The following is a 56,888-nucleotide window of genomic DNA, read 5'->3' as shown; positions in this document are numbered from 1 at the left end:
GGTGGAAATCATGGGCCGCGGCTACGCCTGGCTGGACACAGGCACGCATGACAGCCTGCTGGAAGCCGGTCAGTTCATTGCCACGCTGGAGAAACGCCAGGGCCTGAAGGTGGCCTGCCCGGAAGAGATCGCCTTTCGGTCGGGCTGGATCTCGGCCGAACAACTGGCCGCCCTGGCCCAACCCCTGGCCAAAAACGGTTATGGCCAGTACCTGCAGAAACTGCTCACCGAACAATCATTCTGATGAAGATCACCGCCACTTCCCTGCCCGACGTCCTGATCATCGAACCGCGTGTCTTCGGTGATGCGCGCGGTTTTTTCACCGAAAGCTGGAGCGAAAAAGTCTTCAATGAAGCCGTGGGCCAGCCCGTGCGCTTTGTGCAGGACAACCACTCGCGCTCGAGCCGCGGTGTGCTGCGAGGCCTGCACTACCAGCTGACACCGCATGCCCAGGGCAAACTGGTGCGCTGTGTATCCGGTGCAGTTTTCGATGTCGCGGTGGATCTACGTCGCTCCAGTCCCCATTTCGGCCGCTGGGCAGGTGTCGAACTGAGCGCGGACAACCATCGCCAGCTCTGGGTCCCGCCTGGCTTTGCCCATGGTTTCCTGGTGCTGAGCGAGACCGCCGACTTCCTTTACAAGACCACCGACACCTACGCGCCGCAGGCCGAGGGTTCGGTGCGCTGGGACGACCCGGAGATCGGCATCGAATGGCCGGACTTGGGGCTGGCTCCCTTGCTGGCGGAGAAAGACTTGAAGGCGCCGCTGTTGAAGGACGCCAAGCACTTCGACTGAGCCGAGGCTTCAAGAGCGGGTCTCACGCTTACCCGACATCGCTTCAGACCGCGCACTCAACCTTCAGTGCATGGGCCGGCCACCCCGGCCAATGCCGTGATGCTCCAGACCCATGGCCTGCATCAAAGCGGGCTCCCACTGATTGCGGCCGTCGAAGACCACCGGCTGCTTCAGCGCGCTCTTGATGCCGTCGAAATCAGGCGTACGGAATTCCTTCCACTCGGTCACCAAGAGCAAAGCATCTGCGTCGCCCAGGGCAGACTCGGCGCTGTCGCAGAAACGCAGGCCGTCCAGATGACCCAGCAAGCGCTGAGCTTCGGGCATGGCGACCGGGTCGTAGGCGGCCAGCGTGGCGCCGCGCTTCAACAACTCCTGCACGATCACCAGGGCCGGTGCCTCGCGCATATCGTCGGTATTGGGTTTGAAAGCCAGGCCCCAGAGCGCGAAATGACGGCCCGCCAGATCGGCGCCAAAGCGCTCCACCACCTTGTCCACCAGCAAGAGCTTCTGGCGTTCGTTGGCCGCCTCGACCGCCGTCAGCACGCGCAGCGGGATGCCCTCGCCTTCAGCGGCGCGGATCAGGGCTTTGACATCCTTGGGAAAGCAGGAACCGCCGTAGCCAGCGCCGGCATAGAGAAAGCTGTAGCCGATGCGCGGATCCGAGCCGATGCCGCGGCGCACCAACTCGATGTCAGCACCAACTCGCTCGGCCAGCAGCGCCAGCTCATTCATGAAGCTGATGCGGGTGGCCAGCATGGCATTGGCGGCGTACTTGGTGAACTCGGCGCTGCGCAGGTCCATGACGATCATGCGGTCATGGTTGCGGGTGAAGGGCGAGTACAGCGCACGCATGAAGAGCGTGGCCTGCTCGTCGTCGGAGCCGACGATGATGCGGTCGGGCTTCATGAAGTCCTCGACCGCCGCGCCCTCTTTCAGGAATTCCGGATTGGAGACGACCGAGAAATTGAGCGTTGAGCCGCGCTTGGCCAACTCTTCCGCCACGGCCGCTCGCACCCGGTCGGCCGTGCCCACCGGCACCGTGCTCTTGTCGACGATGACCTTGTAATCAGTCATGCGCTGGCCGATCGAGCGGGCCGCCGCCAGCACATACTGCAGGTCGGCCGAGCCGTCTTCATCAGGCGGCGTGCCCACACCAATGAACATGATGGTGCCGTGATTGACGGCCAGATCTGCATCGGTGGTGAACTGCAGGCGGCCGGCCGCCACATTGCGGCGCACGATCTCCAGCAGCCCGGGTTCATGGATGGGGATCTGCCCCTCATTGAGGATGCGGATCTTTTCTGCGTTCACATCCAGGCAGACCACATGGTTGCCCATCTCGGCCAGGCAGGCGCCCGTGACCAGACCCACATAACCGGTGCCGATGGCGGTGACTTTCATTCAGTGGCTTTCTTGTGCAGTAAGAGCAAGTCCAAGCGTCGCAGACAGAGCGTAGCGCCAAGGCCAGTTTTTAACCGCTGAATATGAAGGTCTGATGAGCCGTTTGGCGGAGGATCAGAAAAAAGCCCGCCGGCAGTGAAGCGGGCGGGCTGGCGTTCTCGGCGCGGCGCTGCTCAGCACTCAGGCCGGCAGGTCCCCGGATCAGACCTTGTAGTAGTCGCGGTACCAAGCAACGAACTTGGTCACACCGTCCGGGACCGGCATGGCCGGGCGGAACTGGGTCCAGGCGGCCAGCTCTTCGACGTCGGCATGGGTGGCCGGCACATCGCCGTCCTGCAGAGGCATGAAGTTCTTGATCGCCTCGCGCCCGACCGCCTTTTCGATCGCCTCGATGAAGGCCATCAGCTGAATCGGTGCATGGTTGCCAATATTGAAGATGCGGTACGGCGCGTTCGAATGCGCCGGGTCGCTCTTGTCCGAGTCATAGCCAGGCTCGGGTGTGGCCGCGCGGTCCAGCACGCGCACCACGCCTTCGGCAATGTCGTCCACATAGGTGAAGTCACGAATCATCTGACCGTGATTGAAGACATTGATGGGCTTGCCTTCGATGATGGCCTTGGTGAACAGGAACAAGGCCATGTCCGGCCGGCCCCAAGGGCCGTAGACGGTGAAGAAGCGCAGGCCCGTGGTCGGCAGGCGGAACAAATGGCTGTAGGTGTGAGCCATCAGCTCATTGGCCTTCTTGGTCGCGGCATACAGGCTGACCGGATGGTCAACGCTGTGGTGCTCCGAGAAGGGCATCAAGGTGTTGCCGCCATAAACGCTCGAGCTGGAGGCGTAAGCCAGATGCTGCACCCCGTTGTGGCGGCAGCCTTCCAGGATGTTGGTGAAACCGACGATATTGCTGTCGATATAGGCGTGCGGGTTCTCGATCGAATAGCGCACACCGGCCTGAGCGGCCAGGTGGACGACGCGGTCGAACTTGTGGTCCTTGAACAGTTTTTCGATGCCGGGCCGGTCGGCCACATCCATCTGCACGAACTCGAAGCCGGGCTTGGGCGTCAAGCGCGCCAGACGGTTGTGCTTGAGCTGGGGGTCGTAGTAGTCGTTGAGATTGTCCAGGCCGACCACTTGGTCGCCACGCGCCAGGAGGATCTGGCTGACATGCATGCCGATGAAGCCGGCCGCGCCGGTGACGAGTACTTTCACAGAATCTCCTGGTTCAGGGGCCAAGCCGAAGCGGCACGCTTCGGCCCTACCGTGCCCTCAACCGCAATGGGCGCCCGGTTTGCTGCGCGCATTCTCGCTGACAAGCGCCCTCGGTTCCGCAACAGCCCCAGCGCAGCAGCGGCAAAAATCACCATCACCACCCATGTCAGGGAGTCCAAGTCCAGAGCGGCCCCAGCAGTGCGCGGACCGGTCACGAGCTGCGCCTAGAATCGCCCGCACTTGCCAAACCCGGTCGCACCCTGAGGCAACGACCGTCTGGCCACACATCTCCAGCGAGACGCCATCCCATGACCACCAGCCCCGCACTGCCCTGCATCCACCTGATTGCCGGCGCCCGCCCCAATTTCATGAAGATCGCGCCCATCGTGCGCGCTCTGCAGGCCGACGGCCGCCTGGCCTGGAAGATCATTCACACCGGCCAGCACTACGACCGCGACATGAACGATGTCTTCTTCGAGGAACTCGGCATCCCCACGCCCGATGTGCGCCTGGGTTGCGGAGGCGGTACCCACGCCGACCAAACCGGCAAGATCATGCTGGCCTATGAGAGCCTGTGCGCAGCAGAGAAGCCGGCCGCCTGCCTGGTCGTCGGCGATGTCAACTCGACCCTGGCCTGCTCCATCGTCGCCAAGAAAGCCGGCATCCCGGTTGCGCACGTCGAAGCCGGCCTGCGCAGCGGCGATATGTCCATGCCCGAGGAGATCAACCGCCTGGTCACCGACGCCATCAGCGACTGGTACTTCGTCACCGAGCCCAGCGGCACCCAGCATCTGCAGCGTGAAGGCAAGGACATGAGCACCGTCTACGACGTCGGCCATGTGATGGTGGACAACGTCCTGTTCCAGGCCGAGAAGCTCAAGACCCAGGACACCTCGGTTCTGGAAAGCGATGCCTATAAGCGCCAGCATGCGCGCTACGGTGTGGTCACCCTGCACCGCCCCAGCAATGTCGACAGCGCCGAAGCCCTGGAGCGCATTGCCAGCGTCTTGCGCACCGTTTCGGCCGAGATCCCCCTGGTCTTCCCGGTGCATCCGCGCACCCGCTCCAATATCGAAAAGTTCGGCCTGCAACTGGGCGCCAACGTCACCCTGATGGGCCCGCAGGCGTACATGTCCTTCCTGCATCTGTGGAAGGATGCTGCGCTGGTGCTGACCGACAGCGGCGGCCTCCAAGAGGAAACCACCGCCCTGGGCGTGCCCTGTATCACCATGCGTGAGAACACCGAGCGCCCCATCACCGTGGACGAGGGCAGCAATGTCCTGGCCGGCACTGACCCCGCCGTCATCATCCCCCTGGCGCTGGACACTCTGAAGAACGGTGGCAAGCACGGCCGCCGCCCGGCCCTGTGGGATGGCAAGTCGGCCGAACGCATCGTCGACATCCTGGCGAGCCGGCTCGGCGCCTGAACCTCGCAAAAGGGCCGGCGTAACACTCTGAAAGCGCGTCAGAACTGTCATGTCGGACGCCTAGAATCGCCGGCCTGGCCCCGCCCTCCTCGCCCGATCTGACTGCCGAAAGCCGCCCACCCATGAACCGCCCCCGCATCCAGATGATGGGCTGCACCATCGACAATCTGTCCATGGAAGAGACCTTGCAGACCGTCGAGGGCTTCATCGCCAGTGGCCGGCCGCATCAGCATGTGGTCGTCAATGTCGACAAGCTGGTCAAGGCACAAAATGACCCCGAGTTGCGTCAAATCATCAACGACTGCGCGCTCATCAATGCCGACGGCATGCCTGTCGTCTGGGCATCCCGCCTGCTGGGCAAGCCCTTGAAGGAACGGGTGGCCGGTGTCGACCTGTTCGAAGCGTTGATGGCCCGGGCGGCCAGCAAGGGCTGGCGCGTCTACCTGCTCGGCGCCAAGGAAGAGATCGTCTCCCGCGTGCATCAGCTCTACCAGGCCCGCTTCCCTGAGCTGGTCTTTGCCGGCTACCGCAACGGCTATTGGAAGCCCGAGGAAGAAAGCGGCGTCGTCGATCAAATCGCGGCAGCCCGCGCCGACCTGCTCTTTGTGGCCATCAGTTCGCCCAAAAAAGAGCAGTTCCTGGGCGCCTACCAGGCTCGCATGAAGATCCCTTTCGCCATGGGCGTCGGCGGCACCTTCGATGTGGCCGCCGGCAAGGTCAAGCGGGCCCCGGTCTGGATGCAGAAGTCCGGTCTCGAGTGGTTCTACCGCTTTCTGCAGGAACCGCGCCGCATGTTCCGACGTTATTTCATCGAGGACATGGCATTTCTGGGTCTGATGGTGAAGGAATGGCGCGCCCGCTGAGGATCTGCGCCGAGGGCCGCTGGGCCTGTTGCTTGGTTCAGAAACCCGGCCAAGCCTGAACATGGAGCGCTTTTCCAGCGATTAATGCCGGCTCAGCGCACAGCCAAATCGACCGTCAGCCTGCACAATTGATGTTCCGGCGCGCGCCCCTGCTGCAGTGGCGCGCTTTGGCGGTTGCCGATCGCCCGCCGCACTTCAGTGCTAGGTAGTACCCATCATGGCCACTCCCACCACCCGCTTGTCTTCCCTGAGCCGCGCCAGCGCGACGCTATCGCTGATGCTGTGTCTGGCGGCCTGCCAGCAACCGCAGGTGCGAAATCCAGAGCAAGAGCTGTTGAAAGTCGACCCTCCGGCTGCCGGCTTGATCCCCGCCAGTGGAGATGCCTGCACACCCCTGCCGGCTGATTGGCTGGAACAAACACCATCCCATATGCGGCGCATTTCGCCTCTCGATTGCGCCAGCCTGAGCAGCACTCCGCTGTTCTCCTGGGGCGAGGCGGGCGACCGACAACTCACAACACCCTGGACCCTGGTGGTCCGGCTGCGCGGTGGCGGCACCGTGCTCCTCAACCGATCCGACATCACCGCCCCTCGATTTCCAATCGAGGCAGCATTGAGCCCAGGCAACTATGAATGGGCGGTCAGCTACACCAACACGCAGGGCGCGCGAGTGAGCACCCAATGGCGGCGGTTCTCAATCGTCGAGCCCACCAATGCCTTGAGCAAAGGACTGTCAGCCACTGCAACAAGCGCCACCACCGCAGCCCTGCCCGACGGTCAAGCCATTGCAATTGTGGCCGCCGGTAAGGCACGGCCTAGGGTGCTCCCCAGCGGCAGCAGCTATGCCAAGATCGCACAAGCAGCTCAAAACGGTGACAACTTACCGGTACTGAACACCCTGCGAGCAGGCGCAAGATTTGCGCTCACGCAAGCCCTGCCTGCTGCCCCCGTCTCATCCCAAAGCGCGTCCGGTTTGAACGCGGTGGTCAACGAGCGGACCATGCGCCAAGCGGCGCGGGCGGAGCGCGAGTATATGGAGCGGCTCACATTGATCGGTCGTTTGGACGGCAACACCGCCATGCTCGCTGCCAGCAAGCTGCGCCTGCTCAATCTCGCGGCATGGCCGCCCACGGGCCTCAGCAGTGAAAGTTCCAGCGATCAGACGAACCGCGAAGTCTATCTGGCACTGGCACAAGGTCTTGACATGCTGTGGCAAGAGCTCAGCGCCACCGAAAGATCGCTTGTGACGGCCGCGCTGCGCGCTCGCGTGATGCAGGCCACCTCTGCTCTCAGCTATCTCGACAAAGAACCCTACGAATCGCACGGCATTGAAAACGTTCGTTGGATCAACCAAGCCTTGCTGCTGGCAGTTGGGCTGCCCGGTTTCCCAGAGGCCCAGGGCTTGCTGGCCAAAAACTGGGATCTCAGTCGCTTCACTCTGGGTATCTGGGGCGAGGTGGACGGCAGCTTCGGCAATGGCATCGCCTACGGTTGGTACGCAGCCTTGGGGGCCATCCCCTACTCAGCCTCCGTGCGGGCCATCACCGGCGTCGATGTCTATCAGCTGGAGTACATGCGCAGATCTGGCGAGCAAATGATGGCGTTCACGGCGCCGAATCTGTTGCAGCCCAGTGCCTTTGGCGACGAGACCGAAACCCAGGATCTCTACGCCAACTACACCGCCAGCTACTACCGCCTGCATGCGCAAATGACACGCAATGCCCAGGACGCTTGGTATTGGAGAGTGAAGCCGGGCAATGTCAGCAGCCCCAACGACGCGGTGATCTGGCAGCTGCTGCTGCTCGGCGCCGATGACCGCCCCATGCCTGCCGCCCTGCCGCCGACACAGAACAGCTGGGTTTCCCGCGATGCCGGTCTGGCCGCCTTGCATGTCGATGCCAAGTTGTCCGCACGCACCAGCCTGTTCTTCCGGTCCAGCCGCTTTGGAGCGTTCAACCACTCTCATGCGGACCAAAATTCCGTCGTCTACGTCTCACAAGGCAAGCCGCTGTTGATCAGCGCGGGCTATTACCCGTACTACAACTCTCCGCACCACAAATCAGTCACACGGGCCACGCGCTACAAGAACGCGTTGACGTATGACGGCGGTTTTGGACAAAGCGAAAGTGTGGCTGGCGCCCTGAAGCCATCGAATCCGGCGCATAGCATGGATGCCAGGGGCGACATCATTTACCACGAGACACGCGGCGCGCTCTCAGCTGTGACCGGTGATGCCGCCCTGGCCTACCGCGCGATCAACCCGAGTACTGGCGTCTGGGTCCCTCAGCTCAGCAATGCCGTGCGTAGCGTGGTGATGGATCGCGCCAGTGGCGTCACCTTGATTTACGACTGGGCCACCAGCAGCAAGGCCAGGCAATGGGAGCTGAACTTCCACTCGCCCAATGCCTTTGTCGCCGATGCGAGCACCGTCAAGACCAGCAATGGTGCGGCTTCCGTGTGCCTGGATCGCCATGGCCCGGCCACCAGCTTCACGCAGACCATGGCCTGGGACGTGCCGCCCGAAACGCCCATGCCAGCTCAAGGCCATGCGCGCTTCACCGCCTTGGCCCCGAGCACCGAACTGGCGCACCTCACCGTCCTGCGCGACGGCTGCAAGGTCACGCCCGTGCAGGTGAGTCAGCAAGGCACCCGCATTGCCGTGGTTCTGGGCAATCAGGTCATCAGCTTCGACAAGCGCTCCACGCAACTGCCCCCATGACGGGGCTCGCGGGCCCGCTTTGCCATGAAGCCGGCCCGCGATGCAACAACACCGCAATCTTGACCTACGGGCACCGATACCGGTGCAGGCTCACCGAGGTCGAACCGTCAGAACTGTACGCAAGACCTGACCGGGCTTGAGCTGAGCTGCGACCGTGAGCACCGGCGCGGGGTGCTTTTCGTAGAAGGCATGGGACGCCCAGCCCTGCAACTCCTGATCGGTTTCGACACCGCAGCTCACCCGGCCCTGGAGTTCGGCGCCACTGAGCTCCAGCTGCAACTGATTTCTCAATGCCGCGAGTGTGCCGCGCTGCGCCGCGCCGTCCCACTGCATCTGACCGTCCGGCGTTCCGTGCCAGAACAGCTCCACGCCATGGGTCTGCTGGCACTCCAACCAGTCTTCGACCGTCAGGCAGCCGGCCTCGGCATTCCAGCTGAGGCGGCGGTGGTGGTGCACGGGGTCCTTCAAGCGCGTGTAACCGTCATGGCTGGCGTGGATCACGGCACCATCTTCACTGAATGCATGAATGCGCGTGTTGACGTCTTGAAGCCAAAGAAAGCTGGCGCCGTAAATGGACTGGTCTTCACCATCCACACGCAAGGTGTTGTGGGCCGACGTGCCTCGGAAAAACTTCCGCCACTGTGGCGCTGAGTTGTAGCAATAGGTGCCGGAGTCCAGCAGCAAAGCTTCACCAGCAACGCCGAGCAACACCGACAAGGCATCGGCATGGCCATGGCCTGCAATGCCCAGACAGCCCAATGGGCCGCAGTCGAAGCTGACTCGGACCTCGTCACCTCGGTGCAGGTTGGAGCCCATCAGCATCAAACCGCCTTCCGGAAAATGACGTGGCAGCTCGCTCAGTCGATCGGGAGCGGTCGGCGGCGGGGCTTGCCGAGTCAGCCAAGGCACCGCCTTGTCTGCGGCAGGGTTCACCGCGTAGGCCTTCGCTTGCAGGTCTCCACGCTGAAACAAAGTGGCTCCGACAGCCAACAAGCACTGGTCGGCCGTGCCCTTGCCGTAGCCGAGGCGAAAGACCTCGCCGTCATCTGAATCTCCAAAACCGGGCATGCAGCCTTGGCAATCCATCTGGGCGGCGATGAACACCATGGCGGACTCGACACGTTGCCAATACGCAGCAGAGAAGTCATGACCAGCGGCTCGCCCGGCAAGTCCTGCTGCCAGCAAAAACTGCAAGGCGAAGCCGTGGTACTCCGTGGCTTGTTCCCAGTTGACACCATCCGAACTGAACTGCTTCTGCGCCTCGCGCTCGAGGATTGCCTGCGCCGAGCTGCGCAGCGCTTGGCTTGCCGGCCAGCAGTCCCAGGTGCACGCGGCAACGAAGACGCCCGCCGCTTCGCCCAGCAAATGGTTGTTCCCTGAAGAGTGAAAGGAGTAGTTGTCACTGGCAAAGCGCATGTGCTGGTAGATGCTGCACAACCAGTTCTGCCGCAATGCCTGGCCCTGACTACCCTCGAACAAGGCGGAGTTGGCGCCGCCAATCAGATGCCAGACCAGGCTCCAATTGATCAAGCGAATGCCCTGCTCCACCGGCGATGACCAGTTCGGCCCCAAGGGATACGGGCAGGCTTCAAGCCAGCGCGCCAGATGTTGACCCAGGGCCTGCAGGTACTTGCTGTGGCCCGTGTGCGCGTAAGCCTGTGCCAGGCGCACCCACCAGAGGTGGCGGTTCAGCTCCCACAAGAACTTGATGTCGATATCGCCGGCCATGTGGCGGAAATCAATGCTCAGGCCGAAATCCAAAGGCACCGGGTGGCCGGTTCTGGGGTCGGCATTCCAGTCCGGGGCGGCAGCGCTGAAATCAAGGTCCAGGCCAAAAATGCGCGGGCCACGCGCCAGCAAGGTCTCGGCGTCTGCCTCTAGATCGCGGCCATCGGCCTCGCTCAAGGCGGGGGCCCAGACCCAGGCAGCACCGAAGCCTGGCTTGGCCAGCAGCGGCGGCGGCTGGCGCGCGTCCCAGAAACCTCGCGACTGCGCAGCCGTGCGCACAAAGCTGCCCACCCGATAGGGAATCTCCACCACGCTGATGCGGCTGAGGCGTCGCGTCAGCCAACGCAAACGCTCGGCACTGGGCAACTTCATGCTTTGGATTCCGCCAAGGCCGAATGATCGGATGAGGCGCTGAGTTCAGGCACATCGCGCAAACCAGCCTGCCTGTACAGGGCCAGCAATTTGGGCAGATTGGCTTGGTGAGAGAACTTGGCGAGAAACGCCTTCCGGCCTTCGGCTCCCATGCGTTCCGCACATAGCCGGTCACCCAGAATGGTCAGCAAAGCCTGGGCCAGGCCGGGGATGTCGCCAGGGCTGAGCAAAAGCCCGGTGAGCTCCGTTTGCACCGCTTCGGCAATACCGCCAATCGGGCACGACACGACCGCCCGCGACCTCGCCATGGCCTCCAAGATGGCCATGGGCAAGCCCTCGTGATACGAGGGCAGAGCGAACAGCCAGGCCTGTTGGAACAACTGCTCCTTGCGCTCGGTATTCACCCAACCCGCGAACTCAACCGAGGCCGCCAATCCGAGCCGAGCCACCTCGGCATGCAGCTTGTCCACCTCCCCGTCGCCGCCGATCACGAGCCGGGCCTCAGGCAGGCGCTCCAAGACTCGCGCGAAAGCCTGCAGCAGATCGAAGGTGCCCTTGCGGTCGCCGATTCGGCCGAGAAACAGTGCAGTCGGCACAGCGCCCAGAACCGGCGCATCGGCGCCTTGCTCCGTGGCTGAGGACAAAGAATTGAACAAGACGTCCACCCGCGCATTCGGCTCCACCCGCAAGACCCATTGGCGCCATTCGGTCGACAAGGCGAGAACACGGAAGGAGCGGCGAAGCATGAAACGAATGCAGCTTTGGCGCCAAGGGCTGCCGTCGGCATGGAACGATTCGAAGTCACTGCCATGCAGGTGAACGACCACAGGCACGCGCAGCACGAACGCAGGGACCAGCAAGATCAGCTTGCGCCAGAAACTGCCCCCATGAGAGCTGTGGGCATGAACCAAGGAAACTCGGCCCAGGCAAAGCGCCAGCCACAAGGTCCAGCACGCGCGCAAAAACGGCAGCACCCGGCCCCACTTCGAGCGGTCGTGATGGCTGACCAACAAGCGCATGGCCCCGTTGTCGAACAGCCCGGCTTGCTGATACTGCCGAATGACAGTCGCGATGCCACCCTTGCCCTCAGGCGCCGTGGCCAGCATCCAGATCTGTTGTTTGCTCATCTTTTATCGACCTACATCCAAGGGCCTGGCAGGCGCAAGTGCCGTGAGCGCCGCACATGCCAAACAGTGAAAACGCCCCGCTTCCATGGCAGCCATGGCAAGCCTCAAGCGGCAATGACATCGGCCATTTGCCGGCGCCACACGGCCAAACCCAGCAAAGCAAACAGCTCCCGGCTGCGGTCGCGGAAGCCGCGCTGGTGCTCGTCCCACACCCGCGCCACTTCGCCCAGTTCAAAACCCAATCCCGCCAAGGCCGGATCCTGGAACAGCAGTGCATGGCACCTGTCCTTCCATTCCTGGCGAAGCATGCTGGCCACCGGCACCTGAAAACCGCGCTTGGGGCGGTTCACGATCTCTTTGGGCAGATAGTTGTGCGCCATCTGCTTGTGAATGATTTTGGTTTTGCCCAATGACAGCTTGAAGGCTGCAGGCAGAGACTCCACGAAGTGAACCAGTTCGGTATCCAGCAGCGGCACCCGCGCCTCCAGGCTGTGCGCCATGCTGACCTTGTCGCCGTACAGGAGCAGGTCGTCGGCCAGGCCCATACGCACATCGATGGACATCATTTGCTCCACGGCGCTCAAGGGTCGCCCCGCAGCCGACCAGTCCAGCCAGGTCTGAATCGAACTCAGCGCGCGGCCCGAACCAGTCTGGCCGATCAAGCGCCCACGCGCTGCTGCGTTGAACACGCAGTACTCGTTTTCGAAGCGTTCGTCGACTCGCGCGATCGCCGCAGACTGCGCACTCCGGAGCACGGCAGGGGGCACACCGGGCAGGCGTTCGAGCAAGGGGCGGGCAACGCTGACCAGCGTCTTGAACATTGGAATGTCTCTCAGCAGCTCACCCTGGTAGCGACGATAGCCTCCCAGCAACTCATCGCTGCCCTGCCCCGTCAGCACCACCGTCACATCCTCCCGGGCCCGTTGGCACAGGTACCACATGGGCAAGGCTGAGGTGGTGACCAAGGGCTCTTCCGTGGCGCTGACCGCAAGCTCAAAAGCCTGCCACAGGTCCTCATGGTCCAACTTCACGACGTGATGGGGCAGCCCCAGAACCTGGGCGGTGTGGGCAGCATCGCCAATTTCGCAGTCCGCGCTGTCCTCTTTGTAGCCCACGGTAAAACACGGCGCCTGAACGCCCGCATCGGCCGCCATCGCAGCGACCAAGGCCGAGTCAATACCGCCCGACAACAAGACGCCGACCGGCACATCCGACAGCATCTGTCGCTTGACCGCTTGAGCCACGCCCACTTGATAGGCAGCTGCCGCCTCCTCCAGCCCGCCCGCAAATCGTTCTGAACTGGGCTCGATATAACGGGTGACCGACGTGGCGCCACCGTCCACCGGCACGCAATGGATATGCCCCGGCGGCAGCCGCTGCACCCCGGCCAACAAAGTATGAGGCGAGGGAACGAAGCGCAAGCTCAAGAATGTGGCCAGCGACTCTGCATCGACCCCAAAGCGCTGCTCTGTCACCGCACACAGGCTGCGAATCTCCGATGCAAAACCAAATCCTTTGGGCGTCTGGGCAAAGTAAAGCGGCTTCACGCCAAAGGGGTCTCGAACCAAGTGCAGCTCGCGCTTCATTTGGTCCAGCACGGCAAAGGCAAAGATGCCGTTCAAGCGCTTCACCGTGGCCTCAACACCCCATTGACTGATCGCCTCGACCAGCGTCTCGGTGTCTGAGTGACCGCGCCAGCTGCGGGACAACTCAGCGCGCAAGTCCTGGTGGTTGTAAATCTCGCCATTGAAGGTCAGCACCCACCGACGGTCCACGCTGACCATGGGCTGCGCACCGGCTTCGGTCAAATCCTGAATCGCCAGGCGCGTATGGCCCAACCACACCGATTGGGTACCCAGCTCACTGAGCACCGCCCCCGAAGCATCCGGCCCACGCCGGCGCAAGGCGTGCAATGCCGCTTCCGCTCGGACCTCCCCGCCGGTCTTGAACACCAGACCCGTCACACCGCACATGGTTTCACTCCCTCTTCATTCTTCACAGGCTGGGCCACGCCATCAGAAGGCCACCGCCGCGCTCAAGTGGCAGACTTTTTATCGGCAAGCAAACCGCGGTACACCGCAGCAACACTGGCAGCAATCGCTTCGTAGGAACGGTGGTCTTTCACCCAAGCTCGCCCGCGTGCGCCCGCAGCGGCCGCTGCATCAGGCTCGCGCAACAACTGCAGGCAGGCATCTGCAAACAAGCGCGCCTCCATCGGGACACAAACCCCGCCGCCACTGGCTTCAATCACATACTTTTGGTCGGGGATGTCATTGCCCACACAGGGGATGCCCAGCGCCAGATACTCGACAGCCTTGGTTGGAGACGACACATCAAAGAGCTCGTTGCGCGGGATTGGCGAAAGGCCAATTTCGGCGCACTTGATCAACGAGAGAATTTCAGCTTGCGTTTGCCAGCCGGTCAAACAAACATGAGCCTCGAGATTTTCCTGCTGGATTTGAGACCGTATCCAAGCCTGCTCATCCGCGCTGGCTCCATCCCCTGCCATCAGCAAGAGCACTGAAGGTTCCTGCTCCCGGACCAACTTCAGTACCGCCAGAAGAAAATCACTCTGCCTTGATTTCCCCAAGGTACCCAGATAGGCAATGACGCGCCGCTGCACCAAGGGCTTGGGTATTGCCAAGGGGGCTTGAACTTGAGAAAACACCTCCACGTCCACACCCATGGGAACAGAGGTCATGCATTCTCGCGCAACACCTTTCCCCGCCATGAACTCCAGCATCGCATCGCTTTGAACAAATAAATGATCGACTCTGCCAGCAAGAAAATCATAGTAAACATGCCGAGCAAAAGCAGCACGAATACCGTTTACCAGCCAAACCAACATACCGTGGCTTCGACCAATTTCCCGATGGCGCAATCGGAAACCCTCGACAAAGGGGAAGGACATCCAATACACCATTTTCCGTCCGCTCAAACGGGCCATAATCCAAGCGATAAAACCGGTTCTAACTTTGTCTCGAACCTGGATCAAGCGATGCTCGGACTGAATTTTCCAAAGCAAAGCCAAATCAGAGAATGGGCGAAGCAAATATCCCAAGATACCCTTACGTTCACATCCGTGCAGATATACATGGCCACCGGACCAAGCCTGCGCTTCTGCCGCGCTGCAGCCACTGGCCAACTGCCCAAGCAGATCAGACTCGATACCAAGCTTGGGCAACTCTTTGCCAAACAAGACAGTGACATCTGGCCGGAAGGCCGGCAAGTAGTCGTACATCAAGAACAGAATTCTCTGGGCTGCCAATTCAATTGTCCTGAACGCTGGTCAAGATTCGCGCTGGCACACCGACGGCAACGGCGCCCGCAGGAACATCCTTCAACACCACGGCATTGGCTCCAATTTTTGCGCCACGCCCAATCCTTACCGGTCCGAGCACACAAGCACCGGCGCCGATATCGACGTCATCCTCAATGATGGGCACCTCGAGATAGCCGGAACGCCCGCCCAAAGTCACATTCTGAGAAATCTTGACGTTGCTACCAATGAAAACTCGTGCATGCACCACGATGCCCAAACCGCTATACCCAAACAAAACATTCTTTCCGACCGCAACAGTGGGGGGCAAAGCAATGGAAAACACGACCCTATTGAAAATATAGAGCAACCGGGGAATCAGTGGCACCCCCCAGTTCGACAAAATGTGGGCAAGCCTAAATATTCCAATCATTGAACTTCCCAAACAAACCCACCAGCCTATGAGGTCAACCCAACGTCGATTCAACGGACCGATGCCGCAAAGCGTGGCGAAAATAGTATAAGCAATGTGAACCACCACCGTCGCCCACCAATACTGCGCCACGCTGACACCCAAAGTTTGAACGCAGCATTTTTAGCCCCCTCTGCAGCCAACACTCTGGCCAGGGTTAAGCGCATCTCCGCAACCAGACGCAACGAACTTCGACGCAATTCCTCGCCAGATTTCATGGCCAAAGCACGATGCTCCAATCGAGACCAAACCGGCAGCAACTCACTAGCCCGATAAGAACCCACCAAACTATCTGCGATCCCGACCCTATACACGGCAATGGGCATATCCACCCATGCAATCGGCTCGTGCTCGCAGAGGCGAAACCAAAGATCCAAATCTTCCCCCATTGACTCGCCGACAGGGAATGGCTCGTCCATTTCCATCAAGCTACTGCGCCGCACCGCTACCGAACTCGTAAAAAATGGCATGCCGCTTCGCAGTAACTCCAGAGGCAAATTCCGAATCAATACATGAGCCTGCGGAATCATCATTTTCTTGAAAAGATGATCAGCCATCTGCGCATGCGGCACTCGCTCATATCCGCCCGACAAAATTTTAATTTCTGGGCTTCGCTCATAAGCGGCTTTCAAAACTGCCAAACAAGCAGGGTGATATAGGTCATCGCCATCCAGAAAGGCAACAAAAACTCCCCTAGCCTCAGCAATTCCTCGATTCCTCGCCGCCGACACGCCACCATTGGCCTGCCGTATCAGCCGTACGCGTGGATCGGACATGGCCGCCACCCGATCGGGGCCCTCATCGCGCGAACCATCGTCCACCACCACGATTTCGAAGTCCGGATCGCTCTGCGCCAGCACCGACGCCACCGTGGCCTCTATATAGGGGCCCTTGTTGTAGAGCGGTATGACAACCGACCAAAAAGGCGCGTGATCAGGCACCGCGCACGCTCCCGTGTTGCTCGGTGTCGGCCCAGGCCCTGGCCTGCACAGGTTTGCGCAAGCGCACGGTGGCCGGCGCGCCCGCCACCAACATCAGCAGCAAGACATGGAACAGCGATTCGCTGCCGAAGGTGTGCAGGCTGATCGGCACCTCGCTGATCGAGCGCACCAGCAGCAGCGCCCCCAGTGCAGCTGGCATGCCCTTGAAGGCCGCCAGGCGCGGCAGCGCCCTCGCCACCAGTGCGACCAAGTACACCAGGAAGCTGAGCAGGCCAATCAGCCCCGAAGCGGCCAGCACATTGAGGAACTGGTTGTGGGCGTGGAAGGCGGCGCTGTAGCCAATCTGGAAGCGGTGGTAGGCGTCCCACATCGCCGGACCGTAGCCGAAGAGCGGACTGCGTTGCCACTCGTCGATGGCCACGGCCCAAATTTCGGTACGTCCCGTCAAGGTGACCAGGTCGCCACCCGTACGGCTGGCCAGGAACTTGTCGATGCGCGCACCCAGCACGCCGGAGACCAGCACCACCATCACCCCGACCACCAGCAGCCCCAGCAAGCCCAGCAGGAACTGGCTCTGCAGCTTGTAGCGGCCACGTGCCAAGCCTTCACTGAAGCGGCCGCGGAAGTGGTAGTACAACAGAATCAGCAGGCACAAGACAGCAGCAATCCAGCTGGTGCGCGACTGCGTCAGCACCAGCGTCACCACGCCAACCAGCCAGGCCAGGCTTTGCACACTCTTGCGCTGGAAGGGCATGCACCACAGGCAGATCAGGCCCAGCACAGCCAGGGGCCCCATGGCATTGGGGCCGCTGGACAAGCCGTAGAAACGCACGTTAAAGCCGGGGATCAAGCCCCCCACGTAGGGCGCCAGCACCAGATTCTTCTTGACCACCAGAAACAACAGGCCCAGAGCCATGAAGGCAAACAAAGCATTGCGCGCCCAGATGATGGTGCGCCGCGCGCCGTTTTCGGTGGTGAGCAAGGCACCCGTGCCGATGATCAAGGCGTAGATGAATTCGTGCGAGACCGTGGGACGCGTACCCAAGCCCGCCGGCAAGGCCACCGAGCACAGCCAGAAGGCCGCATACGTCAGCATCAGCGCGCGCGGCGTGCTGGGCTGGCGTTTGGCCAGGATGAACTGGGCAATCCGCTCCAGCGAAGCCACCAGCAGGAAGATCGAGGTGATCCGCTGCATCCACTTGGCGGCCCTGCCGCCGGCCGCCAGCTCGGCCGCTTCCGGCACCAGCTCTTCCAGACCCAGATTCCGTGCCGAAGCGATGGTGGCCACGGCGATGGCCAGCACCATGGGAACGAACAAATAGGGCAAGAAGCCATCGGGACGCTTGACGCCAAAGTGCATGGTGCCGCCGATGATGAACACAAAGCCGATGGCCATGGTGAAGGCCATCAAGATGTAGGTGCCGAAAAAGACGACGATGCTCATGGGTTCAACCCGCTTCTTTCTTGTTCATTCGTTCCACTTGCGCGGCAAAGTGCCGGGCAAGCCGTGATTGTCCCGGGATGAAGCGCCCGAGCAATCCCAGGGCCGGCGCGCCGACCAAGGTCGGGGCCGCCAGCCACAGCAGCACCGCCACCGACCCTGCCGCTGTGCTGCGCACCAGCAGCAAGGCCAGCGGTGCTTCGGTCCAAAGGCTCAGGCCCAGGCCGGCAGCGTAGCCGGCCACCATGACGGCCGCATTGAAGAGCAGTGCCCGCAAGACCAGGGCTTGCAGCTGACGGCCCGGCACGGCCAAGGCCACGCAGGCGGGCACAGCCATCACCAAAAAACGCGCCAGGAAGACGGCCGCCGCCACCGCCGCCATGGCCATAAGGCCGTGGCCTGAGCTCCAGACCAGGCCCAGCACGGCCAGCAGCAAGAGCGGCAATTGCAGCAAGGACTCCAGATGGCGCCGGCCGGTGTTCCACAGGATCGGCGTGCTCAGCGCCCAGCCCAGATACGCCGGCATGGCCAGAAACAGCAGACCCAGCACCTGGCCGCTGGCACCCCAGTGTGCACCGTAGAGCAGTTGGATCAGTTCGCGGCTGGACAGAGCGCCGGCCAGGAACACCGGCGCGACGAACAGCCAGATGAAGGACTGAACCTCGATATAGGCTTTACGCAAGGTCGGCAGCTGGTCTTGCAGGCGCGCGCCCGAGGCCAGGAAGGCGGGCTGCAGGGCCGAGATCATCAGGCCGTTGGGCACCGTGGCCAGGTTGTAACCCACGGCATAGAAGCCGGCTGCTTGGGTACCGAGCAGGCGACCGATCAGCAGCCGGTCAGCGTTGCTGACCAGCCAGTTGCAGATATTGGTGCAGAACACGACCGCACCGACATTGATGTACTCACGCGGCGCGGCAACGCGGAGAAGCGGTCGCACGGCATGGGGCCGGTTGCGCAGCGCCAGGAGCAGGCCCACCACAGATTGGCATAGCCAGGCCGCCACCAGGCTCCAGGCGCCCTGGCCCAGAGCGGCCATGGGGATGCCGACCAGCACATAGGCGAAGGCATAACTCTGAATCTGCTGGCCAGCGATGGTCTTGAAGCGCAGCTCGCGGCGCAGCAGATTGTTGGCCGTTGAGGCCATGGCATTGAGCACACAGACCAGCGACAGCCAGCGGATCACCTCGACCAGGCGCAGGTCGCGCAGGAACTCTGCGATCAGCGGCGCACCCAGCATCAGAATCAAGGTGCCCAGCAGGCCGCTGATGCATTGCCAGGTGAAGACGAAGCGCACCGCTTGGTCGTCAATTTCGGCGCGCTGCATCAAGCTCCAGCCCAGGCCGAACTCAGAGAAAAAGGTCGCCAGCAGCAGGACCAGGGTGGCCAGGGAGAACAGACCGTAGCTGTCCGGACCCAGCAAGCGAGCCACAAGGATGTTGACGGCCAACTGCATGAGGAACTGGGCGCCCGCGGCGAACACGCCCCATTTGGCTGCGGCAACCGATTGCCTGGCGATATCGCTCATCGCAAGCTCAAGCGGCGCTCGCCCTGCGGCTGGGACCAGGTCAAGGGTGCCACGGCTTCAGCCTCACCGGCCGAAGACGCGCGCGCGTGCGGCCGGCTGCAAGGCTCCGGCCAAGTCCGTCAGATACTGCTGCTGGACTGCGAACGCAGCCTCGGAGTTCGCGTCAATGGAAGACACACGCACCAGCAGGCCGTCGGGGATGACGCCGCGCACACCGTAGGCCAGCTGAGCCACCTTCTGCTCGGTGGCCGAACGCACCGCCTGGTCGCCCACCACGACCCAGTAGGTGATGGGTTCCATGCGCTGCGACAGCTTGGCGGTCAGCCGGCGTACATGAAGGTCCTTACCGGCCACCGGCAGTTCGGCCGCCTGGTTGCTGAGGATCTGGAAGCCCTGCGACGGGTAGCAGACTTCGGGGCGGTGCACCCGCGTGCCGTCGGATTGGTCGCCGCCATAGGCCACGGACAGCATGATGCGTTGGCCCTGGGCGTTGATGTAGGAGCGGCTGAGCACCTGGTTGTAGATTTTATCGAGCCGGGCTTGAACATCGGGCGCCGGCAAGATGACCGGCATGCTGGTGTCCAAGCGCCAGGCGCCAAAGGCCTTGGGGAACAAGGTTTCCAGATCGGGCTTGCCGATCTGGTCGGTCAGATGGACACGTGGGGTCATGCGGTGCGCCGCACCCGCCGAGGCGAGCATCAGCACCGTCATCACGATGGCTGCAGTGCGATTGAAATGCATGATCACTTGCGCCTGTCGGTCACCCAGAAGAAATTCAGAACCTTGTCGACCACCAGCATGATGGCCAGAGCCACCATGAACAGCACCATGCCTGCGAAGCCATGAATGAAGCCCTGGCCGGCCGCATCACCAAAGTAGTAGGTGACCAGGACCAGAATCATCACCCGCACGATGTTGGCGACAAAGGAGATCGGCACCAGCAGCAAGGCCAGCGTCACATTGCGCCCCGCCGAGGTGTAGTTCATCAACTTCATGTACAGCAGGCCGAGCGCTTCCAGCGTGAACATGGAGTTCAGGCCGGCACAGGCATCGGCCACCAGCAGTTGGTAAGGGCCAATGGTCAAGATGACACCGGCCCGACCCACCGGGAAACCGGTGTTGTAGAGCAAGGACGAGGCCACCGCCGACACGGCCGACTTCAGGGGCGTGGTCAGCGCGGTCACCAGCACCTCGGGCAGGGGAACCATGAAGAGCAGGAAGAACAGCGGGAACCAGATCAGCCTCAGCCCGGCACCGCCGACCAGGACCAGAACCAGGGCTGCCAATACAAAGATCTGCGACGACACTTCGAACAGCCAGATGGACTGCGAACGACCGAAGGCATAAAGCACCAGGCCTAGAAGCAGGCTCAAGCCGCCCGTGACATAGGCCGGCCGTGGCAGCAGTTGCACCAGAGCATGGCGCTGCTGGTACAGCAGCCAGATGCTGACCGCCAAGATGATGGGACCGTGGCCTTGTTCATCACTGGCCCAGACAGTGCTGGACAGGTTCCAGTAGGTCGGCAGGAACATCACCGCGAAGCCGAACAACACCAAGGCCAGGACGCCCAGGTCAGGGCCAGCCAGGCGAGGCGCAGGCGCCCTCACGAGGTCGGCGCCAGCCGGCGCCGATGCGGGAGTCTGCGACATGATCAGTACTCGTTCAGCACCGCACCGGTGACGAGGGTGGAGGCATCGGCCATGCCCGCCACCAGCTCCTGGAACGTCGCCAGCTTGGATTCGCTCTTGCGCGCCAGCGGCATCGCCGCCCCACAGCGCGAGGCGATGACCACCGCATCGGAGCCGAGCTCGGCTGCCGGCGTATCCACGATCACGTAATCGAACTTGGACACCAGCTCGCGCAGCAGCAGGCCAAAGGCCGGGCGCTCAAGCAGCTCCAGCGGGTTTGGCGGCGTGATGCCAACGGGCAGCAGGAACAGGTTCGGCACGCCCTTGATCGGCTGGATGGCCTGGCCTTCCGTGCGACCGGCCAAGATGCCCGACAGGCCCGAGGTGTTCTGTACACCAAAGACTTCGTGCTGGCGCGGGCCGCGCAGGTCGGCATCGATCAGCAACGTGCGACCGCCGAGCTGGGCCAGAGTCACGGCCAGATTGGCGGCAAAAAAACTCTTGCCATCGCCTTGGTTGGCGCTGACCACAGCCAAAGCACGACGCGGCGACTGCTGCTCATTGAACACCCGCATCATCAGCTGGCTGCGCACCGCGCGGAAGAACTCGGCCTGGGCCGAGAACGGCTGGTTCAAGGTGATCAGCTCGGCGTTCTGATTGCGGCTGACTTCAGGGGCATAGGGGTAGTGGAACTGCTGCGCCAGGGCGAACAGCACATCGTCCGCATTGGCAAAGCCCAGAGCGATGGCCGCCTCGCCGAAGCGGACGTTCTTCTCGCGCTGATAGTTCAGCACGCGAGCCACCTGGTCGGCGGAGAGGTCGCGCGTCTCGGCAATGATCGAACCAATCGAACGGTCCTTCAGTTCCTTGCCCGCATCGGGAGCGCTCTGCCCCGCATTTGCTTCGCTCATGTTCTCAATCCTCTTTTGTTCTCTGGGAGCGCAAGCACTCAGGCGCTATGGCCGATCACGCGACGCTGTGCAGCCGCCGTGGCCAGCTGGCCGGACTTGGCCGAGCCGGGCTTGGGCATGACGCCGATGACGGCGATGCCCAGGCTGGCCGAGATGTCTTCCACGGTGCGGATGCGGCGATCGGAAACTTCCTTGAAGAAAGCCGCAAGCACGCCGAGCAAGGTGCCACCGAACACCGCGATCAGGGCGTTCAGGAAAGAGCGCGGGCTAGACGGCTCCAGCGGCGGCGAGGCCACCGTCAGGGCGCTGACATTGCTCTGCGTGGACTGGCTGTCCAAGCTGGACTGGGTCAGGCGGGCCTGCACCGAGTCGTAGGCGCGCTGGGCGTTCTCAACATCACGCGACAGCACGGCACCCTCGTCACGCACTTGTTTCATCTGCAACACCTTGGCACGCTGAGCTTCCAGTTCGGCGCGCAGCTGCGTCTCACGCTGACGGTTGATGGTGTTGGTGACGCCGACTCCGCCGGTGATGCGGCGGGTTTCTTCGCTGATCTTGATGCGCAGTTCGGCAATATTGGCCTTCAGCTCGACCACCTGTGGGTGGCTGTCGCCGAGACGTGCATTGACTTCCTGCAGGCGCACTTCGGCACGCGACAGGTCAGCCTTCAAAGTGCCGACGATGGGGTTGTTCAGCACTTCCTGCATGCGCTCACCGGAACTCCCGGTGGCTTGCGCGTTGCGGCTGCCAGACTCAGAGGTGATGGCCTGCAGACCGACCAGTTGCGAGGACAACTCGTTCAGACGAGCGTTCTCGACGTCCAGGCGTTCATCGGCGTTGATGATGCCCTTCTCACGCTGGAAGGCGCTCAGTTTGACCTGGGCGGCTTCCAATGTACCGCGGGCGTCTTTGGCGCGCGAGTCGAAGAAGCTGCTGTACTGCTTGGCCGGGTCAACCTTCAACTCCAGCACGGTATCCAGATAAGCCTGCACAAAGGCATTGGCCAAGCCAGCGGCGAACTTCGGGTCCTCGGCCTTGTAGGAAACGGTGACTACATTGGACTCACGGGAGGGGCGAACATCGAGGTTCTTCTGGAAAGACTCTGCGAGCCAGACTTCGACGCTGCCCTTGCCCTCCGTAGCTTCCTGCCACTTTTCCCGGACCTGAGGGTTCTCAGTCAACTTCAAGGAACGCACGACACGTTGCGCGACGCGATCACTCTGGATGATGTCGACCTGTGTGGTCATGAAAGCCGGGGTGATCATGGCGCCATAGGTGATGGCGGAATAGGGATCGGGCTTGGCGTCGACCACAAAGCTGGCCGTGGCCGTGTACTGCTTGGGCAAGACCACGGTGATGGCCATGACCACTGCGACCGTGGCGATCAACACCAACACGGCCAGTTTCCAGCGCGCTTGCAGGATGGCGATAAATTGTCCGAATGTCATACCGTACCCTTAGAACAAGCTCTCTTTGACATACACCACGTCGCCGTCCCGCAGGCTTTCGTCCATCGGGATCTGCAGCACTTGGACCTTGCCGTCCGGGCCCTTGCGATGCACGCGGATGCCCTTTTCGGTGCCGCGCTGGGTGATACCGCCGCCAGTGGCCAGCGATTGCATGACGGTCATGCCACGCTCCAGACGCATCGGGCCGGGGCGCTGCACTTCGCCGTAGATATAGACCATGGGCGCGCGCTCGACCCAGACGACGTCGCCGTTCTGGATCAGCACATCTTGCTCGCGGCCGCCGGGCTCGAAGATGCCGGGCAGGTCGATCTCAGCACGATATGGCTGGCCGTTACGCGTGCCGCTGAGCACCAGCACTTCGGCGCCGGTGACGGCGATGCCGCCGGCATTGGCCAGCAGATCGGTCAAGCGCATATCGGCGGTTTCGATCGGGTAGCGGCCCGGGCGGTTGACCTGGCCCAAGACGCTGGCCTGGTTGCCCTTGACCTGCAACACCACCACGGTGACTTGCGGGTTTTTAACGAAGTTGCCGTTCTTCAGGCCGTCAGCGATCAGCTTCTCAGCCTGCGTGGCGCTCAGACCGCCGATGCGGATATTGCCCAGCAGCGGAAAGGAGATCATGCCGCTTTCGGCAACCCGGGTTTCCAGCGTCAGGTCCTGATTTTGGTAGACCGAGATGCGCAGCACGTCGCCGGAACCAAGCCGGTACTCCAGCGTGGCAGCCGCGCCAGCACCGACCGTGGCCGAGGTCTGCGCAGCGGCAGGAGCCTGGACGGCGGCCAATGCAGCCACCAGCGCCAGCCCGCTCAGAGAGGAAAGAGACAAGGACTTCTTCGTCATGATGCGCTTCACTTCAGGCCCATACCCTTGGAGATGTCAGCAGCATTGAGGCCGCTGGCGGCAGGCGCCGGTGCCTCGACCGGCGCAGCCGGAGCGGCGGTCGGAGCGGGCATTGCTGCAGCCGATGCGGCGGCTGCCGGGCCACCGGCGAACTTGCCGATGTAGTCGATCTTGGCCGCGTCACGCAGACCCTTGATGTCCTTCTGCACGACCTCGGTCTTGCGCTGGTTGACCAGGAAGGCTTCGATGGCCGGGCGGGCACGTGCCTCGTCCACCGGCTGGCTGCGCGAGCCGACCAGGAACAGCACGGTGATGCCGTTGGCGGTTTGAGTGACGGCAGAGTCGCCATCCTTCATGCGCGCGATCGACTCCAGGCCATTGAGCGGCAGCTGCTCTGCAGCACGCACGGCTTGGTTGCCGGTGAAGCGGAAATCGTTGGCCTTGAGAAACTCAGCAAACTCGCCAATATTCTTGGCGCTTTCGAGTTTCTGGCGCAATTGACCAAACTGCTCGGGTTTGGCTTCGATGGCCAATTCCTGCAAGCTGTAAATACGGCGATCCTTGAAGAGCGCGGGTTTCTCGTTGTAATACTGGGCCACTTCCTCGCTGGTCGGCTTGGCGACCGATTCGCCGATCCGCTCGACGTAAGCGCGGGCGATGATTTCGCGCTTCGCGGCTTCAATCTGCTGCACCACACGCGGATCGCGGTCGAGCTTCAGCTCTTGCGCCTTCTGCACCGCCAGCTCCTGCTCGATCAAACGCTCCAGCACCTGCTTGCTGGCGGCTTCAGCCTGCTCCGGCTTGAGGCCTTGTTGGCGCTGCAGCACGAAGTTGATCTGGTGAACGGTGATCTCTTCCTTGTTGACCTTGGCGGCCGTTTGCGACGCCTTGTCGGACTTGCTGCCCTCACCACAACCCGCCAGCATCACGGCCACGACCGCAGCGGCGACCGCAGCGACGCGCAAGCCGGCAAAACCAGCCGAGCCGTTCACAGCGCGGGCATTTTCTTGATTCGTCAGGTACATGGCTTGTCTTTCTCTCTACTTGCGCAATGCGCCGGCTTCGGGCGCCAAAACTGATGCTGCAATGCAGCATGCAACCTCGCCCTCTCTGGGACGAGCGAGTGTAACTTTGGAAAATGACAATTCACCCCAGCCCGACCGGTGATCAGGGGGGGTTCTTTCTCACGATTTACCCGCAGTGGCGACCCGCTCGCCGGGTCGAGATTCAGCAATCCAGGGAATACCCTGAATAGCCTCCATCAGGGATCGAAATGAATGTGTCATTTCGAATAGTCACAATCGGCAATGGCCGATTTGATCGGGCTTCAGATCGCCCACCTGCAAAGCGCGCAGCTCACCTCAAGCCGGCCTTCACGCTCCCGCGTTCAGCACTTGATGCCGGCATGCAGAGCCACCACACCGGCGCTCAGATTGTGCACATCAACATGGCCGAAGCCGGCCGTCTTCATCAAGGCCTTGAGCTCCTGCTGGCCCGGGTGCATGCGGATGGACTCGGCCAGGTAGCGGTAGCTCTCGGCATCGCCGGCAATCATCTGGCCCAGCTTGGGCAGGATCTTGAAGGAATACCAGTCATAGGGCTTCTGCAAGGGCGCGGCCACCTTGGAGAACTCCAGCACCAGCAGTCGGCCACCGGGCTTGAGCACACGGCACATCTCGGCCAGGGCCTGGTCCTTGTGGGTCATATTGCGCAGGCCGAAGGCCACGCTGACCAGGTCGAAGCTGCCGGCCTTGTAGGGCAGCTTTTCAGCGTCGCACAGATTGGTCGGCAGGATCAGGCCTTCATCGAGCAGGCGGTTGCGGCCCTGGCGCAGCATCGCTTCGTTGATGTCGGTATGCACCACCATGCCGCTCTCGCCCACCTTCTTGGCAAAGGCGCGCGACAGGTCACCGGTGCCGCCGGCGATGTCCAGAACCCGATCACCGGCCTTGAGATTGGCGACGGCCACGGTGTAGGCCTTCCAAGCCCGGTGCATGCCCATGGACATCAGGTCGTTCATGACGTCGTACTTCGACGCCACCGAGTCGAAGACGCCGCGCACGCGGCTGGCTTTCTCGCGCTCGTCAACCGTTTGGAAGCCGAAATGGGTGCTGCTCATGGTGCGGTGCTCTCAAAAAATGTGGTTGCGGCGCCGTGCGGCCTGCGCTTGCTCGTTCGTGCGTTCAATGGCTGGCGCAGCCATGGCCGCCGCCTGCGGCCGCCGCCGGCTTCATGGCCGCATCGCGGCTGAGGCCGGCTGCCGCCAGGCGCGCTTCATAGTCGCGCCACAGTTGCGCCTCTTCGCGGCCCAAGCGGTAGAGATAGTCCCAGGTGAACAGGCCGCTGTCGTGGCCGTCGGAAAACTGCGGCCGCACGGCGTAATGGCCAATCGGCTCCAGGCCGGTGATCTGCACCTCGCGCTTGCCGGTCTGCAGCGTTTCCTGGCCCGGCCCATGGCCCTGCACCTCGGCCGAGGGGCTGTAGACGCGCATCAACTCGAAGGGGATGCGGAAACGCGCGCCGTCGGAAAACGCCACCTCCAACACCCGGCTCTGCTGGTGCACAGTGATGTCGGTCGGGCTGGGTGAGTCGGGGCTGAGGCCGGCCATGGTTGTCGGGGGCGCAAGAAACGCGTGAGAAACGCTGGGCGGCCAGTGTAACTTTGCCGGGCTAAAGCCCTTGCATGGTCTTGAACACCCCGGCCGGATCCTGGGCCTGCTTGATCTGCTGCAAACGGGCCAGATGGGCGCCGAAATAGGCAGACAAGGGCTGGGCGATGGCGGCGTCGGGGTAGTTCAGGTAAGCGCCGCCACTGCTCCAGGGCTGCATCAGCTCGCGCAGGCCATGGGTCCAGCGGGCACCCTCGTCCACCGCGGCGGCGGCGGCGGTCGGCGCCAGCTCGGCCAGGTACTGGGCGCTGAAGCGCGCCGCGCGGTGGGCGAAGGCCGTGGAATCCGGAGCCACCCGGGTGATCGCGCCGCCCATCAGGTTCAGGATCAGTGCGCCCGGGCCCTGGCCGCGCCGGGCGCGCAAGGCCTCGCCCAAGGCGCGCGCACCGGCCGGCGGCACGATGTGGTCAAAGAAGTCCGAGCTGGCCGCCATGGCCACCCGGCGCAGCAGGCCGACCGGGTTCTGGGCCGGCAGATGGCATTGGGCCGGGCTCAGGCCGGCGCAATCGCCGAGCAGGAACTCGCGGTAGCTGCGCGCCTGCAAACTCGGGCTGCCCAGCGGCGGGCGACCGATGCGGGCCAGCAAGGCCTGCCACAGCGGCGCGAACAAGGTGGCCTCGCTGTGCGCGCCTTGCGCCAGCCCCCAGAGCCGGCAGCTGCCCGCCGCTGGCGAGGCACTCAGCTGCGCCCAGGCGGAATCAGGCAAGCCCTGCTCGGGCCAGCTTTGCCAAGCAGCCAGCACCGCCTCGAAATCATCGAGTGCGAATTCGGCGCTGAATTGCAGCAGGGGGCCGACCGCGTGGGTCTGAAAGCGCAGCTCGGTCAGCACACCAAAATTGCCACCGCCACCGCCTCGCAAGGCCCAGAACAGATCGCTGTTGTGGGTGCTGTCGCAGACCAAGGCCAGACCTTCGGCATTGATGACGGTGGCGCCAACCACGGTGTCACAGCTCAATCCTTGGGCCCGGTCGAGCACGCCGAAACCGCCGCCCAGGGTGATGCCGGCTATGCCCACGCTGAGGCAACTGCCCGAGGGGATGCAGCGGCCTTGATCGATCAAGGCCCGATAGACATCCCCGAGCGTGGCGCCGGCACCGACCGTGGCGATTTCACCGTCCAGGCGCACCGCATTCATTGGCCCGACATCGATCACCAGGCCGGGGCCGCTGGACGCCCCCAGATAGCTGTGGCCGCCGCTGCGCGGCGTCAGAGCCAGGCTGTTGCGGCGCGCGAAGGCCAGGGCGGCGCTGACATCGGCCGCGCCGGCGCAGCGCACCAGGCCGGCCGGGCGCAGCAAGGCGTCGTAACGAGCATTGGCGAGCAAACGCTGGCTGTCATAGCTGGAATCGCCGGGGCGCAAGAGCTGACCCTGGAGCTGGCCGGCCAGGCCTTGCCATTCCGCAGTGTCCGGGCCAGCCGGTGCCGGCGCCGGTGCTGGGGCCGGCGTAGGAGCGGGTGCGGGAGCTGGCGATGGCACTGCATCGGTGCCCGCCCCGCCACCGCCGCAGCCCGGCAAACCCGTGGCTGCCAAACCGCCCGCGCCGCCCCAGGCCAGAAATCGCCTTCTGTCCATGCACCTGCTCCCTCTTGCCATATGTGGACCAGACTAGATCCAATTAAGAACCAGTCTAGAACCAAATTCAACAGCATGCAGCAGGGCTTGTGCGGAGGCGCAGCGCAGCCGAGCGACCATGAAAGAGAAAAGCCACGGCTGCTGGGAAGCAACCGTGGCCTGTTTTCTTCTGGCCTGTGCGACAGCGTGCAGGCGCCGAAGGTGCCCGAGGCGCTGGCTTACTTGGCCTTCTTGCTGCGATCCGGCACCACGGTGGTGACGGTGGGCATCACCGCGCCACTGGAAATCGGCTTCGGCGGCGAGCTGTCCTTCTTGGGCTTCTTGGTTTCCTTGTTGCTCTTTTGCTGACCTTTGGCCATGAGTCGCTCCTCAGTTGGCGTGCATGCTGCACAGATTGACGAATGGTTGTTTCCAGCGTGCTCGAAAAACCGCTCGACAGTTTGACATGAAGCGCAGAGGGTGCACCCGGCTCTCAAACCCTGAGGGGAAAGAAGCCCGGGGCTTAGCGATCAGTACGCGCCCATATAGTCCTTCTTGCCCAGCTCGATGCCGTTGTGACGCAGGATGGCGTAGGCCGTGGTCACATGGAAGAAGAACTGCGGCAGGCCGTAGTTCAGCAGATAGGCTTGGCCTGCGAAGCGGCGCTCTTTGGGCGTGCCAGGGCGCAGGACGATCTCGCGCTCACCGGCGGCTTCGAAGTCGGCGGCCGGCAGGCTGTCGATGAAGGCGATGGTGCTCTGAATGCGCGCGTGCAGCTCGGCGAAGCTGGTTTCGTCATCGGCCACGCTGGGCACCTCGGCGCCGGCCAGTCGGGCGCTCACGCCCTTGGCGAAGTCGCAGGCCACCTGGACTTGGCGCAGCAGCGCGAACATGTCCGGGAACAGACGCGACTGCAGCAGCACCTGGGGGTCGATATTGCGTGCCGTGGCATGGGCCTCGGCCTTGTTCAGCACATCGGCCAGGCCGCCCAGCATTTGCTTGAAGACGGGCACGCTGGCTTGCTGCAGAAACGGTGTGGGGTGGGTCATGGTGCGGTCTCGCGAAGTGGGAGTGTGTGGGTGGGGCATGGGCGGCAGGAGTGCCACCCCTGGCCGCGCATTCTGGCAGCGAAGCCACAAGGGCGCTGGCCGCGCCACCAAGCCCTCAATCAATCAAGCGCCGACTCGCCCTCGGGCTCGGCCATCCCCTGACCGACCGGATGACCGACTCGGGCGACATGGCCGCCGCTGAGATTGTCGATCTCGCTCACCAGCTCGGGAAAGCGCTTGAGGAACTCGGAGAAATTGCTGCAGCCCAGGGCCTGCTCGTCAAAAGACGGCAGCAGGCGCTTGATGAAGACCTTGAGCGCACTGCGCGAGACGTAGTTTTCGCCATTGCGGTCCACCAGCTGCGTCAGCGCCCGCTGCAGCGCGCCGCGCGCCTCGACCAGCGAAGGCGAGCCGACCACCTCGGTGTCTTCCGCTTCTTCCGCGCTCGGCAACACGCCACCCAGCAGCGCCGCCGCCGGCTGGGCCTCGTCCTGTGGCCCACGCACCGCCAGTGAGGCCGCCAGCAGGTTTTGGTAGAACTTGAATTCGTTGCAGCTGGCAGTCCAGAAGCGATTGCTGACCCCAGCCACGCCGACACCGGCGATGAAACGCCCGGCCTGCTTGACCTTCTGCGCCAGGCTGATGAAGTCACTGTCGCTGGAGATCACCACCACATGGCTCAGGTGCGGGTGGTTGTGCACATCGCTGAGCGCGTCCAAGGCCATGCGGATGTCGGCGCTGTTCTTCATGTTCTGGCCGCGCGGGAACATCTGGATCAGGTCCACGCCCGCTTCATTGAGCACATGGCGGTAGTTGGCGAAGAACTGCCAGTTGCCGTAAGCGCGGTTGATGATGATGTCGCCCAGCGAGGCGGCGTACTCCAGGATGGGGTTCAGGTCCACGAACACCGGCTGCGGCTTGAGCCGGTTTTCCCGGTAGGCGCCGTCGCCATGGGCGGCATTGGCCAAGACCGCATGGAGGTTCTCGAAATCCCAGTAGACGGCAACCTTGGTGACTTCGCTGCGCGGGTGCGGGAAAGAGGTCATGGCGAGCGGAGGACAGAGCTGCGGGGCCGCCAGTATCGCCCCCGGGTCATGACAAGCCTGCGGCAGACCCCGTGCCGGCCAGCCTGTTCTGGCCTTTCATATATTCAAACCAGGATAAGCAATCTACGAATTAATAGTTTGAGGATATATGAAATCTGCATAAAGTCCCGACCCTGAGACGCTTGCGGGCGTCCGACCGGCAACTGCCGGCACTGCCCGTCCATGAGGACCTGTGCCATTGCCGGCCGAATTCCGCGCAGCAAACAACCAAGCAAAGCCATGTACCAGTACACCGACTTCGACCGCCAGTTCGTCCACGCCCGCGCCGCGCAGTTCCGCGACCAGCTCGAACGCAATCTGGCCGGCACCCTGAGCGACGAAGAGTTCCGCCCCTTGCGTCTGCAGAACGGCTGGTATGTGCAGCGCCATGCGCCCATGCTGCGCGTGGCCGTGCCGTATGGCGTGCTGTCCAGCGCCCAGCTGCGTGCCCTGGCCGGCATTGCCCGCGACTTTGACCGCGGCTATGGCCACTTCACCACGCGCCAGAACCTGCAGTACAACTGGATCCCCCTGCCCCAGGCCGCCGATGTGATGGACCGCCTGGCTGCGGTCGACATGCACGGCATCCAGACCAGCGGCAACTGCATCCGCAACATCACCAGCGACTGCTTCGCCGGCATTGCCCCCGACGAGATCGTCGACCCGCGCCCCTACGCCGAAGTGCTGCGCCAGTGGAGCACCCTGCACCCCGAGTTCGCCTTCCTGCCGCGCAAATTCAAGATCGCCATCTCGGGCGCAGCGGAAGACCGCGCCGCCATCGCCTGGCACGACATCGGCCTGCAGCTGAAGAAGAACGAGGCCGGCGAGGTCGGCTTCCAGGTGCTGGTCGGCGGTGGCATGGGCCGCACGCCCATCATCGGCCAGGTGATCAACGAGTTCCTGCCCTGGCAGCAGATCCTCGTCTACATCGAGGCCATCGTGCGCGTCTACAACCGCTATGGCCGCCGCGACAACGCCTACAAGGCCCGCATCAAGATCCTGGTCAAGGCCGAAGGCCAGGCCTTCTTCGACGACGTGAACGCCGAGTTCAAGCAGATCCTGGAGCTGGACGAAGGCGGCCGCGAGCACCTGATCCCGCAGGCGGAACTGGACCGCGTGGCCGCCAGCTTCACCACGCCAGCCGGCGTGCAGCCGGGCGAGCGCAGCGACATCTTCGCGGGCGTGGAAGCGGGCCCCTACAAGCGCTGGTTGGAACGCAACGTCCACGGCCACCGCGTGCCGGGCTATCGCGCCGTGACCTTGTCGCTCAAGCGCGCCGGCATCGCCCCCGGTGACGCCACCGACGCGCAGATGGACGGCGCTGCCGAACTGTCTGAGCGCTTCGGCCTGGGCGAGCTGCGCGTCAGCCACGACCAGAACCTGGTGCTGACCTGGGTGCGCGAGGCCGACCTGCCGGCTCTGTTTGAAGCCAGCCGCACGCTGGGCTTCGCCACGCCCAATATCGGCCTGCTGACCGACATGATCGCCTGCCCCGGCGGCGACTTCTGCGCCCTGGCCAATGCGCGCTCGATCCCCGTGGCCGCGGCCATCACCGAGCGCTTCGAGGACCTGGACGAGCAGTACGACATCGGCGACATCGACCTGCACATCAGCGGCTGCATCAACTCCTGCGGCCACCACCACAGCGGCCACATCGGCATCCTCGGCGTCGACAAGGACGGCAAGGAGTGGTACCAGATCTCGCTGGGCGGCTCGGACGGCTCCACCCTCTCGGGCGCACCGGTACCCGGCAAGGTGATCGGCCCTTCGTTTGCGGCCGACGAGGTGCCGGATGTGATCGAGTCCATCGTGCAGACCTATCGCAGCCAACGCGCGGGCCACAGCGAGCGCTTCATCGACACCGTGCGCCGCATTGGCCTCGAGCCTTTCAAGGCGCCGGCTAACGCCGTTCGCACGCTGACCGGCGCGAATGCCGCTGCCGCCGCCCAATGACCACCGCCCAGCCGACGACGACCATGAAATTCATCGACAGCACCCATCCCCAATGGCACCACGTGCTCGGCGAAGACGGCCCCATGCCGCACCCGGACCCGGCGCCCCACCTGCTGCTGAGCCTGGAGCAATGGCATGCCGTGCGCGACCACTGGCCGGCCGGCCTGCCCACCGGCGTGGAAGTCCCCAATGACTACGCCATCGAAGACCTGGCGCATGACCTGCCGCGCCTGGCCCTGGTGGCCCTGAAGTTCCCCAAATGGGTGGATGGCCGCGCCTACAGCCAGGCCCGCCTGCTGCGCGCTCGCTACCGCTTTGCCGGCGAAGTGCGCGCCACCGGCGAGGTGATCGTCGACATGCTGCCCTTGCTGGCCCGCTGCGGCTTTGACGCGGTGCAACTGCGCGCCGGCGAAAGCCAGGCAGCGGCCGAGCGCGCCCTGGCCTTCTTCCCGGCCCACTACCAGGGCGATGTGGACCACAGCCAGCCGGTGTTTGCGCGAGGCGCGGCATGAGCGAGGGCGACGCCTCTTCGCTGAGCTCTTCGCTGAGCAGCCTGCCCGGCGCCGCGGCCAGCGCCTCGGCCGTGGGCCTGTATGCCCGCGCCACGCCCGGCTTTGAAGCGCGCGTGGCCGCCAGCGTCGCCCAGTTGCGCGCGGCTGCCGAGCGCTTCGGCGCCGGCCTGATCCAGAGCAGCAGCCTGGGCGCCGAAGACATGGTCATCACCGACCTGATCGCACGCCACGGCCTGGCCATCGATATCTCCACTCTGGACACCGACGCCCTGCATGCCGAGACCCTGGCCCTGCTGCCGCAGATCGAGGCGCGCTACGGCCTCTCGGTGCAGGTCTTCCGCCCGGTGGCCGAGCAGGTGGTGCATTTCGTCAAAACACATGGCGAGCGCGCCATGTACGAGAGCCTGGCCCTGCGCAAGGCCTGCTGCGGCGTGCGCAAGCTGGAGCCCCTGGGCCGCATGCTGGCCGGCCGCACGGCCTGGATCACCGGCCTGCGCCGCGAGCAAAGCCAGAACCGCGCCGAAGTGCCCGCCGAGGAGCTGGACGGCCAAGGCCGGGTCAAGCTCAATGTGTTGGCCGACTGGAGCTGGGCCGATGTCTGGCATTACATCGCCACCCACCAAGTGCCCTACAACGCCTTGCACGACCAGTTCATGCCCAGCATCGGCTGCGCGCCCTGCACCCGGGCGATCTCGGTCGGCGAGGATTTCCGCTCGGGACGCTGGTGGTGGGAGGACGAGAACGCCAAGGAGTGCGGCTTGCACCAAGCCCGCTCGAACGAAGAATTGAAGTCAGGAGCCACGGCATGAACGCCCCCCTCAATCTGCAAGCACTGGCCGCCACGGTGGACCAGCGCCATCTGGACCATCTGGAAGAAGAAGCCATCTTCATCCTGCGCGAAGTGGCCGCTGCTTTCGAGCGCCCGGGCCTGCTGTTCTCCAGCGGCAAGGATTCCTGCGTGGTGCTGCGCCTGGCCGAAAAAGCCTTCAAGACCCGCGTGGCCGGCAATGTGTTCAAGGGTCGCCTGCCCTTCCCCCTGGTCCATGTGGACACCGGCCACAACTTCCCCGAAGTGATCGAATTCCGCGAGAAGCGCGTGGCCGAGATGGGCGAGCGCCTGATCGTCGCGCACATGGACGAGTCGATCAAAAAGGGCACCGTGCGCCTGGCCCACCCGCTGGAATCGCGCAACGGCCACCAGACCGTGACCCTGCTGGAAGCGATCGAAGAACACCGCTTCGATGTGCTGATCGGCGGCGCCCGCCGTGATGAAGAAAAGGCCCGCGCCAAGGAACGCATCTTCAGCCACCGCGACAGCTTCGGCCAATGGCAGCCCAAGGAGCAGCGCCCCGAGCTCTGGAATCTGTTCAACACCCGCATCCGCCCGGGCGAGCATTTCCGCGCCTTCCCGATCAGCAACTGGACCGAGCTCGACGTCTGGCTCTACATCGCCCGCGAAAACATCCCCCTGCCCAGCTTGTATTTCAAGCATGAGCGCCCGGTGATCCGCCGCAAGGGCTTGCTGGTACCGCTGACGGACGTGACGCCACCCGAGGCCGGCGAGACGGTGGAAACCGCCACCGTGCGCTTCCGCACCGTGGGCGATATGACCTGCACCTGCCCGGTGGAAAGCACGGCCGCCACGGCCGCCGACATCGTGGCCGAGACGCTGACCGTGACCGTCAGCGAGCGCGGCGCCACCCGCATGGACGACCGCACGTCTGAGGCCTCGATGGAGCGCCGCAAGAAGGAAGGGTATTTCTGATCATGAACGCCGTTGCTGAACACCTGATCCACGACTCCGACATGGACACCCACCACCGCGCCCTGCGCTTTCTCACGGCCGGCAGCGTCGACGATGGCAAGAGCACTCTGATTGGCCGCCTGCTGTTCGATTCCCGCGCCATCCTGGCCGACCAGCTGGACACCCTGGAAAAGCGCGCCGCCGGTGCGCCCATCGACCTGAGCCTGCTGACCGATGGCCTGGAGGCCGAGCGCGAGCAAGGCATCACCATCGATGTGGCCTACCGCTACTTCGCCACCAAGACGCGCAAGTTCATCATTGCCGACGCGCCCGGCCATGAGCAGTACACCCGCAATATGGTGACGGCCGCCGCCGGCAGCGATGCCGCCGTGGTGCTGGTGGACATCACCAAGCTGGACACCTCGGTCGAGTCCGTCGAGCTCTTGCCACAAACCCGCCGCCACAGCCTGCTGGCCCACCTGCTGCGCGTGCCCAGCATCGTCTTCGCCGTCAACAAGCTCGATGCCTTGGAACAGCCCGGCCCGGCCTTCGCTGCGGTGGAGAAGGCCTTGCGCGCCTTTGCAGAGCAGGCCGGCATTGCCGTCACCGCCATCGTGCCGGTTTCGGCCCTGCGCGGCGACAACGTCACCCAACCGCTGGACGGTGAATGGGCAACCTGGTACCAAGGCCCCTCGCTGCTGCAGGTGCTGGAAAGCCTGCCGGGCGTGCAGGAAAAGGTCGAGGGTCAGGTCTTGATCCCGGTGCAATACGTGGCCCGAGACTCCGGTGAAACGGGAGAAGGCACCGGCCACCAGCCGCGCACCCTCTGGGGCCGCATCGCCCATGGCCAGATCCAGACCGGCGACGAGATCCAGATCCTGCCCAGCGGTGAGAAGGCCATCGTGGCCGAGGTGCGCCGTGCCGGCGAGACCGTGAGCCACAGCGTGGCCGGTGAATCGGCCGGCGTGGTGCTGGACCGCCAGCTTGATGTCTCGCGCGGCGACTGGATCGTCACCCCGGGTTCGGCCCAGCCGACACAAAGTTTCAAAGCCACCCTGGCCTGGCTGGACACCGAGCCGGCCGTGCCGGGCCGCAAGTACTGGCTGCGCCACGGCAACCGCTGGGTGCAGGGCCGCATCAGCGCCATCGAGCACCGCCTGGACATCCACAGCCTGCAGCCGCTGGACGCCGAGCAGCTGAATGTCAACGAGATCGGCCATGTGCAGATCGAGGTGCAGGCCGCCCTGCCGGTGGAGCCCTATGCCAGCAACCGCGTCGGCGGCAGCCTGATCGTCGTCGACCCCAGCAGCAACCGCACCAGCGGCGCCCTGCTGGTGCGCTGAGCCCAGCGCCACGGCCTGAAACAAGTCGCACCATGAACCCACAACCCGTCCTCTTCGTCAGCGCCGGCCCCGGCGCCGCTGACCTCATCACCGTGCGCGGCGCGCGCGCCCTGGCCGCCGCCGAGGTGGTGCTGTTCGACGCCCTGACCGACCCGGCCCTGCGCGATCTGGCGCCCCACGCGGAATGGATCGATGTGGGCAAACGCGGCTTTTGCGACTCGACCAAACAGACGGCCATCAACGCCGCTCTGGTCAAGCAGGCACGGACCGGCCGCCGCATCGTGCGCCTCAAGGGCGGCGATGCCAGCATCTTTGGCCGCCTCGAAGAAGAGCTGATCGCCCTCCATGAAGCTGGCATTGCCAGCGAAGTCGTGCCCGGCGTGACCGCGGCCATCGCCGCCGCCGCGCATCTGCAGCGGCCACTGACCCGCCGCGGCGCCGGCCGCAGCGTCAGCCTGACCACGGCAATGACCAAGGACGGCGATCTGCAAGCCGCCCGCAGTGCCGACACCGAGGTTTTCTACATGGCCGGCCGCCAGCTGGCCGCCCTGGGCCGCAAGCTGCTAGAAGCCGGCTGGCCAGCGGACACGCCAGTGGCCGCGGTCTCACGCGCCGGCTGTGCCGATGCCTTGAGCAGCGACCACACGGTGGCCGAGCTGGCCGCCGCTTCCCTGCTGCACCGGGGCCGGCCAACCGTGGTCACCGTGGGCGCCGGCGCCCGCGCCCTGGCCTCGGCGAGCCGCTTTGCGCCCACAAATTCCACCATCACGCCGGGTCTTGCGTCCCATCAAGGCCTGACCCGCAGCCTCATTGATTAAAATCCGCCTTTTGCCGCCGCTTTGCGCCACGCCCGAACAGGCCAGCCCCAGCAGCGACTCTGGCCCCAACTACACGAGCTGATCCACCATGACCCACGTCGTCCTCGAATCCTGCATCCGCTGCAAGTACACCGACTGCGTCGATGTGTGCCCCGTTGACTGCTTCCGCGAAGGCCAGAACTTCCTGACCATCGACCCCGATGAATGCATCGACTGCGCCGTCTGCATCCCCGAGTGCCCGGTCAACGCCATCGTGCCGGAAGAAGATGTGCCCGGAAACATGCAACACATGATCAAGCTCAATGCCGATTTGGCCAAGAAGTGGCCCAGCATCACCAAGCGCAAGGGCGCCCTGCCCGACGCCGATGACTGGAAGGACCGCACGGACAAGTTGCCCGAGCTGATCCGCTGAACGACTTCGTAATAACTGCTGAAGCAGGGCCTGAACGGGGCCCGGCCAAGAAATGGAATCCCAAGTGAACGTAGAGACGACGACCGCGCCCGCCGACGAACTCCTGGCCCCCGGCCCGGACACCATTGAGACCGATGCCGTCATCGTCGGCGCTGGCCCGGTGGGCCTGTTCCAGGTTTTCGAGCTGGGTCTGCTCGAGGTCAAGGCCCACATCATCGACTCCCTGGCCTACCCCGGTGGCCAGTGCATCGAGCTCTACCCGGACAAGCCGATCTACGACATCCCGGCCGTGCCCATCTGCACCGGCAAGGAGCTGACTGACAACCTGATGAAGCAGATCGAGCCTTTCGGCGCGACCTTCCATCTGGGCCAGGAAGTGACCACCGTGCTCAAGCAGGACGATGGCCGCTTTTTCGTCGCCACCAGCAAGGGCACCAGCTTCCTGACCAAGACCATCTTCATCGCCGGCGGCGTGGGCTCCTTCCAGCCCCGAACGCTCAAGGTCGACGGCATCGACAAGTACGAAGGCTCGCAGCTGCACTACCGCGTGCGCAACCCCGAGCAGTTCGCCGGCAAGAACCTGGTGATCATCGGCGGCGGCGACTCGGCCCTGGACTGGGCGCTGAACTTCTGCGCCGGCAATGAGGACGGCGGCGCCCACAAGGCCGAGAGCGTGATCCTGCTGCACCGCCGCGACGGCTTCCGCGCCGCCCCGGCCAGCGTGGCCAAGATGCGCGAGCTCTGCGAAGCCTACGAGATGCAGTTCGAAGTCGGCCAGGTCAGCGACATCGTCGAAGCCGACGGCAAGCTGACCAACCTCAAGGTCACCGGCGGTGACGGCGTGACCCGCGTCGTGCCTTGCGACCAGGTGCTGGTGTTCTTCGGCCTGAGCCCGAAGCTGGGCCCGATCGCCGAGTGGGGCCTGGCCCTGGAGCGCAAGCAGATCGTCGTCGACACCGAGAAGTTCCAGACCAGCGTGCCGGGTATCTTCGCCGTCGGTGATGTGAACACCTATCCCGGCAAGAAGAAGCTGATCCTCTCGGGCTTCCATGAATGCGCCCTGGCTGCCTTCGGCTCCATGCCCTACATCAACCCGGACAAGCGCGTGCATCTGCAGTACACGACGACCAGCCCGAAGCTCCATAAAGTTCTGGGCGTGGAATCTCCCGTCTTCGACTGATTCGGCTCAAGCACAGCAACACCGAATGCCCGCAGACCGCGGGCATTTTTCATGGCGGCTTACAATGCCACCTCGTCCAGGCTTCATGACCTTGGGCGAATTCGCTAGGGGTGCTGGCTCATTCATTGAGCTGGCTGAGAAAGTCCCTTTGAACCTGATAGGCAGCTTCGGCTGCCATGCCGATCACCAGATCGGCACGAGGTAATCCTCGCGCAGGGAAGCATTTGAGGCACAGCCCGCCGTTTCGCAGCCCGCGCTGCGCTGAACCCGTGGCGCCATCGTTTGCCGCCCTGCATCGTCTGTTGTTGTTCTTGCTTTCACTGCAGTTCCCGATGCCCACAATCCATTCATCCCGCCCTGCTCTGGCCCTGCGCCCGAGCCTTGTTTCGTCCGCCCTCGCCCTGCTGCTCGGCAGCGGCTTGGCCCAGGCGCAGAGCCTGCCCGCCGTCTCGGTCAGCGGCCGCACGGCCGAGATGCCCGCCCAGGTGGGCGGCTTCGGCGAGACCCCGGTGGCCAAGCTGCCGCTGCAGGTCAGCCTGATCAGCCAGGAGCGCCTTCTGGACGCCGGCATCTCGGCGCTCTCGGGCCTGACCGCCCTGGACGCCAGCCTCGGTGATGCCTACAACGCCACCGGCTATATCTCCTACCTGAAGATCCGCGGCTACGACCTGGACAACCGCTTCAACTACCGCCGCGACGGCCTGCCCATCAACGGCGAGACCGTGCTGGACCTGAGCAACAAGAGCAGCATCGAAGTGCTCAAGGGCAGCAGCGGCATCCAAGCCGGCACCAGCTCGCCCGGCGGCCTGGTGAACCTGGTGGTCAAGCGCCCGACCGCGCAAGCACAGACCATCCTCAGCGGCGGCTTCAACGAGCGCGGCACGTTTGAGGCTGCCATCGACTGGAGCCAGCACTTCGGCGGCAGCGGCGAATTCGGTCTGCGCATCAACGCGGCTGCAGCCGACCTGCACCCGCAGCTGCGGGATGCCAAGGGTGATCGCCAGCTCCTGGCCGTGGCCGGTGAATGGCGCGTGCAGCCCGGCACGCTGATCGAGGCCGAGTTCGAACTGAACCGCCACAGCCAGCCCAGCCAGCCAGGCATGAGCCTCTTGGGCAACAAGCTGCCCGATGCCAAGGCCTACGACCCGCGCACCAACCTGAACAACCAGAGCTGGACCCTGCCCGTCGAGTTTGACAACCAGCATGCCTCGCTGCGCCTGCAGCAGCGCCTCAATGCGGACTGGCAGGCCCAGGCCCATCTGGCCGTGCAACGCCTCAAGACCGATGACCGCCTGGCTTATGCCTACGGCTGCGACAAGGAAGGCAATTACGACCGCTACTGCAGCGACGGCAGCTACGATATGTACGACTTCCGCAGCGAGAACGAGCGCCGCAACAGCGAGGCCCTGGACCTGTCCCTGGCCGGCCGCTTCGACACCGGCCCGCTGCGCCACCAGCTGAGCGCCGGCCTGCTGATCAGCCACTACAAGAGCCGCGCCCAAGCCCAGGCCTACAACTGGGTCGGCGTCGGCCGTATCGACGGCAGCGCCGTCAACCCGGCCGACCCGAGTCTGACCGACCAGAACACCTTGCGCGACGAACGCAGCCGCGAGTTCTCGCTGCGCGACGCGGTGCGCTTGAGCGCCGAGCTGCAAGCCTGGGCCGGTCTGCGCCACACCCAGCTGAACCGCAGCAGTGTGCGCACCAATGGCTCACGCCCCACTGACTACAGCCAGAACTTGAGCACCCCCTGGCTGGGCCTGAGCTATGCCATCAACCCGCAGCTGATGGCCTATGCCAGCTGGGGCGAAGGCGTGGAGAGCGAAGTCACGCCCAACCGCAAGCGCTACGGCGACGCCGCCGGCCGCGCCCTGCCCGCGCTGAAGAGCCGTCAGAGCGAGATCGGCCTCAAGGCCGGAGCCAAGTCGGTGGACTGGTCGATCAATGCCTTCCAGATCAGCCGACCGGTCTGGGACGATTTTGGTGATTGCAGCGACAGCCAGCCCGGCAGCTGCGTACGCCGCGCCGATGGCATCGCCCGCCACCAAGGCCTCGAAGCCCAGGCCGATCTGAAGTGGGCCGGCGGCGGCCTGCTGGCCAGCGCCATGAAGCTCAAGGCCCGCCGTGCCGACAGCAGCGTGGCCAGCGTCAATGGCCTCAAGCCCGTCAATGTGGCCGAGAACAATCTGCGCTTGCAAGCACGCCAGGATGTGCCCGCCCTCCCCGGCCTTCAGCTGAACGTCGGCCTGGTGTTTGAGGGCCCACGCGCCGTGCTGCGCGACAACAGCCTCAGCATCCCGGGCTGGACACGCTTCGACGCCGGCGCCCGCTTTGAGCAGAGCTGGGGCCGCCAGCTGCTGGTCTGGCGTGTCGGCGTAGACAACCTCGCCAACAAGCGTGCCTGGAAAGAATCCCCCTTCCAGTTCGACCATGCCTACCTCTACCCCCTGGCGCCAAGAACTTTCCGAACAAGTTTGGAAATCCACTTGTAAAGCTCTAGAAATCCATCCTATAATGCGAGGCTCTGTTCCTCGATAGCTCAGTCGGTAGAGCGCCGGACTGTTAATCCGTAGGTCCCTGGTTCGAGCCCAGGTCGAGGAGCCAGAAATTCAGCGTTGCAGCGGTTCGGATTGCCTGCTGCAACACAAAAAATTAGAAGTACCGAAAAGACAATTCCTCGATAGCTCAGTCGGTAGAGCGCCGGACTGTTAATCCGTAGGTCCCTGGTTCGAGCCCAGGTCGAGGAGCCACTTTGATGAACCCCCAGCGTCGCAAGATGTTGGGGGTTTTTTCTTGCCCGTTACACCTCTACCTGACGCCAAGCCGCCCCATGAAGATTTTGATTCGCCTGTTCTTCCGCACCCTGCGCATCGTGCTGGGCCCGCTCATGCTGCTGAAGGAGCGACTCACCCGCCCGGCCGTCATGAAGCGCAGCGCCGAGCGCCAGGCAGAAGTCGACCGTCAGTGCACTCAGCTGGCCCTGTATCAATTCAAGACCTGCCCGTTTTGCATCAAGGTACGCCAAGAAATCCATGCCCTGGCCTTGCCGATCCAACTCTTGGATGCCCAGCATGAGACCGACAAGCGCAAGGCGCTGAAACAAGGCACGGGCGCTTACAAGGTGCCCTGCCTGCGCATCAGCGATGCCAGCGGGCGCGTGCAGTGGCTGACCGAATCGAAGGCGATCATCGAGCACCTTCGCGGGCGATTTGCCGCCTGAGCGAGGCAGGCCAAACGCTGGCGGCAGGCGTCGCCGGCCCAACTCATGGACTCCAAAAAGCCCGCAGGCTTCGCAGCCTGCGGGCTTTTTGCTTTCCGGGCCGGCCGCTGCAAGACACCTATTCCCGGCCGCTAACACTGCACCCACACACCCCGCCGCGTTACATCCAGCCGAAGAGTGCAACACACGTAAGCAGGCGTAGCTTATCGAACAAATGTGCCAAAAGTCACACGATACTGCGCCTCGCTTCGGCCTCAGACCCTTTCAGCTAACGCACGTTACGCACTGACCCTTCAGCTCGTTCCGCGGCGTCGGCGATCACGGGAGATCGCGCTCAGACAGTCCCCGCTTGACACCGGCATGGCCGGCCCAGGCACTGGAACGTCAGCACGCGAACGCACCCTGAGCCGGGCACGTACAGCACCCTCACCACCACGGTCCATTCTTCGAGGATTCCTCCATGTTCACCATCGCCAAACGTCGTCAACAAGGTCAGGGCATGACCGAGTACATCATCATCGTGGCCCTGATCGCCATTGCTGCCATCGCCGTCTACCAGCTGTTCGGCAACACCTTGCGCAGCCAGACGGCCGCAATTGCCAATGAACTGTCCGGTCAGGACGGCACCGCGGCCAAGAATGAAGCCCAGGCCGCCGCCACCAAGGCCGCCACCGAGGCCAACGTCAAGCGCAATCTCGACACCTACACCAACAACGCGGCCAACAACTGAGCCGGCAGGCAGCGCGCGGCTTCGCCTGTCAGAGGGCGCGCCTGCAGATGAAGCCGGCCAGCTGCCCCTGCGCTGTCCTTGCTCAGCGCGCCCCCGGCCCTGAACCGTCCGCCACGCAATCAAAGAAATACACAGAGTCGAGAGGGAGTTCCATGGGATCGCGACCCGGCATGCTGTCGACGGGCTCGGCCGTTCTCGGCCTGCTGGTCGGCTTCAGTTTCGGCTGGAGCTGGGGCTGGTTGACGGCGCAGCTGGGCCTGACGCTTCTGCTCCTGCTCTGGACTGCGCGAGACCTTGCGCCTCTGCGGCTCTGCCGCGCCGCCGCGGCTTTTGGCGCCGGCCTGGGTTTGAGCGGTCTGGGCGAACTCCCCTTCAGCCTCCAGCCGGGCCTGCAGCTGTTCTCTCTGCTCCCGCTGCTGCTCTTCACGGTCGGCCATGCCCTGGCCTGCGGCCTGAGCGCCGCCCTCCTGAACCTGATCAAGCCAGGTGCCGGCCTATGGCGCTGGCTGCTGATCTGGCCGGCACTCTGGATGCTGCAGGAATACGCTCTGTCGCTGGGCCGCCTGGCCATGCCCTGGCTGCGCCTTGGCGTGATGCAAGCCCCGAGCGGCCCCTTCGCCGCCTTGCTGCCCCTGGGCGGCAGCCTGCTAGCGGGCGCTGCCATGTGGCTCTTGGCGGCCCTGCTGATGCTGACCCTGCGTCGCCCTCACTCGCACCGCAAAACGGGGGCCGCAGCCGCCGTGTTGTTGCTCGGCTTCTGCGCCCTAACCGGCAAGCTCGACTGGACCGAGCCCCAGGGCACGCTGCGCGTGCACCTGCTGCAACTGCCTGCCGCCGACGCGGCCACCGGTCCTGCCGCTCAAGGCGCGGCCGTTCTGAGTCAGCTGCTGGAAGCGGCTGACAGGGCCCGCGGCGAGCTGCTGATCAGCCCTCAACTGGCCCTGGAAAAGACCGAGCAGGCCTTGCCGCCTGGCTATCTGGCGCTGCTGCAAACGACCTTGGACGAGCGCCAATCCGACCTGCTGCTGGGCATGTATCTGGATGCCCAGGCGGGCCTCGGCCTGCACAACGGCGCGCTGGCCCTCGGCGCCTCGGGTCGACAACAGGCAGCCAAACATCAGCTTCTGCCATTTGGTGAATTCATTCCCTTGCCGGCGGGCGCATGGCGCGATGCTGTCGACCGACTGGCCGGCCAGCCCAGCCAGGACACCGTGGCTGCGCCTTTGCGGGCGGACGCCATGACACTCGCCAGCCAGCGGGCCGCCGTCTCCTTCTGCTACGAGCTGGCCTTCAGCGAGCAATGGCGCAGCGCTGCCGCCGAAGCCGGCCTGCTGATCAGCCTTTCCAGCGACGGCCATCACCCGGCCGCGCAGCAGCGCCGCCAGTTCCAGCAGATCGCCCAGGCCCGGGCCTTGGAATACCAAAAGCCCCTGCTTCGCAGCAGCGATCTCGGCGGCCTGGCCCTGGATCACCGGGCCCAGCCGCTGGCGGGCGAGGCCGGTCGCTACCGGCTGGAAGCCCGCCATGGACTGACGCCCTATGCCCGCTGCGGCGATGCCCTGGCCCTGCTGCTGGCCGGCCTGATGCTGTCGCTCGCCCTGGCACGCTCGCGTGAGCAGAAGATCAGCCTCGTCCGTCGTGTCCTCTTCAGCGTCCAAAGGGGTCAGATCTTGATGGCCAGCGTGGGCCTGCTGCTGATCACGGCCGGCCTGCTCTATTTCATGGTCAATACCGGCCAGACTGTGACCGAGAAGATGCGCGTCACCAATGCAGCCGATGCCGCCGCCTACAGCGCCGGGGTGGTCGAGGCGCGGGCGCTGAATGTCGACGCCTACCTGAACCGCGCCATGGTGGCCAACGAGATCGTGATCGCCCAGATGGTCAGCATGGCCTCCTGGCTGCGCTACTTCGCCAGCGCCACCGACAACATCCCCGGCACCATGGGCGACATCACCTACATGCTGCAGCCCGACTTCCAGGCACTGCAGATCTCCGCCACCTTCGCCGCCGCCAAGTACGGCGTCAGCTATCTGGGCATGACGGCCGAGGAGCTCGCCGACTATGTGGTCGACTACGGCATCGGGCCCATCATCACGGTCCACGACGCCATCGTCCAGACCCTGTCTCTGACCCAGAGCGCCATCCAGCTCAATCTGACGGCGGGCATCCGCCAGCAGCAGATCGCCAACGACCTGGTCCAGCAAATGGACCCCGGACTCAAGGCCGAGCTGATCCTGACCTCGCACGGTTTCGACAGTTTCACCAAGGCCTATTCGGGCCAGGAACGGACCCGCTTCGCCGATGTCACCAGCCGCTCTCGCGACCCCTTCACACGCGAGCGCAACTGGACAATTGACTCCGCCGACATCGTCGTTCCGCCAATTCGCCGCGACGGCGCCTTGAAGAAGCGCGGCGGCACCGAGCTGATCGGCTTCGACGAATGGCGCGCCGTTGACACGCTGGAGCTGCATGGCCGGCGCTTCGGCTGCGGCAAATTCGGCATCAGCTGGTGCGACGACATCCAGACCCCGATCGGCTGGGGCGCCGTCAATGTCAATGCCGGCGGTGGCGACGCGGGCCGAGGCCACCATGGCAATGCCTATGGCGAGAACGGTCGCACGGCGGGCATCGCCGACAGCGATATGCGCGAGCCCCTGATCTACAACTTCAGCGGCATCCCGACCAGCCGCGACCTGCGCGACCTCGACGCCAAGGCCGAGCGCAGCACCAGGCTGACCATGCTGGTGTCCAAGTCTCAGGCGGCGCTGATGACCTCGGGCGGTGCCGCCCAGGCCAAGCCGGCCGGCGCGCTGGCCTTGTTCGACGACAAGCCAGCCGGCGGCCAGCTGATGGCGCTGGCGCGGGCCGAAGTCTTCTTTGACCGCATTGCTGCGCGCGCCGATGGCAAGACCGAGATCGCCAGCCTCTACAACCCCTACTGGCGCGTCCGCCTCGTGGCACCGACCGCCGGCGACAAACTCTATGCCGCCACCAAACAAGGAGGCTTGGCCCTGCCATGAAAGCCACCCCCGCCCACACTGCAGCCCCTAGCTGGCGCCTGCTGGCCATGCTCAGCTTGCTGCTCTGGCTGCTGCCGCCTGGCCAGGCGGACGCGGCCGAAGCAATGCTCGAACTGCCGCCCGGCTTCGCGCTCGCGCCGCTGCAGAAGACCGTCACGGTCGTCTACGCACAGAGCACAGGCGAGCTGTTCAACAGCCTGAACAAGACCACGCTGGAAGCCAGCTGCCAGGCCGCCCTGGCCGTCGGCGCTGCGACCCGCATGCCGCGCTTCGCGCCAGGCAGCGAGGCGCCGCTGCAATTCGAGCTGCGCCGCTACACCAGCCTGGACGGCCAGCTCAGCGCCAGCTACAGCGACAAAGAACATGTGGAATGCGCGGAAGCGAATCTGAAAACTGAGGGGCCTTGTGCTTGCCTCTACCGCAAGGCCCGCGTGCACAGCGTCTATCTGGAGCGCCGCGAGGCCCACAGCGTGCGGCGCTGGCAGGTGGCGCTGGAATCGCGCAGCGGCCGCCGCTCGAGCGGCCCAGCCGGTGGCGCCGAGCCCTTGGCAGCACCGAGCGCACAGGCCTTGCAGACGCTGCACGGCGGCGTCATCGGCACGCGCGAGCTGGCCGGCTACCGCTGCCAGCTGCGCCGTGCCGACCGCGGCAGCAGCCGCGTCGAGACCTGCCTGCTCCTGCCGACCGCCGACCTGCCGACGGCCTTGCAAGGCCGGCAGCTGGCGCAGACCGTGTTCGAACTGCAAGCCGGCCAGAGCGGCCGACGCCTGCGCTGGCTGGACACCCGGCAGCTGCTGCCCCGCGCACAGATCGATGCCGTGGTGTTCGAGCCCCTGAGTGGCATCGCCTACCAGGAACGTCCGATCAGCGCCGGCGGAGAGCAGCCATGAGAGCCAGCTTCGTCAGACGGGCAGGTCAGTCTGGCCAGGCCACCGTGGAGTTTGCGATCGCCTGCCTGGTGCTGCTGCCCATGTTCATCGCCCTGCCCCTGCTGGGCAAGCTGCTGGACATGATGCAGGCCACCGAGAGCGCCAGCCGCTATGTGGCCTTCGAGGGAGCGGCCCGCAACAGCGCCAGCAGCTGGAAGAGCGATGCCGAGCTGTCGGCCGAGGTGCGCCGCCGATTTTTCAGCAGCTCAGGCGCCCCCATCAAGACTGGCGACACCGCCGGCGACTTCACTGCCCACCGCAACCCGATGTGGAGCGACCACGCCGGTCGGCCCTTGCTCAAAAGCTTCGAGGACGACGTCAAGGTCGACACTCAGATTCAGGGCAAGAATGCGATCGCAGCCGCCAAGTTGCATGCCGACTCACTCAAGCTGCCGGATCAGAATTGGTACCAAGGCCAGGTGACGGTGAAGATCGCCAATGTCGAAGGCTTCGCACCCTTCGACACCATCAACCTGGCCAGCACCCGCCGCACCGTGCTGCTGGCCGACGCTTGGACGGCACGCAACCTGGCCATGGTGCGCGGTCGCATCGAAGATGCCGCCCTGCTCTACCCCATCGGACAGGTGGCCGGCTTGGTCGACGCCCTGGGTCAGACGCCTACCCTGGTGTTCGACCCCGCGCTCAAAGTCGGCAATTTCGACTGGGACCTGGTGCCTTGCGACCGTTTGATCGGAGGCTGCTGAAATGATCAAGCACTTCAGCGCACTGTGCATGTTGATGGCCTCGATCCTGCTGTCACCGTCGGCAGCATATGCGGCCCAGGACGACTGGCCACGCTGGCAAGCGCCAGGTGCTGGGGTGACCCAGCTGATCAGCGAAGACATGCTCTTGAACGGCCGGCGCAGCCGCCTGCTGCGCATGGACCTGCCCGAGGGCATGGACGCGGCGCTGAAATTCTTCAAGGAACGACTGGGCCCTCAGCATGTGCTGAACCAGGTGCAGGGCGCCACCGTGCTGGCCGGGCGCGAGGGCCAGTTCTTCCACACGGTGCAGCTGCGTCAGGGACGCGGCGAGCAGGTCGTCGCCACGGTGATGAGCAGCCGGATCGAGCCGCCCCAGGGCCGCAGCAAGGTGCAGATCGACACCGAACGCCTGCTGCCGGCGGACAGCGCCTTGCTGCAGACCATGGAATCGCGCGACCAGGGGCGGCGAAGCCTCTTGCTCAGTGCCAGCAACCAGCTCGGCCTGGCGGCCAACCAGGCCCACATCCTGCAGCAACTCAAGCAATCCGGCCTGCAGCCCGTCAAGGAAGACGTCGGCGCGCAGCCAGGCTCCAGGCAGCGCGTGACCTGGCTGCAAGGACCCAAAGAAGAGGCCATGGTGAGCATCGTCGACCGCGGCGATGCGCGCCTGATCGTGATTCAAAGAACCCAGGGAGCCCTGCCATGAATCTGCCAGTTCGCCGCCTGCAGGCCGGCCAGTCCATGGTCGAGACCCTGGTGGTCGCCGCCCTGGTCACCGCCCTGCTGGCCATGCCCATCGACGGCTCCTCCTCCGTGGTCGCCTTGATGCTCGCGGCCATCAAGACGGCATTCAGCAAATTTCTTAGCGCGATCGCGCTGCCCGTTTAAGGACGTCATGAGGATCAGAGTTCAAAGAAGTTGGGTCTTGCTGCTGGTGGCCCTGGGCCTGGGCGGCATGTCGGCCTTTGGCGTGAAACGCTATATCGAGCAGCATGTGGCTGAAGTCGAGGAACGCAGCAAGGCCAAGTCCATGGTCCAGGTGCTGGTGCCCAAGAAGGATCTGGTCAAAGGGGCCATCTTGTCGGCCGAGTTGGTGGCGGTGCGCGAGGTACCCAGCGACTGGGCCCACTCCAATGCCCTGACGCCGGCGCAGTTCGATCGCATCGAAGGCCAGGCCCTGGCCTACCCGGCGGTGCGGGGCGAGATGCTGATGTGGTCCATGCTGGAGGGGCAGCGCGCGCCGTCCTTTTCGACCCGCCTGCCCAATGGCCGACGCGCCATCACCGTGCCGGTCGATGAGGTCAACTCGATCTCGGGGCTGCTGCAGCCCGGTGACCGCATCGATCTGATGGTCTCGGCCAAGAAGGACGGCAAGAGCTACCTCTTCCCCCTTTTGCAGAACGTCGCTGTGCTGGCCACAGGCGCCCAAGCGGTGCCCGACGGCAAAGAGGGTAGCAAGAGCAGCTTCTCGACCATCACCCTGGACGCGGCGCCCGAGGACGCCCGCCGCGTGCTGGCAGCCCGCGAGGTCGGCAAGCTCGCGGCCATGTTGCGAAGCCCCGGCGACAGCGTCGTGCTGCCGGCCAACCGGCAAGACGCCCTCAGCCTGCTCGGCCTGGGCGAAAACAGCAAGGAGTCCGGCATCCCGGTGCTCTACGGCGGCCGCGGCGCAGCCCAAAGCGCCGAAGCCCAGCGCGCCCTCAATGCCCTGGCCCCCAGCCGCCCTGACAACGGCAACAAGCCATGACGAACTCCGGACCGAAGCGTACGAAAGACTTGCGCGACATGCACTCGCCCCACTTCCCCTGCAAGACCCTGGCGCAGTCGCGTCGACACGCTGGCCTGAAGACCAGCCTGAACCTGAGCCTGGCCCTGGCTCTGACCCTGCCGGGCAGCCCCAGTCTGGCGCAGCCCGCCGCCGCTTCCGGCAATGGCTATGGCGAGCAGCTCAAGGCCAGCAGCCCCGGCACGGCTGGCGCAGGCAAGCCGGCCAAGCCCGGTCGCGCCAGCATCAACCCCGCCCCCTACGAGCCCATCAAGAACAGTGGCGATTCGGGCCATATGGCCGAGATCGAGATGTTCGTCGGCGAGTCGCGGGTCTTCCCCGCGCCCGGCGTGGCGCGCATCGCCGTGGGCAATGGCAGCCTGATGTCGGCCGCCGCGCTCGACGAGAAAGAGGTGATCCTGTTCGCCAATGGCGTCGGCACTTCCTCACTGTTCATTTGGAACGCGGACGGCCGCTACCAGCGCGTCAAGATCAATATTGTGCCCGGTGACACTTCGCGTTATGCACGCGAGATCGCTGCTTTCCTGTCCGGCATTCCCAATGCCAAAGCCTCGGTGGTGGGCAGCAACATCATCGTCGAGGGTGACCAGCTGTCCGACCGCGACCTGGCCAAGATCGATGAGCTGGCCAAACGCTACCCGCAGATCGTCAATTTCACCAACCGGGTCGGTTGGGAGCAGATGGTGGCCATCGACGTCAAGGTCGTCGAGTTCCCGACCAGCTTGCTGCGCGAGACCGGGCTGAAGTGGAGCGGCACCGGCGGCACCGCACTCGGCGCGGTCTGGTCGCCGATCCGGCGCGGCCAGGACGGCCCGTACCAAGTTGACATCCGCACTGGCACGGGCAACGCCCCGCCGATCACCAACCCGGACGGCGGCGCCGTGCTCATGCCCAAAGGCCTGAACATCTTGAGCGCCCTGAATATGGGACTGAACGCCCAGCTCAATCTGCTGGCCCAGGAGGGTCGCGCCAGCGTCTTGGCAGAACCGCAGCTGTCGGCGCGAAATGGCTCGCGCGCCAGCTTTGTCGCCGGCGGCGAGATCCCATATGCGGTTTCCACACGCGACGGTGTGGTGATTCAGTTCAAGACCTATGGCGTCAAGCTCAATGTGCAGCCGCGGGTCGACGCGCACGGCAATATCCGCGCCACCATCGAGTCGGAGGTCAGCAGCATTGACCGTTCGGTGTCCACCGTCGGCGGCCCGGCACTGCTGACGCGCAAGACCGAGACGGAATTCAATGTGCGTGGCGGCGAGACCATCGTGCTGTCCGGCCTGCTGCAGCGCGAGACCTCGAACGATGTGGACAAGCTGCCGGTGCTCGGCGACATCCCTGTGCTCGGTGCCCTGTTCCGCTCCAAGCGCTACCAGAACAAGGAGACGGAGCTGGTGGTCTTCGTCACCCCCAGCCTGGTCACCCCGGACTCCAGCTTCAACCGTGACCGGGTCGAGCGCACCACCGAAAGGCTGGAACAGCGCATGGGGCCCTCGCCTTATCTGAGCGATCCGCTGCAGCCGGCCACGTCCTACGACCAGCCGCGGCCGGCCGCCGCGGCCTCAGCAGCAGCCGATGCGCAAAGCGCTGCGCCGGCGCCGACGCTCATGCCGGCGCCGCCCCAGACGCCCGTCATCAGCCGCGCCGAGGAAGGCGCTCTGCTGCGGGTCAAGCTGGCGCAACAAACCTTGCGCAGCCGCCCCAGCCGCGCCGCACCCGGTCTGCTGACCCTGGAGGCCGGCGCGACGGTGACGCTCCAGCCTCTGGACCCCCAGCTCGAGGACGGGCAGCGCTGGATCCCGGTGCGGGTCGGCCAGCTGCAAGGCTGGCTGCCTGAGCAGGCCTTGGCCCCCTGGCAGCAAAGCCCCGGGCCCGGCCCTGGCGTGAAGCCGGCCACGCCCGGCCTGCCCTCGGCCAGCCGCAGCGCGGCGCCCACGCTGGGCCCGCTGCCTCAAGCTGCCCTGCTCAGCCGGGCCGCGCTTGACGCCAGCCGCAAGCCCTACCGCGTGCAGGCTGACAAGCTGGCCCTGCGCCTGACCCCCGATGTCAACGCCGGCGTCCTGACTCGGGCCTACCGCGGTGAGCGCGTCCAAGGTCTGGACCTGCCACCCCAAGGTGCCTGGGTGGCTGTGCAGCTGGAGCAAGCCGGGCCCCAGGGTCAGGTCGTGCAGCGCGGCTGGGTGCTGTCGCAATGGCTCTTGCCCGAACTGGCTCCGGCCACGCCCTGAACGGAGCCGCATCATGGGACAACTGACGATTCAAATCACCGACGGCGACGGCGAGACCCGCGAGCTACTGCTAGGCGGCAGCGAGCTTCGCATCGGCCGGGCCAAGGACAGCGAGGTGCTGCTGGCCGGCTGGCGCATCGGCCGCGCCCACGCCCGCCTGCTGGAAAGCCCGCAAGGCTGGCTGCTGGAAGACCTGGGCCAGTTCAGCGGCACCTGGGTGAACGGCTCGCGCATCGTGCGCTACGGCCCGGTCACCTTCGCCGACCAGGTGCGCATCGGCGCCTATGTGCTGCGCGTGCGCGAGCATGAGTTCGAGTCGGACGGGCGGCCGGGCCGCGAAGCGAGCTTGGCCCAAGCGGCACCGCGGCCGCTGGCTGCCGCGCCGGGCAGGAACGGCCATGCACAGGACGAAAGCCTACGCACCAAACCGCAGGCGCCGACACCCCTGCGCGCCGTGCAGGCCAGCGCGGCACCGGTCAAGGCCGCAGCAGACCAGGACTTCAGCGCCGTGCAGGCCCGCCACCCTTGGCGCAAACATGTCCACGACCAGCTGCTGGAAACCATCGACCTGCGTCGCCGCGACCTCAGCCGCATGAGCGACGCCGAGCTGCGCCTGGAGACCGAGAAGCTGGTGCGCGAAATTTTGGAACGCCTGGCCGACCTGCCGGTCGAGATCGACCGCGAGGCCTTGCGCAAAGAGGTGCTGGACGAAGCCGTCGGACTGGGGCCGCTGGAGGATTTGCTGGCCGACCCCAGCGTCAGCGAAATCATGGTCAACCGGGCCGACGAGATCTTCGTCGAGCGCCAGGGCCGGCTGCAGCGCTACCCACTGGCCTTTACCAGCGACCGCGCCGTGCTGGGCGTGATCGAGCGCATCGTTGCGCCCCTGGGGCGGCGCATCGACGAGAGTTCGCCCCTGGTCGATGCGCGACTCAAGGACGGCTCGCGGGTCAACGCCATCATCCCGCCGCTGGCGCTCAAGGGCCCGACCATCACCATCCGGAAGTTTTCGAAGAAGCGACTGACCGGCGATGACCTGGTCGGCTACGACTCGCTGTCCGACCCGATGGCGCGCTTTCTGCAGCTCTGCGTGCACCAGCGCAAAAACCTGATCGTCTCCGGCGGCACCGGCTCGGGCAAGACCACCTTGCTCAATGTGCTGTCCAACTTCATCCCGGACGGCGAACGCATCATCACCATCGAAGACGCGGCCGAGCTGCGCCTGAACCACACCCATCTGGTGTCACTGGAATCACGCCCGTCCAATGTCGAAGGACGAGGCGCGATCAGCATCCGCGATCTGGTCAAGAACTCACTGCGCATGCGGCCGGACCGCATCGTCGTCGGCGAATGCCGCGGCGGCGAGGCCCTGGACATGCTGCAGGCCATGAACACCGGCCACGAGGGCTCGCTGACCACTTTGCACGCCAACACGCCGCGCGATGCGCTGGCCCGCTTGGAGACCCTGGTGCTGATGGCGGGCATGGACCTGCCCATCAGCGCCATCCGCGACCAGATCACCTCGGCCGTGGACATCATCGTCCAGCAAACCCGCTTCGCCTGCGGCTCGCGCAAGGTGACCAGCATCACCGAGCTCTCGGGCATGGAGAACGGCAAGATCCAGCTGCAGGAGCTGTTCCGCTACGAAGCCCGAGGCTATGGTCCCGAGGGCCGGGTCTTGGGTGACTTCGTCGGCTGCGACGCGGTGCCGACCTTCTTCGACCAGCTGCGCGAGCAGGGCGTGGAGTTCGACCTCAGCTTGTTCAACCGCAGGGCCGCCGCATGAGCGCCGGCGAACTCGGTGCGGGCATGAGCACCAGCACCATGGCCAGCGTGGTGGCGGTGATGGTGGCCCTGGCCATCGTCATCCTGGTCTGGTCGGTGGTGGACATCGCCTCGAACGGCATGGCGCGTTACCGCCGCCTGTTCACCGAACGCGCCCATGTGGGCCTGAGCGAGCTGTTCCTGTTCATCGACCCGGCACGCCTGTTCGTGCTCAATATCGCCCTGATCCTGCTGCTCAGCGCCCTGACCTGGGGGCTGACGCGCGACCCGGTGACGCCGCTGGGTGTGGCCTTGCTGACAGCCTGGATGCCGCGTTTCACCCTGCGCTGGCTGCGCCAACGGCGCGTCCAGAAGCTCGAACAGCAGCTGCCCGATGCGCTGCTGATGCTGGCCGGCGCGCTCAAGGCCGGGGTCAGCTTGTCGCAAGGCATTCAGCAACTGGTGCGTGAGGCCCTGCCACCGATTTCGCAGGAATTCGACCTGCTGCTGCGCGAGCAGCGCCTGGGCGTCAGCATGGACGCCGCGCTGGACAACCTGAACCAGCGCGTGCCCCTGCAATCGATCACCCTGACTGTGTCCGCCATGCGCATCGCCAGCGAGACCGGCGGCCAGCTGGCCGAGACTTTGGAGCGCGCCGCGCAGACCCTGCGCCAGAAGCTGGCCATGGAAGACAAGATCCGCTCCCTGACCGCCCAGGGCAAGCTGCAAGCCTGGGTGGTGGGCGCCCTGCCCCTGCTGCTGATGTTCGCGCTCAACAAGCTCGAGCCAGCCGCCATGCATCTGCTGTTCAGCACCCCCACGGGCTGGGCCACGCTGGTGGTGATCGCCCTGCTGGAGTTTTTTGGCGTGCTGGTGATCCGCAAGATCGTCGCCATTGATGTCTGAGCCCCGCCACCATGGATGATCTGAAATTCTGGATTCCCCTGCTCTGCGCCCTGGGCCTGGGCTTGTCGATCTTCCTGCTCGCGCATGCGATCGGTCGGGCCATCGATGCCGTGCCCAACGAGGACCGCAGCTACCGTGATGCACCGCCGCGCTTCTTCCTGCTGATCTGGTGGCCGCTGCGCTGGCTGGCCTACTACCTGGGGCCGGTGCTGCCGCTGAACCTGCGCCAGCGGGTGCTGGTGAAGCTGCGCCTGGCCGGCCTGGACTACGCGCTGGCGCCCGAGCAGTTCATCGCCGGGCAGCTGCTGGGCGCGGCCGGCGCAGCGGGCCTGGCCGTCTGGCTGATCGGTAACCTGCATCTGCCCCTGGGGCCCTGGCCTCTGCTGGCCGGCGCTTGCGCCTACCTGATGCCAGGCATCTGGCTGCGCGACCGCATCCTGCTGCGCCGCCGCGACACGCTCAAGACCCTGCCCTTCATGCTGGACATCATCACCCTGTGCGTGGAGGCCGGCCTCAACCTCAGCGGTGCCTTGGCGCAAGCGGTGGCCAAGGGCCCGGCGGGCCCGCTGCGCGACGAGTTCTCGCGCGTGCTGCGCGATGTGCGCGCCGGCCGGCCACGCCTGGATGCGCTGCGCACACTGGGCGATCGCATGAACGAGCCGGCCATCAGCAACTTCGTGGCCGCCCTGATCCAGGCCGAACGCATGGGCATGAACCTCGGGCCCATCCTGCGCGCTCAGTCGGAGCAGCGTCGCAACGAGCGCTTCGCGCGCGCCGAAAAGCTGGCCATGGAAGCGCCGGTCAAGCTGCTGTTTCCGCTGATCGCCTTCATCTTCCCCTGCACCTTTGTCGTCCTCGGTTTCCCGATCGCGATGAAGTTCATCCATATGGGGCTGTGATGGGCTCAACGCACTTGCGCGTGCACCGCGCTGAACGTTTCAGCGAGCGCCTGCTGGGCCTGCTGGCCCGCCCTCGCCTGAGGCCGGGCGAAGCCCTGGCCCTGGCGCCCTGCGCCGCCGTCCACACCTGTTTCATGGCCTACGCCATCGATTTGCTGTACCTCGACGCCGAGGACCGCGTGATCAAGCGCGTGGAGGCCCTGGCGCCCTGGCGCGCGAGTGCCTGCCCGGGCGCCCGCACCACGCTTGAGCTGGCCGCCGGCGAGGCCGTCCGCCTGGGCCTGGGCCCCGGCAGCCGGATCGACTGGCGCCGGCCGCCCTCGTCCGAATTCACAAACACCTCAGGGAACCCCCAATGAAACCGAACACCCGCGCTCACGGCGCCTGCCTGGCTCTGCCATTGAGTGCACTGCTGCTGGCCTGCGGCGGAGGCGGCGGCGCCGACAGCGCCACGCCGGCCACGCCCGTGCCACCGCCGGTGGCCGTCGATCCCTTCCAGGGCACGGCCTACCTCAAGGTCAGCGAAACCTCGCGCTATCAAAACAAGAGCTACGGCATGGAGCGCAGCATCCACCAGCTCATGGTCGACCAGTGCAACGCCCTGCGCCGCGGGCACTACGACTTGCCCCCTCAGCAGCCCGAGGAGGCCGTGATGGCGGGCCTGGACACCCAGATCACCGAGCGCTACTTCGACACCGACAAGGCCGCCACCTACACCAGCGGCTATGTGCTGGCCTGGCCCGATCTGGAACGCTGGACGGCCGAGTTCAGCCGCAACAACAGCGTACCGGCCGTGCCGCCCGACTGCTCGGTCTACCGCAAAGTGCCCATCCAAACCGGCTGGCTCTGGCGCGACGGCGTGCGCTACGAGCTGCGTTTCAAGGACAGCAAGGCCTTGGGCAACCGCAGCAGCAGCACGCTCAGCCGGACCACGCTGGCCACGGCCGAACAGGTCAATGCCATGCCCAGCACCACCATCATGGGCGAGCGTTGCCACAAGCCGCAGGTCCCGCTGGAGGGTGTGGTCACCGGCGAGTCCTGCCTCTGGGACCGCTACCCCATGGTCGCCTACCTGAACTGGCCCTGGAGCCTGAGCGGCAAGACCACCCTGGGCAACGGTGACCAGGCCATCGAGCGCCAACTCACGGTGCTGGCCCTGGAGCGCGGCAAGGTGCTCGATGCCGCCAAGCTGGCCTTGCCGGCCGGGTTTGCCGTCACCCTGCCATGAGCCAGTGGCCGTCCCACCTGACGGCGCCGCAAGCGCGGGGCCAGCGCGGGGCCAGCATCGTCGAGACCATGTTGGTGTTGCCGACCCTGCTGTTTCTGGTGCTGGCGATCTGGCAGGCCGCCTTGGGCTACCACGCCAAGACCAGCCTGAACTACGCCGCCTTCGAGGCGGCCCGGGCCGGCTCGGTGGCCAACGCCAAGCTCGCCAGCATCCACGCTGCTTTTCAGAAAGCCATGCTGCCCTATTACGGCGGCGGCCGCACCCTGGCCGAGCTGGCCGACACGGCCGTGAAGGCGGCCAAGGACCTGGACGCGGCCGGCCTGCGCATCGAAATCATCTCGCCCACGCCGGAGAGCTTCAGCGACTACAACAGCCCGGCCCTGCAGGCGGCGCTGCAGACCGGCGAGCCGGTGCTGCCCAATGTCGGGCTGGACGAGCTGAGCTGCCCGCGCGACGTGCCGGCCTGCAAGAGCGACCCCAAGACCAATGCCAGCGGCCAGACCTTGCTGGACGCCAATCTGCTGAAACTGCGCGTCACCTACGGCATCCCGCCGTCCAAGCAGATGCCCATGCTGGGCAAGTTCTACACCTGGGCACTGGGCAAGCTGGGCGCGGCCGGCGGCGACGCCTTCAAGCAGGCTTTGATCAAGGCCGGACGCATCCCGGTCGTGTCCCATGCCGTGGTGCGCATGCAGAGCGACGCCATCCGCAACAGCGCCATGGTCAGCTCGCCCGGCGCGGGCAATGGAGGTTCACCCACCGACCCAGGCCCCGGCCCCATTGAACCGCCCCTGCCGACCTGCCCCTGGTGGGACCCGACTTGCTCGATCTGCACGGAAGGCTCGGGCCACGGCGCTTGCGAGATTCCGCCCGAGACCTGCCCCGGCGGCTGAGACGCCGCTACAACCATGAAGCACGCCCGCGCACTCCACCGACTTCTGCTGACCGCCATCCTGAGCAGCCTGCTCGGCCTGCTGGCCCCGGCCGCCCAGGCACAGCTCTTCCCACCCGGTGGCGGAGGCGGCAGCTGCGACCC

General features: G+C 64.8%; 51 protein-coding genes and 2 tRNA genes (1 of these 53 running past the window's edge). 31 read left to right on the top strand and 22 right to left on the bottom strand.

Going from position 1 to position 56,888, the window contains the following annotated elements; all coding sequences use genetic code 11:
• Together rfbA and rfbC are read left to right on the top strand one after the other, a co-directional pair.
• A protein-coding gene (rfbA, locus tag LNV23_RS16635) for a glucose-1-phosphate thymidylyltransferase RfbA (protein ID WP_263564005.1) crosses the window boundary here: on the top strand, nt 1-244 show its final stretch. The gene continues 644 nt to the left of window position 1, outside the view; 244 of the gene's 888 nt are visible here — the last part of the coding sequence; the start codon falls outside the window, past its left edge; it ends in the stop codon at nt 242-244.
• Nucleotides 244-795: a dTDP-4-dehydrorhamnose 3,5-epimerase gene (gene rfbC / locus LNV23_RS16630; protein ID WP_263564004.1), complete on the top strand. Its 552-nt coding sequence runs from the start codon at nt 244-246 to the stop codon at nt 793-795. The genes rfbA and rfbC overlap by 1 nt, the downstream gene beginning before the upstream one ends.
• 63 nt (nt 796-858) lie before the next feature.
• Here rfbC and LNV23_RS16625 read toward each other — a convergent pair whose 3' ends face one another.
• Both LNV23_RS16625 and LNV23_RS16620 read right to left on the bottom strand, forming a co-directional pair.
• Nucleotides 859-2,196 carry a UDP-glucose dehydrogenase family protein gene (locus LNV23_RS16625; protein ID WP_263564003.1) on the bottom strand — a complete coding sequence of 446 codons (1,338 nt, stop codon included), beginning with the start codon at nt 2,194-2,196 and terminating at the stop codon, nt 859-861.
• Nucleotides 2,197-2,397: 201 nt separating this feature from the next.
• Complete coding sequence (locus LNV23_RS16620) at nt 2,398-3,405, bottom strand: NAD-dependent epimerase (RefSeq protein ID WP_263519992.1); 1,008 nt, start codon at nt 3,403-3,405, stop codon at nt 2,398-2,400.
• A gap of 308 nt (nt 3,406-3,713) precedes the next feature.
• On the opposite strand from LNV23_RS16620, the gene wecB reads away from it, so the two are divergent.
• From wecB to LNV23_RS16605, 3 genes are all read left to right on the top strand, one after another.
• Nucleotides 3,714-4,832, top strand: a complete 1,119-nt coding sequence (gene wecB / locus LNV23_RS16615) for a non-hydrolyzing UDP-N-acetylglucosamine 2-epimerase (protein WP_263564002.1) — start codon at nt 3,714-3,716, stop codon at nt 4,830-4,832.
• A 122-nt stretch (nt 4,833-4,954) separates the two neighbouring features.
• Nucleotides 4,955-5,695: a WecB/TagA/CpsF family glycosyltransferase gene (locus LNV23_RS16610; protein ID WP_263564001.1), complete on the top strand. Its 741-nt coding sequence runs from the start codon at nt 4,955-4,957 to the stop codon at nt 5,693-5,695.
• Nucleotides 5,696-5,912: 217 nt separating this feature from the next.
• Nucleotides 5,913-8,414, top strand: a complete 2,502-nt coding sequence (locus LNV23_RS16605) for a heparinase II/III domain-containing protein (RefSeq protein WP_263564000.1) — start codon at nt 5,913-5,915, stop codon at nt 8,412-8,414.
• A 90-nt stretch (nt 8,415-8,504) separates the two neighbouring features.
• On the opposite strand, the gene LNV23_RS16600 is transcribed toward LNV23_RS16605, so the two are convergent.
• The 20 genes from LNV23_RS16600 to LNV23_RS16505 form a co-directional block, all read right to left on the bottom strand.
• Nucleotides 8,505-10,514 carry an alginate lyase family protein gene (locus tag LNV23_RS16600; RefSeq protein WP_263563999.1) on the bottom strand — a complete coding sequence of 670 codons (2,010 nt, stop codon included), beginning with the start codon at nt 10,512-10,514 and terminating at the stop codon, nt 8,505-8,507.
• Complete coding sequence (locus LNV23_RS16595; RefSeq protein ID WP_263563998.1) at nt 10,511-11,641, bottom strand: glycosyltransferase family 4 protein; 1,131 nt, start codon at nt 11,639-11,641, stop codon at nt 10,511-10,513. Before LNV23_RS16595 ends, LNV23_RS16600 begins: the two co-directional genes overlap by 4 nt.
• 104 nt (nt 11,642-11,745) lie before the next feature.
• Complete coding sequence (asnB, locus tag LNV23_RS16590; protein WP_263563997.1) at nt 11,746-13,614, bottom strand: asparagine synthase (glutamine-hydrolyzing); 1,869 nt, start codon at nt 13,612-13,614, stop codon at nt 11,746-11,748.
• Between the two features lie 62 nt (nt 13,615-13,676).
• A complete protein-coding gene (locus tag LNV23_RS16585) occupies nt 13,677-14,882 on the bottom strand; it encodes a glycosyltransferase (RefSeq protein ID WP_263564107.1) in 1,206 nt (401 codons plus the stop codon).
• A gap of 28 nt (nt 14,883-14,910) precedes the next feature.
• Nucleotides 14,911-15,246 (bottom strand): serine O-acetyltransferase, encoded by a 336-nt coding sequence (locus LNV23_RS16580; protein WP_263563996.1) that lies wholly within the window; start codon nt 15,244-15,246, stop codon nt 14,911-14,913.
• 137 nt (nt 15,247-15,383) lie between these two features.
• A complete protein-coding gene (locus tag LNV23_RS16575) occupies nt 15,384-16,313 on the bottom strand; it encodes a glycosyltransferase family 2 protein (RefSeq protein ID WP_263563995.1) in 930 nt (309 codons plus the stop codon).
• Nucleotides 16,306-17,757 carry an O-antigen ligase family protein gene (locus LNV23_RS16570; RefSeq protein ID WP_263563994.1) on the bottom strand — a complete coding sequence of 484 codons (1,452 nt, stop codon included), beginning with the start codon at nt 17,755-17,757 and terminating at the stop codon, nt 16,306-16,308. The genes LNV23_RS16575 and LNV23_RS16570 overlap by 8 nt, the downstream gene beginning before the upstream one ends.
• A 4-nt stretch (nt 17,758-17,761) precedes the next feature.
• A complete protein-coding gene (locus LNV23_RS16565) occupies nt 17,762-19,279 on the bottom strand; it encodes an oligosaccharide flippase family protein (RefSeq protein WP_263563993.1) in 1,518 nt (505 codons plus the stop codon).
• 63 nt (nt 19,280-19,342) lie between these two features.
• Nucleotides 19,343-20,020 (bottom strand): exosortase-associated protein EpsI, B-type, encoded by a 678-nt coding sequence (gene epsI / locus LNV23_RS16560; protein ID WP_263563992.1) that lies wholly within the window; start codon nt 20,018-20,020, stop codon nt 19,343-19,345.
• Between the two features lie 2 nt (nt 20,021-20,022).
• The gene (xrtB, locus tag LNV23_RS16555) at nt 20,023-20,928 is read right to left on the bottom strand and encodes an exosortase B (protein WP_263563991.1); all 906 of its coding nucleotides are present in this window, start codon (nt 20,926-20,928) and stop codon (nt 20,023-20,025) included.
• Nucleotides 20,929-20,930: 2 nt separating this feature from the next.
• Nucleotides 20,931-21,818, bottom strand: a complete 888-nt coding sequence (locus tag LNV23_RS16550; RefSeq protein WP_263563990.1) for a polysaccharide biosynthesis tyrosine autokinase — start codon at nt 21,816-21,818, stop codon at nt 20,931-20,933.
• Nucleotides 21,819-21,856: 38 nt separating this feature from the next.
• A complete protein-coding gene (epsF, locus tag LNV23_RS16545; RefSeq protein ID WP_263563989.1) occupies nt 21,857-23,266 on the bottom strand; it encodes a chain length determinant protein EpsF in 1,410 nt (469 codons plus the stop codon).
• Between the two features lie 9 nt (nt 23,267-23,275).
• Nucleotides 23,276-24,127: a polysaccharide export protein EpsE gene (epsE, locus tag LNV23_RS16540; protein WP_263563988.1), complete on the bottom strand. Its 852-nt coding sequence runs from the start codon at nt 24,125-24,127 to the stop codon at nt 23,276-23,278.
• An 8-nt stretch (nt 24,128-24,135) separates the two neighbouring features.
• Nucleotides 24,136-25,152, bottom strand: coding sequence for an EpsD family peptidyl-prolyl cis-trans isomerase (locus LNV23_RS16535; protein WP_263563987.1), 1,017 nt, complete (start codon nt 25,150-25,152; stop codon nt 24,136-24,138).
• A 362-nt stretch (nt 25,153-25,514) separates the two neighbouring features.
• Nucleotides 25,515-26,246, bottom strand: a complete 732-nt coding sequence (gene ubiE, locus LNV23_RS16530; RefSeq protein ID WP_263520009.1) for a bifunctional demethylmenaquinone methyltransferase/2-methoxy-6-polyprenyl-1,4-benzoquinol methylase UbiE — start codon at nt 26,244-26,246, stop codon at nt 25,515-25,517.
• A gap of 64 nt (nt 26,247-26,310) precedes the next feature.
• Nucleotides 26,311-26,736: a gamma-butyrobetaine hydroxylase family protein gene (locus tag LNV23_RS16525; RefSeq protein WP_263563986.1), complete on the bottom strand. Its 426-nt coding sequence runs from the start codon at nt 26,734-26,736 to the stop codon at nt 26,311-26,313.
• A gap of 61 nt (nt 26,737-26,797) precedes the next feature.
• A complete protein-coding gene (locus LNV23_RS16520; protein ID WP_263563985.1) occupies nt 26,798-28,369 on the bottom strand; it encodes an FAD-binding oxidoreductase in 1,572 nt (523 codons plus the stop codon).
• A gap of 218 nt (nt 28,370-28,587) precedes the next feature.
• Complete coding sequence (locus LNV23_RS16515) at nt 28,588-28,728, bottom strand: hypothetical protein (RefSeq protein WP_263520013.1); 141 nt, start codon at nt 28,726-28,728, stop codon at nt 28,588-28,590.
• Between the two features lie 150 nt (nt 28,729-28,878).
• Nucleotides 28,879-29,397 (bottom strand): DUF1993 domain-containing protein, encoded by a 519-nt coding sequence (locus LNV23_RS16510; protein WP_263563984.1) that lies wholly within the window; start codon nt 29,395-29,397, stop codon nt 28,879-28,881.
• Nucleotides 29,398-29,516: 119 nt separating this feature from the next.
• Nucleotides 29,517-30,443 (bottom strand): NYN domain-containing protein, encoded by a 927-nt coding sequence (locus LNV23_RS16505; protein WP_263563983.1) that lies wholly within the window; start codon nt 30,441-30,443, stop codon nt 29,517-29,519.
• Between the two features lie 279 nt (nt 30,444-30,722).
• Here LNV23_RS16505 and LNV23_RS16500 point away from each other — a divergent pair, with 279 nt between their 5' ends.
• The 26 genes from LNV23_RS16500 (at nt 30,723) to LNV23_RS16375 (ending at nt 56,745) form a co-directional block, all read left to right on the top strand.
• Nucleotides 30,723-32,435, top strand: coding sequence for a nitrite/sulfite reductase (locus LNV23_RS16500; RefSeq protein ID WP_263563982.1), 1,713 nt, complete (start codon nt 30,723-30,725; stop codon nt 32,433-32,435).
• Nucleotides 32,436-32,458: 23 nt separating this feature from the next.
• Nucleotides 32,459-32,947: a DUF934 domain-containing protein gene (locus tag LNV23_RS16495; protein WP_263563981.1), complete on the top strand. Its 489-nt coding sequence runs from the start codon at nt 32,459-32,461 to the stop codon at nt 32,945-32,947.
• Entirely contained in the window at nt 32,944-33,756 is an 813-nt protein-coding gene (locus tag LNV23_RS16490) for a phosphoadenylyl-sulfate reductase (protein ID WP_263563980.1), read from the top strand. Before LNV23_RS16495 ends, LNV23_RS16490 begins: the two co-directional genes overlap by 4 nt.
• Complete coding sequence (gene cysD, locus LNV23_RS16485) at nt 33,753-34,712, top strand: sulfate adenylyltransferase subunit CysD (RefSeq protein WP_263563979.1); 960 nt, start codon at nt 33,753-33,755, stop codon at nt 34,710-34,712. Before LNV23_RS16490 ends, cysD begins: the two co-directional genes overlap by 4 nt.
• Nucleotides 34,713-34,714: 2 nt before the next feature.
• Entirely contained in the window at nt 34,715-36,034 is a 1,320-nt protein-coding gene (locus LNV23_RS16480) for a sulfate adenylyltransferase subunit 1 (protein ID WP_263563978.1), read from the top strand.
• A gap of 32 nt (nt 36,035-36,066) precedes the next feature.
• On the top strand, nt 36,067-36,852 hold the full coding sequence (gene cobA, locus LNV23_RS16475; protein ID WP_263563977.1) for a uroporphyrinogen-III C-methyltransferase: 786 nt from the start codon (nt 36,067-36,069) through the stop codon (nt 36,850-36,852).
• Between the two features lie 88 nt (nt 36,853-36,940).
• Complete coding sequence (gene fdxA, locus LNV23_RS16470; RefSeq protein WP_263520204.1) at nt 36,941-37,264, top strand: ferredoxin FdxA; 324 nt, start codon at nt 36,941-36,943, stop codon at nt 37,262-37,264.
• 52 nt (nt 37,265-37,316) lie between these two features.
• Nucleotides 37,317-38,444 carry an NAD(P)/FAD-dependent oxidoreductase gene (locus tag LNV23_RS16465; RefSeq protein ID WP_263520205.1) on the top strand — a complete coding sequence of 376 codons (1,128 nt, stop codon included), beginning with the start codon at nt 37,317-37,319 and terminating at the stop codon, nt 38,442-38,444.
• Nucleotides 38,445-38,776: 332 nt separating this feature from the next.
• Nucleotides 38,777-40,936 (top strand): TonB-dependent siderophore receptor, encoded by a 2,160-nt coding sequence (locus LNV23_RS16460; RefSeq protein WP_263563976.1) that lies wholly within the window; start codon nt 38,777-38,779, stop codon nt 40,934-40,936.
• Nucleotides 40,937-40,972: 36 nt separating this feature from the next.
• A tRNA-Asn gene (locus LNV23_RS16455) sits at nt 40,973-41,048 on the top strand.
• Nucleotides 41,049-41,118: 70 nt separating this feature from the next.
• A tRNA-Asn gene (locus LNV23_RS16450) sits at nt 41,119-41,194 on the top strand.
• 80 nt (nt 41,195-41,274) lie between these two features.
• Nucleotides 41,275-41,664: a glutathione S-transferase N-terminal domain-containing protein gene (locus tag LNV23_RS16445; protein WP_263563975.1), complete on the top strand. Its 390-nt coding sequence runs from the start codon at nt 41,275-41,277 to the stop codon at nt 41,662-41,664.
• Nucleotides 41,665-42,124: 460 nt separating this feature from the next.
• Nucleotides 42,125-42,394, top strand: coding sequence for a hypothetical protein (locus LNV23_RS16440; protein ID WP_263563974.1), 270 nt, complete (start codon nt 42,125-42,127; stop codon nt 42,392-42,394).
• 152 nt (nt 42,395-42,546) lie between these two features.
• Nucleotides 42,547-45,414, top strand: coding sequence for an apolipoprotein N-acyltransferase (gene lnt, locus LNV23_RS16435; RefSeq protein WP_263563973.1), 2,868 nt, complete (start codon nt 42,547-42,549; stop codon nt 45,412-45,414).
• On the top strand, nt 45,411-46,304 hold the full coding sequence (locus tag LNV23_RS16430; protein WP_263563972.1) for a hypothetical protein: 894 nt from the start codon (nt 45,411-45,413) through the stop codon (nt 46,302-46,304). Before lnt ends, LNV23_RS16430 begins: the two co-directional genes overlap by 4 nt.
• Nucleotides 46,301-47,047, top strand: a complete 747-nt coding sequence (locus LNV23_RS16425) for a hypothetical protein (RefSeq protein ID WP_263563971.1) — start codon at nt 46,301-46,303, stop codon at nt 47,045-47,047. Before LNV23_RS16430 ends, LNV23_RS16425 begins: the two co-directional genes overlap by 4 nt.
• A gap of 1 nt (nt 47,048) precedes the next feature.
• Nucleotides 47,049-47,753, top strand: coding sequence for a VirB4 family type IV secretion/conjugal transfer ATPase (locus LNV23_RS16420; RefSeq protein ID WP_263563970.1), 705 nt, complete (start codon nt 47,049-47,051; stop codon nt 47,751-47,753).
• Nucleotides 47,750-47,935, top strand: coding sequence for a hypothetical protein (locus LNV23_RS16415; protein ID WP_263563969.1), 186 nt, complete (start codon nt 47,750-47,752; stop codon nt 47,933-47,935). Before LNV23_RS16420 ends, LNV23_RS16415 begins: the two co-directional genes overlap by 4 nt.
• A gap of 7 nt (nt 47,936-47,942) precedes the next feature.
• The gene (gene cpaB / locus LNV23_RS16410) at nt 47,943-48,794 is read left to right on the top strand and encodes a Flp pilus assembly protein CpaB (RefSeq protein WP_263563968.1); all 852 of its coding nucleotides are present in this window, start codon (nt 47,943-47,945) and stop codon (nt 48,792-48,794) included.
• Nucleotides 48,791-51,055, top strand: a complete 2,265-nt coding sequence (locus LNV23_RS16405) for a secretin GspD/PilQ domain-containing protein (RefSeq protein ID WP_263563967.1) — start codon at nt 48,791-48,793, stop codon at nt 51,053-51,055. Before cpaB ends, LNV23_RS16405 begins: the two co-directional genes overlap by 4 nt.
• Nucleotides 51,056-51,068: 13 nt before the next feature.
• Complete coding sequence (locus LNV23_RS16400; RefSeq protein ID WP_263563966.1) at nt 51,069-52,841, top strand: TadA family conjugal transfer-associated ATPase; 1,773 nt, start codon at nt 51,069-51,071, stop codon at nt 52,839-52,841.
• Nucleotides 52,838-53,725, top strand: a complete 888-nt coding sequence (locus LNV23_RS16395) for a type II secretion system F family protein (RefSeq protein ID WP_263563965.1) — start codon at nt 52,838-52,840, stop codon at nt 53,723-53,725. Before LNV23_RS16400 ends, LNV23_RS16395 begins: the two co-directional genes overlap by 4 nt.
• An 11-nt stretch (nt 53,726-53,736) precedes the next feature.
• Nucleotides 53,737-54,624: a type II secretion system F family protein gene (locus LNV23_RS16390; protein WP_263563964.1), complete on the top strand. Its 888-nt coding sequence runs from the start codon at nt 53,737-53,739 to the stop codon at nt 54,622-54,624.
• The gene (locus LNV23_RS16385; RefSeq protein ID WP_263563963.1) at nt 54,624-54,983 is read left to right on the top strand and encodes a DUF192 domain-containing protein; all 360 of its coding nucleotides are present in this window, start codon (nt 54,624-54,626) and stop codon (nt 54,981-54,983) included. Before LNV23_RS16390 ends, LNV23_RS16385 begins: the two co-directional genes overlap by 1 nt.
• Nucleotides 54,980-55,852: a hypothetical protein gene (locus tag LNV23_RS16380; RefSeq protein ID WP_263563962.1), complete on the top strand. Its 873-nt coding sequence runs from the start codon at nt 54,980-54,982 to the stop codon at nt 55,850-55,852. The genes LNV23_RS16385 and LNV23_RS16380 overlap by 4 nt, the downstream gene beginning before the upstream one ends.
• Nucleotides 55,849-56,745, top strand: a complete 897-nt coding sequence (locus LNV23_RS16375) for a TadE/TadG family type IV pilus assembly protein (RefSeq protein WP_263563961.1) — start codon at nt 55,849-55,851, stop codon at nt 56,743-56,745. The genes LNV23_RS16380 and LNV23_RS16375 overlap by 4 nt, the downstream gene beginning before the upstream one ends.
• Nucleotides 56,746-56,888 lie beyond the last annotated feature (143 nt).

It is taken from the genome of Kinneretia sp. DJ1R-11 (assembly GCF_025717595.1).
In the GTDB taxonomy this organism is placed as follows: Bacteria; Pseudomonadota; Gammaproteobacteria; order Burkholderiales; family Burkholderiaceae_C; genus Paucibacter_A.
This window is presented reverse-complemented; position numbering and strand designations above follow the sequence as displayed.

What these genes read in the sequence shown, in the direction of transcription:
- LNV23_RS16500 (WP_263563982.1), top strand. Translation starts at nt 30,723, where the DNA reads ATGTACCAGTACACCGACTTCGACCGCCAGTTCGTCCACGCCCGCGCC.
- LNV23_RS16445 (WP_263563975.1), top strand. Translation starts at nt 41,275, where the DNA reads ATGAAGATTTTGATTCGCCTGTTCTTCCGCACCCTGCGCATCGTGCTG.
- LNV23_RS16610 (WP_263564001.1), top strand. Translation starts at nt 4,955, where the DNA reads ATGAACCGCCCCCGCATCCAGATGATGGGCTGCACCATCGACAATCTG.
- LNV23_RS16510 (WP_263563984.1), bottom strand. Translation starts at nt 29,397, where the DNA reads ATGACCCACCCCACACCGTTTCTGCAGCAAGCCAGCGTGCCCGTCTTC.
- LNV23_RS16375 (WP_263563961.1), top strand. Translation starts at nt 55,849, where the DNA reads ATGAGCCAGTGGCCGTCCCACCTGACGGCGCCGCAAGCGCGGGGCCAG.
- wecB (WP_263564002.1), top strand. Translation starts at nt 3,714, where the DNA reads ATGACCACCAGCCCCGCACTGCCCTGCATCCACCTGATTGCCGGCGCC.
- cpaB (WP_263563968.1), top strand. Translation starts at nt 47,943, where the DNA reads ATGAGGATCAGAGTTCAAAGAAGTTGGGTCTTGCTGCTGGTGGCCCTG.
- ubiE (WP_263520009.1), bottom strand. Translation starts at nt 26,246, where the DNA reads ATGAGCAGCACCCATTTCGGCTTCCAAACGGTTGACGAGCGCGAGAAA.
- LNV23_RS16570 (WP_263563994.1), bottom strand. Translation starts at nt 17,757, where the DNA reads ATGAGCATCGTCGTCTTTTTCGGCACCTACATCTTGATGGCCTTCACC.
- LNV23_RS16385 (WP_263563963.1), top strand. Translation starts at nt 54,624, where the DNA reads ATGGGCTCAACGCACTTGCGCGTGCACCGCGCTGAACGTTTCAGCGAG.
- LNV23_RS16415 (WP_263563969.1), top strand. Translation starts at nt 47,750, where the DNA reads ATGAATCTGCCAGTTCGCCGCCTGCAGGCCGGCCAGTCCATGGTCGAG.
- LNV23_RS16490 (WP_263563980.1), top strand. Translation starts at nt 32,944, where the DNA reads ATGAGCGAGGGCGACGCCTCTTCGCTGAGCTCTTCGCTGAGCAGCCTG.
- LNV23_RS16465 (WP_263520205.1), top strand. Translation starts at nt 37,317, where the DNA reads ATGGAATCCCAAGTGAACGTAGAGACGACGACCGCGCCCGCCGACGAA.
- asnB (WP_263563997.1), bottom strand. Translation starts at nt 13,614, where the DNA reads ATGTGCGGTGTGACGGGTCTGGTGTTCAAGACCGGCGGGGAGGTCCGA.
- LNV23_RS16390 (WP_263563964.1), top strand. Translation starts at nt 53,737, where the DNA reads ATGGATGATCTGAAATTCTGGATTCCCCTGCTCTGCGCCCTGGGCCTG.
- cysD (WP_263563979.1), top strand. Translation starts at nt 33,753, where the DNA reads ATGAACGCCCCCCTCAATCTGCAAGCACTGGCCGCCACGGTGGACCAG.
- rfbC (WP_263564004.1), top strand. Translation starts at nt 244, where the DNA reads ATGAAGATCACCGCCACTTCCCTGCCCGACGTCCTGATCATCGAACCG.
- LNV23_RS16405 (WP_263563967.1), top strand. Translation starts at nt 48,791, where the DNA reads ATGACGAACTCCGGACCGAAGCGTACGAAAGACTTGCGCGACATGCAC.
- LNV23_RS16595 (WP_263563998.1), bottom strand. Translation starts at nt 11,641, where the DNA reads ATGAGCAAACAACAGATCTGGATGCTGGCCACGGCGCCTGAGGGCAAG.
- LNV23_RS16460 (WP_263563976.1), top strand. Translation starts at nt 38,777, where the DNA reads ATGCCCACAATCCATTCATCCCGCCCTGCTCTGGCCCTGCGCCCGAGC.
- LNV23_RS16600 (WP_263563999.1), bottom strand. Translation starts at nt 10,514, where the DNA reads ATGAAGTTGCCCAGTGCCGAGCGTTTGCGTTGGCTGACGCGACGCCTC.
- lnt (WP_263563973.1), top strand. Translation starts at nt 42,547, where the DNA reads ATGGGATCGCGACCCGGCATGCTGTCGACGGGCTCGGCCGTTCTCGGC.
- LNV23_RS16550 (WP_263563990.1), bottom strand. Translation starts at nt 21,818, where the DNA reads ATGAGCGAAGCAAATGCGGGGCAGAGCGCTCCCGATGCGGGCAAGGAA.
- LNV23_RS16400 (WP_263563966.1), top strand. Translation starts at nt 51,069, where the DNA reads ATGGGACAACTGACGATTCAAATCACCGACGGCGACGGCGAGACCCGC.
- LNV23_RS16380 (WP_263563962.1), top strand. Translation starts at nt 54,980, where the DNA reads ATGAAACCGAACACCCGCGCTCACGGCGCCTGCCTGGCTCTGCCATTG.
- LNV23_RS16525 (WP_263563986.1), bottom strand. Translation starts at nt 26,736, where the DNA reads ATGGCCGGCCTCAGCCCCGACTCACCCAGCCCGACCGACATCACTGTG.
- LNV23_RS16480 (WP_263563978.1), top strand. Translation starts at nt 34,715, where the DNA reads ATGAACGCCGTTGCTGAACACCTGATCCACGACTCCGACATGGACACC.
- xrtB (WP_263563991.1), bottom strand. Translation starts at nt 20,928, where the DNA reads ATGTCGCAGACTCCCGCATCGGCGCCGGCTGGCGCCGACCTCGTGAGG.
- LNV23_RS16605 (WP_263564000.1), top strand. Translation starts at nt 5,913, where the DNA reads ATGGCCACTCCCACCACCCGCTTGTCTTCCCTGAGCCGCGCCAGCGCG.
- LNV23_RS16520 (WP_263563985.1), bottom strand. Translation starts at nt 28,369, where the DNA reads ATGGACAGAAGGCGATTTCTGGCCTGGGGCGGCGCGGGCGGTTTGGCA.
- LNV23_RS16505 (WP_263563983.1), bottom strand. Translation starts at nt 30,443, where the DNA reads ATGACCTCTTTCCCGCACCCGCGCAGCGAAGTCACCAAGGTTGCCGTC.
- epsE (WP_263563988.1), bottom strand. Translation starts at nt 24,127, where the DNA reads ATGACGAAGAAGTCCTTGTCTCTTTCCTCTCTGAGCGGGCTGGCGCTG.
- LNV23_RS16515 (WP_263520013.1), bottom strand. Translation starts at nt 28,728, where the DNA reads ATGGCCAAAGGTCAGCAAAAGAGCAACAAGGAAACCAAGAAGCCCAAG.
- LNV23_RS16440 (WP_263563974.1), top strand. Translation starts at nt 42,125, where the DNA reads ATGTTCACCATCGCCAAACGTCGTCAACAAGGTCAGGGCATGACCGAG.
- cobA (WP_263563977.1), top strand. Translation starts at nt 36,067, where the DNA reads ATGAACCCACAACCCGTCCTCTTCGTCAGCGCCGGCCCCGGCGCCGCT.
- LNV23_RS16420 (WP_263563970.1), top strand. Translation starts at nt 47,049, where the DNA reads ATGATCAAGCACTTCAGCGCACTGTGCATGTTGATGGCCTCGATCCTG.
- LNV23_RS16430 (WP_263563972.1), top strand. Translation starts at nt 45,411, where the DNA reads ATGAAAGCCACCCCCGCCCACACTGCAGCCCCTAGCTGGCGCCTGCTG.
- LNV23_RS16625 (WP_263564003.1), bottom strand. Translation starts at nt 2,196, where the DNA reads ATGAAAGTCACCGCCATCGGCACCGGTTATGTGGGTCTGGTCACGGGC.
- epsF (WP_263563989.1), bottom strand. Translation starts at nt 23,266, where the DNA reads ATGACATTCGGACAATTTATCGCCATCCTGCAAGCGCGCTGGAAACTG.
- LNV23_RS16395 (WP_263563965.1), top strand. Translation starts at nt 52,838, where the DNA reads ATGAGCGCCGGCGAACTCGGTGCGGGCATGAGCACCAGCACCATGGCC.
- LNV23_RS16565 (WP_263563993.1), bottom strand. Translation starts at nt 19,279, where the DNA reads ATGAGCGATATCGCCAGGCAATCGGTTGCCGCAGCCAAATGGGGCGTG.
- fdxA (WP_263520204.1), top strand. Translation starts at nt 36,941, where the DNA reads ATGACCCACGTCGTCCTCGAATCCTGCATCCGCTGCAAGTACACCGAC.
- epsI (WP_263563992.1), bottom strand. Translation starts at nt 20,020, where the DNA reads ATGCATTTCAATCGCACTGCAGCCATCGTGATGACGGTGCTGATGCTC.
- LNV23_RS16425 (WP_263563971.1), top strand. Translation starts at nt 46,301, where the DNA reads ATGAGAGCCAGCTTCGTCAGACGGGCAGGTCAGTCTGGCCAGGCCACC.
- LNV23_RS16585 (WP_263564107.1), bottom strand. Translation starts at nt 14,882, where the DNA reads ATGTACGACTACTTGCCGGCCTTCCGGCCAGATGTCACTGTCTTGTTT.
- LNV23_RS16535 (WP_263563987.1), bottom strand. Translation starts at nt 25,152, where the DNA reads ATGTACCTGACGAATCAAGAAAATGCCCGCGCTGTGAACGGCTCGGCT.
- LNV23_RS16495 (WP_263563981.1), top strand. Translation starts at nt 32,459, where the DNA reads ATGAAATTCATCGACAGCACCCATCCCCAATGGCACCACGTGCTCGGC.